This is a genomic window from Planctomycetia bacterium (assembly GCA_016795155.1).
Taxonomy (GTDB): domain Bacteria; phylum Planctomycetota; class Planctomycetia; order Gemmatales; family HRBIN36; genus JAEUIE01.
On record JAEUIE010000059.1, the window covers coordinates 1 to 57,671 of the forward strand.

A 57,671-nucleotide genomic window follows, 5' to 3' on the forward strand; every position below is an offset into this window, starting at 1 on the left:
TGGGAACCGGTAACAATGGTTCAATCAATGCCCAGAGTTGATCATCCAAAATCGGTTTGGCCATAGCAGTGCTCCTTGCTCGCCAAACTTATAGCCTGACTGGACGAGAAGCACTAGCTCATTTTGTTAGATGCTCTTAGATATTTATCGAAATATTCAAACGGAAACCTGGCTGTATCCACCATGAGCAACATATATGATGGGCTTTATGAGATTTTCTATTCTGCTGCTGATTTTCTCGAACCTAGCTGCAGGCTGCTCTTCATCCAACCAGGAGCCCGATCTTGTCTGGGGCAAGCGCGGCATTCGGCCTGGTGATTTCATCAAGCCTCGCGCCGTTACCATCGGTAAAGACTCTGCTGGCAATGAGGAACTCTACATCGTTGATTTTGCAGGCCGCATTCAGGCATTTGACCTGAATGGCAAACCTTTAAGAAACTGGAATACACCTTCTATCGAGAATGGCAGACCGGCAGGACTAGCCTGGTCGTCGAAGTTACAACAATTGCTGGTTGCTGATTCACATTATCAACGTATTCTCTGTTATTCGCCGACCGGACAACTGCTCAAAACCATTACTGGCGACAGTACAGCGCTGGGGCCTTTCCAGTATATTGGCGACATTGTCGAAGACAGGGAAGGCAACTGGTATATCAGCGAATTCGGTAATGAGGAGCAGGATCGTATCAGAAAGCTGACTCCTGAAGGTAAACTGATTTCATCCTGGGGAAGCCATGGGACTGAAACTGGTCAGTTCAGCAGACCACGTGGATTGGCTATTAGTGAGGCCAATGAGTTGTTCGTTGCAGATTCGTGCAACCACCGTATCCAGGTGTTTGATCTCCATGGAAAACCATTGCGAACCATTGGAAATCATGGCAGTGAACCAGGTCAATTACAGTATCCTTACGATGTAACCATCGGCACTCAGAACGAAATCTGCATTACCGAATGGGGGCAGAATCGTGTTCAGAGGTTTACCATGGATGGCAAGAGCCTTGGAATCTGGGGGAAGCCAGGCAGAAATCCGGGATGTTTATTTCAGCCTTGGGGATCGTGTGTCAGTCGATCGGGCCAGGTTTTTGTTCTCGACAGCGAGAATCATCGTGTACAGCGGTTCACATGGTAGCATGGGCAATGTGGGGCCTATTTGAATAACGTAGAGTTGTGAGCTATGGTTGTTTGCCCATAACTATGCTGCTCCAGATCCATCCGTGCACAACGCCATCCGTTACCTGATAACGCTGCTGCTTTTCATACCCGTTGCGGTAACCGGGCTGTTGTTCTTGCAAGGCAACGATGAACTGCAAAATACGCTCTTGATAACGTACACCACATCGTGCATCTCAATCGTTGTCTGGCTGATTTATTCATCGCGCATGGTGAAACTGGAGCGCCACGCCAAAACAATTATTAATGCAATTCAATCAGGCAAGGAAAACGACCAGGCTATCGTCGAACCGCTGCAGCAATCTGCCGTACCTTTTGATCCTATTTATCAGGCATTGCTGGTAGTCTCACAGAAGCTATCGGAACGTCGCCGGCAGATGCGTGATAACCTCGACAAAGTAGGCGCTATACTGGTAGCCATCACGCATGGCAGGCCCATTAATTCTGACATGTATGAATTCGATCTGCCTGATGCCGATGACAAAACGCTACTGCTGGGCAGCTTGTCACAAATGGTTTCCACGTACCATCATACCAAGCATCGAGGCGATGTCTTTGCCCATGTGCTGCGTGAATCTCCCATTGCCATGCTGATTACCGATGAACAATACCAGATAAAAACCATGAACCCTGCTGCAGAGAAATTGTTCGGCAGTTCATCGCAGAATTCTGCCATGCAGAATCTGAAAGACTACTTTGTTCCCCCACCCATCAAGAATCATCAACAACATCTGAAAAAAATTGTGCTCGACGGCGAGGAAGCATTACAGGCATTGCAGCAAGGCAAGCATGAAGTTTTTACGACGATCCGAACTCGTAACGGCCAACTTCACCTGATCGGGCTACGCGCTTCCTTTGGCCAAAAATGTTTGTTTGTGATACGGGAAAGAAGCAAGGATAAATCGCATTCCTTTCATGATTCGTCATTACTATCGGTCACTGTTGAAAGTTCGCAAGCAATATAACGGCAGCAATTACAGATTATTTAAGGCACTGCCTACCACTTCGTGCATTACCGCATACATCATAAAATAATACATCGCATTAAAGAACTTGAATGGCTGACCCCAAGAAAATACGAGTTGACCTGCGAAAGAATCGATCGAAGCCACCACGAGAAAAAGGCTGGACTCGCGATTTCAGGGAGGATTCCGATCAAAATTACCATTCCACTGAACGCATACGTGCCAAGGGTGATTTATCTCGCAAGAGAACGATTATCACAGATCAGAAGACAGATGGTGACTCGCAGCCTGACGATACCATCATGCCTTCGATTGATGTATCACAGTGTCAGCTTGGCAGAGTAGTCAGGGTCCATGGCCTGCAAAACGTTATCATGACTGAAGATGGCACGGAATATCGGTGTACCGTACGTCGTGTATTGAAAAACCTGTCCATTGATGAACGCAACGTGGTGACGACGGGTGATAAAGTCTGGATACAAACAGCCGCCAATCAAGAAGGCGTCATCGAGAAAATTGAACCGCGATATGGAATACTGACCAGAAAATCGTGGAAGCGTGAACATGTGCTGGTCGCCAATGTCGATCAGCTTGTTATTGTTGCAGCACTGGCTGAGCCATATTTGAAGCCTCATTTAATTGATCGGTATCTTGTCGCAGCATCTATGGGGCAACTTAAACCCGTCATCTGCCTCAACAAAGCTGACTTGGTTAACCAGGCTGATTTTCAATCAATCCTGGGGTTGTACAGGCAACTTGGCATACCCACCATCCTGACCAGCGCGACGACTCACACGGGAATTGAAGAACTAAAAGACCTGCTTAAAGACTGCCAGACCGTTTTTTCAGGACAAAGTGGTGTTGGAAAGACATCTTTGCTGAATGCCATTCAGCCCGGTCTGGAATTGCTGGTACGCGAGGTGAGCGAAACAAACCAGAAGGGCAAGCACACTACCACGACTGCTGAGTTGATTAAACTCCACTTTGGTGGATGGGTTGTTGATACGCCTGGGATCAGACAATTCGATTTGTGGAATGTCGTTCCACCTGAGCTTGATGGGCATTTTCCTGAATTTCGTCCATTTGTGACAGCGTGTGGTTTTCCAGGCTGCTCTCATCTTCAGGAAGAAAATTGTGCTGTGAAGCAGGCAGTGGAAGAAGGATGGATTGATCCACAACGATATTACAGTTATTGTGGCATCTATCAGGGAACGGAATCTCAGGAGTGGTCAGAATGATGTTGGTTCTACTTTCAATGTGTTGCCTGTTGCCCCAGGATTCCATTGCTCAGGAAGTGCAAAAACTGAATGGAACCTGGCATGTAGTCCGCTCGGAAACTGACGGCAAAGATTTTTCTTCACGGCTCAAAGGCTATCAGTATGTATTTGATGGCCAATTCATCAAGCTGCTGGATGCCAAAGGCAAAGCTGTACTGCGATCTGACAATAAGCCCGATGAACGACCATTCCTGATCAATGTACTGACTAATCCCAAAACCATGGACATGACGATACAGATCAAATCCAAGTCGTTCATGTCGCTGGGCATCTATCGACTTGAAGGCGATGAACTGCAGCTTTGCTTCGCTGAACCAGGAAGTCAGCGGCCAAATGCATTTCAAAGCAAAGATGGCACGACGCTGATAGCGCTGAAACGTGCCAAAAAATAGCGTTTAGTCTATCTTGATATTAGTCGATTCCAACGGCCCATAGGCAAGAACCGTTGGCTTATCAATGGGATAAGTATCAAGCAAGATGCGTATGGATTTGAGAGTAACAGCATCGATCGATGCCAGTTCATCGTCAGCAGTGCGATACTCATTGAGATAATTCCAGTTGAAGCTGACACTGCTCATGCGCCCCATGGGTCGTTCGTTGCCTCGAATGACCCGCGATGCCAGTTTGGCCCGAGCGAGGTTCATTTCTTTTTCCGTGATGCCGTTCTGTTGAACTTCGCGCAGCACATCGAGATAACGCTTGAGATTCGCAGCAGCCTGGTCAGGATCGCCGCCACAATACCCGAGGTTGGCGCCAGCGCCCTGGTACTCGTGATAGGAGAAATCAACAGAATCCGCATGCCCTGGATCGATCAATGACCAATAGAGCCTGCTGCCGGTATCATCTCCAATAGCACCAGCCAACACTTCTGCTGCATAGCGTAATTCAGAGGATGCAGGCGGCCCTCCCATCCAGAACATCAAATGTTCCTGCGTTACTTTTTCCTTGCGGATAACCTGTAATTCAGATGGCGAACCTATTGCAGGTATGTCGCGTGGAGTTGGACCATTCTCCCACTGGGCACAGCGTTCTTCGACCAACTGGTACAGCTTCTGAAAGTCAAACTGCCCTGCTGCCACGACTGAAATATTGGAGGCAACATACCTGGAGTTGAAATAATCTCTCATTTGCTGGCTGGTTAGTGCTGAAACTGTTTCATTCGTTCCCAGGACACGATTTCCCAGAGGATGTTTCTGAAAAAACAGGCTTTTGGAAGCATCGTACGCCGACCACATAGGCTGATCTTCGTACATGCTGATTTCTTCGAGGATCACCTTCTTTTCCATGTCAAAATCGTCGGTGCGCAGACTGGGGCGCAGGATATCTGCCAGAATGTCTACGGCCTGTGGCAGGTATTCAGGCAATAGGGCTGCATAGAAAACTGTATTCTCTTCGCTGGTGTAAGCATTGTGGTTGGCGCCGATGGCATCAAACTCACGATTGACATCGAGTGATGTGCGGCGTGGGGTTCCCTTGAAAACCATGTGTTCAAGGAAATGGGAGACGCCAGCCAGTTCGGGTGACTCATCCCGTGCTCCAGTTTTGACAAAGAAACCGAGAGCCACCGATTTTGCGCCGGAATTGGTTTCGCCAATAACCTGAAGACCATTTGCCAGCCGTTGATGATGAAATTGAATCATGTGCTCGCATACCAGGATCGAAAGTAATCATCTTATTATAACACGTACTGATTTCGCATACAGACCATCATAAATCAGGAGACCGTGCATCAAGAAATCGATGCAGTGGAGCATACTGCCATTGCACTTGCTCTTCTTCCGAAATCGATTTCAATTGTGCCAGGAAGTGCTCAGTGATGGGTTCTGCTTTTCCAGCATAATTGGGATCACAAAAATAAACGCGACAGCCCAGAGGCCGATATTCCCTTGCATTACAGAGCTTCTCGACCTGAAACGGACAGAATGATGCATCCGTGGGTGTCGAGAAAGACGGTGCATGCTGCAAAAGCACCTCTGCTTCGAGATTGGAAAGGAAAAGCGTGTGGCCATATTCGGCAAAGCGACAGCATTTACCACTTGCAAGGCAGACTGGCTTATGCGAATGAATCTCTTCATCTGCCGAGTCGTACAGTTTTAAGACCTGCTGCTGCAGTCTTGTCCGTTCCTTTAAAGTTAGATCGCTTATTTTTCTCATTTCGATTTCTTCATTTGCTGCAATCTGGAAGTAATCTGCTCCAGGGTAAATAACTCACCATGATCGCTGCCCGGACATCGCTTCTGTGTTGTCTTCCAATCTTCGGGAGATTGCAGGTTGCGGGGCCAGAATGGCCAGGTGCGGCATTGTATTGGCCTGACATTGTAGACGAGACAACCGGACTGCTGATCGAAGAAAATGCAATCTTCGTTGGCCTGGTCGCGTAGACTGCGGTTCTTGCCGATTTTTCGAGTGTACATTTTGCAGAACTGATCATAACTCAGTTCAAAATGATTGGCGAGTAACTCGACTTCCGCATCATCGACCCAGACATATCCCGGCCCTCGACAGCAATTGCCACAACGAGTGCACGAAAATCGCAAGCCGTCTTCGTACCAGGGTTTCTCAAACTTCGCTTGATGTTCCATCCGCTTTCCTCATAATCTATGGTACACGAAATGGAATCTACGGGAACCACCAACCCATGAATGCTGAACGTACACTGGCGAATCGTACTCTTCTGCAGCTTTGTGTTTTGACACTGATTGGTTCTGCATTCCGTCTGTTACCTTATTACTGGAGCGAGGAGTATAAAGGCTGGCTGTTTTGCCTCTGGGGAGCCAATGCCATTCTGCCATTATTCCTGGTGGGTGTAAGCAAGTCACGATACCTGTGGCTAGGCTATGCAATTCCATTGACGGGTCTTGTCATCAGTGATCTCATCATTCAAATCATTCTGCAATCGCGACAATTGCCCGCCTCGTCGCTTACAGGACGATTGGTAACTTACAGCTTCTTTCTGTTACTTGCACAGCTTGGATTGATTCTAAGATGGTTCAAGCTCAGCCGATTCAAGACGATCATGACTGGAATTGGATTATCACTTACCGGCTCTATCCTGTTCTTTTTGATCAGCAACTTCCTGGTTTGGACTCAATCAACACCTGCAGCGGGAACTTTCTACTATCCACCCACCTGGGCAGGGTTGATTCGTTGCTATGAAATGGGGCTCCCTTTCTTCAAGAATCAGTTTTTAAGTGATGGCATTTTCGCTTTGGTATTCTTCAGCATCTTCGCACTGCTGGAATCGCGAATCTTCAACCAGGCTTCCAATCCAAGTGTTGCAAAGGCCAATGCTGTTCGTTAAAGCTCTACCAGCGAGTCGTCGTTTAATTGCTCCTGGTGTCGATTGGATGCATGGATTGCATTTTTATCAATCGTAGAAGAATCAATCCTGATTTCCTTCAGAATGGGCACTCGGACTACGAAGATATGTGCTACCGAAATCTGCGGATCGAGTCGCACGTAGTTTTTTGGCCCCTTCCAGTTCCACGATTGATTGGTTATCAGATCATGCACCAGAAATGTCTGATCGCTCTTTAATCCCAAGTACTGCATATCGAGTTCAACGAATCCCTCGTGAGGGTGCAAGGGGTCAAGATTGACCACGACTATGATGCGATCACTAAAGTCGCTGGTTGATTTACTGAAACAGAATAAGTGCTTATTATCCACTTCATGCAGTTTCAGGTTGCGGAATTGCTGCAAGGCAGGATGTGTACGCCTGGCCTGGTTAATCAGTTTGATTAGGGGTTTCAAGCTGCCTGCCATGTTCACAGGTCGCTGTTTGATTTCGTACTTTTCCGAATCGTGATATTCTTCACTACCCTCTTGAACGGGTTTGTTCTCGTAAAATTCAAAACCGCTGTACATTCCATAAAGTGGTGACAACAGGCTTGCCAGAATGAAGCGAACTGCAAAAGATCCTTTGCCTCCCTTTTGCAGATAGGCATGCAGGATATCCGGTGTGTTAACGAAAAAGTTTGGCCTGAAATATTCAACCATTTCGGTCGTTGTCAATTCAGTCAGGTATTCTGCCAGCTCCGTCCTGGTATTTTTCCAAGTGAAATAGGTGTAACTCTGGCCAAAACCGATTTTAGCCAGTTCTTTCATCATGGCAGGCCTGGTGAAAGCCTCGGAAAGGAACACCACATCTGGATGTTTGCGTTTGACCTGATTGATCAACCATTCCCACATGCCAACCGGCTTGGTATGAGGATTATCAACACGAAACAATCGGACACCTTGATCGACCCAGAACTGAACGATGCGAAGTATTTCCTGCCAGAGTGCAGGCCAATCGGGGGTATCAAAATTCAGAGGGAAGACATCCTGATATTTCTTGGGCGGGTTTTCTGCGTAAGCAATGGTGCCATCAGGTCTGTGTTTGAACCACTGCGGGCATTCCTGAACATAGGGATGATCAGGAGAACAATTCAGTGCAAAATCAAGTGCGATTTCTATCTGATGTGCCTGGGCAACCCCCATGAGCATGCGAAAATCATCCAGCGTTCCTAAGGCCGGTTCGATTGCATCGTGACCGCCCTGCCAGTTTCCGATTGCCCAGGGAGAACCCACATCGTCGGGCTCAGCATCAGGTGAGTTATTCTTCCCTTTTCGATTGGTCAGCCCAATGGGATGAATAGGTGGCAGGTAAACTACATCAAACCCCATTTCACGCAGTTCAGGCAATCGACGCAAAACATCACGCAACGTGCCATGCTTGCCGGGAATCAGCGATTGTGATCGCGGAAATAATTCATACCAGGCCCCGAAGCCGGCATACACCGGATCAACTTCAATGAGAAAAACCTGGCGGGTTGATACCATTCTTGCATGATCAGGATATGCCTGGCTGATTTCGGTAAAGACTGGGTTTAGCGCTACCGCAATGGATTCTTCAAAGGAATGGTGCGGATCACCCAGGAGAAGTGCTGCCTGCATCAACGGAACACGCGGTGCGCCACGAGGCACCCTGTCAGCAAGATCACGCAACAAGGTTGCACCTTCCTGAAAATCCACACGTAGTTGATAATCGCCTGCCTTCCATTTTCGACGTACCAGATCCTGCCAGGTGGCAAATACATCTGTCCAGGCGACCAGCGAGAATTGATACGTTCCAAGCTGATCAACAATGAAATGACCTTGCCACAGATCATTACCAAGATTTTTCAACGTAGCATGTTTGTATTCACGAGTTGCCTCATGATGATACCGGATAGCTGCCCCAATGACATCCGTACCATCACGGAAGATTGTCGCTTTAATATCTACAGCATCACCGAGCAAACGCTTGACGGGATACTTTCCACCATCGACCGAAGGCTGCACATCTGCAAAACGAATGCGATCTTCATTCAGCCGCTGCATCGTCGGCGTTGCTGACAAATGAATCATTCTGACCTCAGAGTATTGCTCGCTATTGAATCTGATTTTATCTTGTGGGCACGACAGGGATAAGTGGAATATCATACATCTGACATATTTATCAAAACCACCGTCGTTACTTCTGCCCGACGCCATTATGAGAACAGTTGATACTCATCGAATGGCTCACTTTACCTGGTATGGATTGTGGGAAAATATCGGACAGCGCGCACTTCCAAATCGCTTATCAAGAATTTTGTGGCGATGGATGAATGCACAGCGATGGTTCCTGGAAAAGCACGTTGTTTCAGGCACTGTCCGCGTTCACAACGTTTTTCCAGTTGAAGTCGAAAATCAACTCGTCTGGTGGTATCTGTATGAATCACCCACAGCCGATGGGCGCTATTACCAACTGCCACTGGTGTTGTTGCCTGATGCAGCGATTTGCCAGAGCAAGCCTATTGCACAATGGAAAGGTGCTCAAGCTGGTTACCTATATGATGCCTGGTCTTGGCCTGCATTTTCGAGATGGTTTTTCGATCGACTTGCAAGTGATGCCACTCCATCTGATCCCGATCTGCAGACATGGCGGAATGTATCCTTGAATAAAGTGGATCGGGTTCAACTGCATCATTCCGAACAAAGCAACACCTCTATTCAGCTTGGCGATCAGTATTTCATGAAGGCGATTCGTATTGTTCAGTCTGGCGTACAACCCGAAGAAGAAATGGGCCAGGAACTGACGGCCAGGAAGTTCAAGCATTCCATCCCGTTACTGGCAGGCGCATCCATCGCAGTTCAAAATGGATTTGCAAACGTCTCGTTGGTTTCACCATTGGTACCGAATCAGGGAAATGGCTGGGAGTGGTTACTGGAAGAATTGCAGAAATATTCTAAACCCCATGACTGCATGGCTTCATTGAATCTTTTGGGAGAGCGAACCGCCGAATTACATCAATGCCTCAGTTTGCCAACAGACAATCCATCATTCTCAACTGAAAGCTACACTCAGGAGCAAGCGGCTTTTCGTATAGAACAACTCACCCTTAACCTGCAGAATACTGTTCGGATACTAAGTCATTTTCGTACTACTGATCAAAAGACCAAAGTATTGGTTGCTGATTTTAAGCAGCTTGCTGGGTGCGCATTATTACGGCCATTCAACATTCCAACTCATACGAACCTGACTATCCAGCGAATTCACGGCGATTATCATCTGGGTCAGGTACTACGAACCGATAACGACTGGCTCATCATTGATTTCGAAGGAGAACCACTTCGTTCTCTTGCTGAACGTCGAAGTAAAGATTTACAATGGCGCGATGTAGCGGGAATGCTTCGGTCAATCGATTACGCCATTAACTATTCGACGATGAAAAATGGTACAGCAGTTGATGCTGCAATAGCTCAACAACTCAGTAATGCATTTCTTGATGGTTACCAGAAAGCCATGGATCCAAAACAACAGGCAGCCATGATTGCATGGCTGCCTGTTCTGTTATTGGAGAAAGCACTCTATGAAATCGAATACGAACTGATTTCTCGTCCCGATTGGCTTAGTGTTCCACTGCAAGGCGCCAATCAACTGCTCCGTGCATTTTCATGAGTGATTCGATCGCCCGGCCAGAGTAATACCAGTTTCGGCCAGTTCGTAGTGTAGCCTCGCGTTGACAGCCAGTGGCAGCCACTGACAAGTAAGGCAATCAAAGACAGCAGCATGCCGAGTTTGAACCAGCCATGCCGTTGCAGCCATTGCATGGGGACCATATCAGCAGAAGTTACTTTCTCGATGCCTTCCGTTTTTAGTTTCAGTGCCATCAGCATGGTATCGTTGGCTTTGTCACTCCAGGCAGCCTGTTCCAGCGAGAAAGAGAAAAACAACCAGTATGCTATAAAAGCCAATGTAGTAATAATCAGGAGTATGCTGACAATGGTATCCTGATGACTTGCCAGCTTTTGAATGGTGGGTTTGTAGTTTTGTACCACGGGTGAGGTGACATAGCGGTCAACCAGTTGAACCATCAGCAAGAGGAACCCTGCCAGGCAGGCGAAGAATGCCAGAATCATCAGCGGTGCACTGGAGAGTGATTTCACCATCAAATCAGTTTCAGGCGTTTTGGATGCATATCCGAAAGCAACACCCATACCGCTTTGTTCCGCCAATGTGATATTCCCCATGTAGATACCTACCCAGGGGAAAAAGAAGAGAATGAAAAGCACAAAGAGAATTCCCAATCCGAATCCATTGAAAAACGCTTCAGGAAGTGGTTTTTGCAGAATGCGTTTCAGGAAACCAGTTGCTTTGCCAGCAACCGAAGCAGTATTCTGATTTGCTGCGGGTGGCACAGGCGGTACCGTGCTCGCTGATGGCGGTGTCCAGGCGGTGGTGTTTCCCAAGGGATCAGGCGTGACCGGTGCAGGTGGCGGTGGTGGCAACGGAGCAGGTGTTGCTGGCGACGGTGGCTCCACTGCTTTCGGTGGCGTAGTGCCAGCACTTGCGAAGGGCACGGTTAACGGTCCCTGGCACAGGGTACATTGCGTCGTCTGTCCAGCTAATGACTCGCTGATTTCTATTACTTTGGCACAATGGGGACACACCAGTTTCATCACGGTCTCCCTTTGAATTAATCCCGAGCGAGCGTTTCCCGCCTGACCCGGATTGGAAAATGAAGTTCATGCAGATCATTCTCTGTCTCATCGTAATAATAAGATACAGAGAACAATCCATTTCCAGACAATTACCTACAGGTTTACGTCATGCAGTCGCTTCAAGCCATTATCTCTGCACCCTTTCAAACTGCTGTTCGTAGTGTCACGCTGGAGTTGCCACAAAGCAATCAGATATTGGTAGAAACTGCCTATTCCGTCATCAGTGCAGGTACCGAATTGGCCGTTTATACGGGTAAACATCAGTGGCTGCTGGATCCTCGCATGACGGACTGGAAGTTCCCCTTTAAACCGGGTTACAGTGCTGCAGGAGTTATTCGAGCCGTTGGCTCAGATATTTCAGGTCTGAAGGCTGGAGATCGCATTGCCTACCCCGGTAATCATGCTTCTGCTGAACTTCTGACTCTTGGCCATGAGCGTGGCCGGTGGTGGAAACTGCCTGACAATCTGGATTTCCAGACCGCTGCCTGGTCGTGTGTGGCGCGTTATGGCATGGGGGGAAGTATTCGCGCAGGTTTAACTCTGGGTCGCTCTGCAGCAGTCATGGGGCTGGGTGTTATTGGTCAATGGACATTGCGATGTCTGAAAGCTGCTGGAGCATTTCCAGTCATTGGCATTGATGCAGTAAAAATGCGCCGTGATGCAGCCATGCAGGGTGGAGCTGATGCTGTTATTGATCCTTCACAAGGAAATGTGTTACCAACTTTGCAATCGATCACCGGCCTTCGAGGAGCAGAAATTGTTGCCGATGCCACTGGTGTGCCTGATGTCATTCCGCAAGCCATGAGCCTGGCTTGCGATGCCGGGCAGGTGATAATCGTGGGCAGTCCACGAGGCAAGGTCAACGACGTCAATTTCTACGACGATCTTCATCGCCGTTACATCGAAGTAACCGGGGCGCACGGCAACATGTTATTTGAACCATCCCACCACAGACTGGCAGGCGCGTGGAATATTGATAAGGCAGAAAACTGGTTATTGGCCAGCATGGCGCAAAAACGCATTACCACCAATGGGCTGATCACTCACGAAATTACACCGGAAGAACTGGGCAAGGCCTATGATGGATTGCTCAATAATAAGCAGGAATATCTTGGTGTGGGCGTTCGTTGGAATCTGAGCCTTTAACCCAACGGTAAATGGTCTTTCCCGGGTAACTGCACCGGGGCAGAACTGGCCGCACCGCCCTGCACTGTTGTCATAAAGTCTTTTGAACCAATTGGTGTTGGCAATGCATATTGCTCACCGTACATGAAACCACATCTGCCTCCCAGATAGGCATTGTGAGCTTTGAGGAAGTGCTCCAGTTTCTTCAATCGCGGCTCGTCAAACTGGGAACCGTAGCAGCGAATAGATGCCAGTTTCTTTTCATAGACATCACTGACATCAAGTATAAAGCTGCCATGCCATTGCCGTTGTTCAGCATCAAAGGGGATCACTGCATATACAAGGTGTGGAACACGGTACGGCGAAGTGCCAGCAAATCGATCATCCCATTTGGTCAATTGCGAATAAAAGCGTGAGGCTTCCACCAGCATGTGACCCTGGTGATGGTCAGGAGAAGCTGCTGGAGTTCTTCCTGCCATCACGATAACTACCGATGGTCGTAGTTTTCGAAACGCCGTACCAAGGGCAAAACGATTTTCCGGACTGTCCATCAACACACGGTTCGGCAAGTTGAGATTAAACCGATACGGAACACCTAAGGCTACTCTGGCTGCTTCAGCTTCCTGCTGCCGCAATTCAAACGTGCCCCGCGGCGTTGGTTCACCTGAGGTCAAGTCAAGCATGGCAACGGTTTTGCCCTGCTGAACCAGCTTGGCCAACGCTCCGCCACAGGTTATTTCAAGATCATCCGGATGCGGCGCCACTGCAAGAACATCAATTGACTGAGGAGCATGATCAGGAATCATATGTGGTGTGCCTTAATGGCTGGGATTGTTACAACTGGTAATTAACCGGGAGGCCACGCGAGATCGCGTCCACCCAGCAGGTGCATATGAAGATGAGGCACGGTTTGGCCTGCCTGCTCTTTGCAATTCAGCACCAGGCGATAACCTTCTGTTAGATTTAATTGCCTGGCCAGTTTTTGTGCTACCAGGTGGAGATGCCCCAAGGTTGCTTGATCTTCCACGCCGATGTCATCATGTGTTCTGATGACCTTTTTGGGAATGATCAATACATGGACAGGTGCCTGGGCGTTGATGTCATGAAACGCCAGGCTGATATCATCTTCATGAATAATCTTGGCAGGTATTTCTCGATTAATAATCTTCTGGAAGATATTTACTGGAAGCACATGCAAGCTCCTGTCATAAAACACCTGCTGACAATGTACAGCACCGCATCGATTCTTCCAGCACAAGGATGAGCATGACCTGGTACATGGGAATTGACGAAGCAGGCTATGGGCCCAATCTTGGTCCGTTTGTGATGTCATCTGCCATGTTCTCGGTGCCGGATGGCGTCACGAACGATTTATGGAAAGCCATGCAACCGGCTGTACGCAAAGCTAACCAGAAAGCGGATGGCAGGCTGGTAGTAGATGATTCCAAACAGGTCTATTCACCCAGTGTTGGAATTGGTGTGCTCGAAAAGAACATCTGGCCTTTTATTCAACTTAAAGATAATCAGACATTGGATTTCTCCCAACTATGGGAGTCGGTATGCATCAGCACGCTTCAATCAGTTCAACATGAACCTTATCTTCAATTATCGCAAACATTGCCCTTTGGAGCCGTAAGTGTATCCAGCCAGGCTTTACTGCAAGGCACTCTGGCACAACTTGGAATCAAACTTGAGCAGTTGCAAAGCTGCGTCGTCATGCCCAGGCAGTTTAATCAACTCACGAAAGAGTTTGATTCCAAGGCCGCTGTGCCTTTAACGTGCATCAGTGAATTACTTGCCAAATTGCCTGCAAATAAACCGGTGCAGATTACCATTGATCGCCTGGGGGGCAGGCAGCACTATTTGAACCAAATCAGGCTGTGGTTTCCGAACAGCAAACTGGCCATCATTTCTGAAACAACCCAATGCAGTCGCTATCAGGTTGATGATCGTATCACGATTCAGTTCATGGTGCAGGCAGATCAACAGAGCTTTTCTGTCGCTCTGGCCTCCATGCTCAGCAAATATTGGCGTGAGTTGATGATGATGCAATTCAATGCCTGGTTTGTTGCTCTGTTACCCAATCTCAAGCCGACAGCAGGCTATCCAGTCGACGCTACTCGATTCTGGAATGACATTGAACCTATACGCAAAAGTCATCAATTCATTGTCAACGACTGGTGGCGTGAACGCTAATCGCTTTTTCATTCAAAGACTTACTCTCATACTTCCCTTGTTCAACACTCTGATCGCGCATACGATTTCAGGAAGGGACGATTCTCCTCTCCCGCCTGAATTCCCACCCGCAAAGGTTGTGACATGCGCGTTTCTGTCATACTCAGCATCTTCTTCCTGACCAGTTTCTCATTCGCTGAAGATTGGACCCACTGGCGTGGTCCAACCATGAATGGCGTTGGAGCTGACAAGGATTTGCCCGATGATTGGAACCCCAAAGGGAAAAACGTCATCTGGACGCAACCGGTTGGAAGCCGTTCTGCACCGGTGGTCAGCCGAGGCAAGGTGTACCTCATTGGCAGCGTGAATCCTGATAAAGTCAATGAACAGGAGCGAGTAACCTGCATGGATGCAGAGACGGGTAAGATTTTGTGGGAGCACCGTTTCAACGTCTTCCTGACTGACATTGTAACCAACCGCGTTGGCTGGGCTGTGCCTTGTGCTGATGCTGAAACTGGAAATGTTTATACTCACGGGACTCAGGGACTGCTCACCTGCTTCAGTGAAGACGGAAAGATCGTCTGGCAACACTCGCTAACCGAAGAATATGGCCGCGTCAGCGGTTATGGTGGAAGAACTTCATCACCCACGGTGATTGATGACCTGGTGATTATCCACATGGTTCAATCAAGCTGGGGTGATAATGGTCGCGGTGGATTTCGTTTTGCTGCATTCGACAAGAAGACTGGAGTTCCTCGCTGGTGGTCAGAACCAGGTGGCCCACCTGCCGATACCACATACTCGGTACCCATTGCCGTAGTTGTCAACGGCACGAAACTCGTTGTTGCCGGAGGTGGCGATGGTGGCATACATGCATTGAAGGCAGCGACGGGTGAAAAAGTATGGACCATGCCTTTGACACCACGTGGAGTTAATGTTTCTCCCGTGGCAGACCATGCCAAGGGTTATGTTTATTTCTGCCAGAGCGAAGAGAATTTCGGTACCAATGTTCAAGGCACCGTCTTATGTGTTGATGCTTCCAAAACCGAAGCTGATGGCAAACCCAGGATCGTTTGGAAAAAGACTGGTATTCTTTCCGGTTTTGGCTCACCAGTCCTCCATGATGGCAGGCTCTATGTAGTCGATAACCTTGCCAAACTCATTTGCCTGGATGCTGCTACTGGGAATGAAATTTTCCAACACAAGTACGGCCGTAACACCAAGGGTTCGCCACTTCTGGTTGATGGCAAGTTTTATGTAGGTGAAGTAAGCTCTACCTGGCATTGTTTCCGTCTGGGTAAAGATAAATGCGAAAAGCTCAGTTCAACCCGCATTCCAGCTGGACCAGGTGGAACCCTGGTGGAAGTAAACAGTACTCCAGCGGTTTCCAATGGCCGGTTGTACTTTGCCGATACCGATAACATTTATTGTGTTGGCAAGTCGCGTGAGAAGCCCCCGGTAACGCCTGCCACTCCAGATCCTACAGCACAGACGCCTAAGCCCACTCCAGGACCAGCGACCTATGCACTGGTTACGCCGGGTGATATTACCGTTCATCCCGGACAAAAGTTCAATGTGAAAGTCAGACTATATGACTCACATGGCATATTTATTGGCGAGCAGAACGCTGATGAATGGACGTTGCCTACTGCTCCACCACCACCGAACAGCCCACCAAATGCTGCTCCGATTCCAGCACTCATGGCATCGGTTTCCAAAGATGGCGAAGTGATAGTTTCTCCATCGGTCAAGGCACAATCAGGCGTGGTTCAAGCCAGCATCAAAGTTGGCGACAAAGTGCTGACTGCCAAAGGCCGCGTGCGAGTTGCTCCTGTTTTGCCTTTCGAGGAAGATTTCGAGCAGGTTGATCTAGACCGTATTCCCACCGGCTGGATCAATCTGGCAGGTAAATTCAGAACACTGGCATTGCCTGATGGCACTCGCGTCATGAAGAAACTGGCGAATAATGCCAACCCATTGCTGGCCCGTGCCTATGGCTATATTGGACTGCCCGAAATGAGCGACTACACCATCTCGGCAGACATCATGGGAACAGCTAAAGAAGAAAACAAAGTAGTCAATATGCCTGATATGGGCCTTGCCAATTGCCGCTATTCCCTGACGATCGATGGCACCAAACAGAAACTGCAATTACGCTCGTGGGAAGCACGACGACGTGTTGAAACCATCATGGATTTCACCTGCAAGCCTGGGCAATGGTACAGCTTCAAGTTCAAGGTTTCCCAACAGGGCGATAAGGCAATCTGTGAAGGTAAGGTTTGGCCCAAGAACATGCCTGAACCAGCCGAATGGACGATCCGCCTGGAAGACCCCAGTCCGAATCGCAACGGTGCACCGGCGCTGTATGCCTATTCCACTGCTATTCCTACTAGTGGCCAGGGCGTCGGCACTGAAACTTTCTTCGACAATGTCAAAGTCGTTCCTAACTCGGTCAGTTCTACCAAACCATAAGTTAAACCATCTGCTCTCCTGCAGATGTTGATTCAGAGGATCTGTTTTATGCTGCGTAAGCTACTCATTAGTACATCATGTCTGGCTGTGTTGGGCATCAGTCTGGCTGAAGACAGTGCACCCAAAAAGCCGGGAAGCGATTTCAGCTTTGCTCCGAAAAGCTGGCCGATGTATGGCGGCACACCTGACCGAAACATGGTGAATCACATCGACAAGGGTATCCCTGCCGAATGGGATGTTGATAAGAACAAGAATGTACTCTGGTTTGCTGAACTGGGTTCGCAATCGTACGGCAATCCGGTAATTTCAGGGGGCAAGGTTTTCCTAGGCACCAACAATGGCAATCCTCGCGATCCGGCTATCAAAGGTGACCGTGGCAACCTCATGTGCTTCCGTACCAGCGATGGTCGTTTCCTCTGGCAGATTGTCCACGACAAACTGCCTGCTGGCCGCGTCAACGATTGGATGGAACAAGGTGTCTGCTCTTCACCGCTGGTGGAAGGCGACAAAGTCTATTATGTCAGCAATCGTGGCGAAGTAATATGTGCCACAACAGAGGGATTAAGTGCAGGCAACGTCGGCGTGAAGGACGAGCAATACAAAGGCGTCGAGCACGGCGATATTGTCTGGCGACTCGACATGATGAAGGAATTGGCAGTTTTTCAGCATAACATGGCATCGTGTTCACCACTGCTGGCGGGTGATATCCTCATGATCATTACCGGCAATGGTCATGATGAATCCCATGAGAACATTCCCTCGCCACAAGCCCCAAGCTTTCTGGGCATTGATAAAAAGACAGGCAAAGTCATCTGGTCGAGCAATCTGCCTGGCGACAAGATTCTGCATGGCCAATGGTCCAATCCCTGTTATGCCGTCATCGGCGGTGTGCCGCAGGTCATTTTCTGTGGTGGCGACAGTTGGATGTATGCATTTGATCCGACCAACGGCAAACTGCTATGGAAGTTCGATTGCAATCCCAAGAACACTGTGTACAAACTGGGTGGCAAAGGAACCAAGAATGAGATCATTGGAACACCGGTTGTCTACGAAGGCAAAGTTTATCTGGCTATCGGCCAGGACCCTGAACATGGCGACGGCGTAGGCCATATGTGGTGCATTGATCCCGCAGGTAAGACTGGCGATATTTCTCCTAAAAATGATAATTTCGACCCCAAAGCGCCAGAGAACAAAGGCAGCGGCCTGGTCTGGCATTATGGTGGCACGAAAGAAGATGGTGAACTCAAATGGCATCGCAGCATGTCAACTGCCGCAGTGCATAACGGGTTGATGTACATCTGCACGCTGCATGGCTTCGTCAGTTGTTTTGATGCCAACACCGGCCAGCACTACTGGACACACGATACCCTGAGCAACATCTGGGGATCGTGCTATGTGGTGGATGGCAAAGTGTATGTTGGCACCGAAGAAGGGGACATTCTCGTTTTCGCAGAGGGCAAGGAACTGAAACTCCTTTCCAAGAATGACATGAAAGGCTCAGTGCTGAGTACCCCTGTTGTTGCCGATGGCGTTCTCTATGTAATGACCAAAAACAGGCTGTACGCCATCAAGCAGAAGTAGACTTTAACAACAATTAAACGAGCCAGGACGATTCTGATTGTCTTGGCTCTTTTTTTACGTCATGATACTAGTCTTGCCTTGCCTCCCTTTAACCTCAGCGCTTTGAAAACCTATGCATCGATATCTCTGGCCTTGCATTGTTGTTGCCATCCCCTTATATCTCAATGCACAAGAGCCACCTCTGGTAGCCAATACTGAGGCCAAGTCGCCTGAAGAAGAAAAGAAACTCTTCAAGTTGCCGCCAGGCTTTGAAGCTCAACTGGTAGCCAGCGAACCCGATATTGCCAAGCCCATGAACTTGGCGTTTGATGCCAAGGGAAGACTCTGGGTTACTTCCTCACTGGAATACCCGTTCCCGGCACAAGGGCGAGTTGGGCGAGACATGGTTCATGTTCTCGAAGACATTGCACCCGATGGCAAAGCCCGGAAAATTCACACCTTTGCCAAAGATCTGAACATCCCCATGGGCGTTCTGCCACAGAAAGATGGAGCGCTGGTTTTCAGCATTAACAGCCTGGATTTTTTCCAGGGTCCAGTCACATCTCTTTATCAAAGCAGGAAGAAACTGTACGGTGGCTTCGGCTTTCGCGATACCCACGGCATGATCAACAGTTTCACCATGGGTTACGACGGCTGGGTTTATGCCTGCCATGGCTATGCTAATGATTCTGCAACCCAGGGCAGCGATGGCCAGGTACTCAAAATGAATTCAGGCAACGTCTTTCGTTTTAAAACGGATGGAAGCCATGCAGAGATTTATACCAAAGGCCAGGTGAATCCGTTTGGACTCTGCTTTGACGCGATGGGCAACCTCTACAGCGCTGATTGTCATACTAAACCTATGACACAACTGATTCGCGGCACCTGTTACGACAGTTTTGGCAAACCTCACGATGGGTTGGGCTATGGTCCCAACATGATGGGGCATCTGCACGATTCCACCGGCCTTTGCGGCATTATTTATTACGATGCTGATGCTTACCCCAAGGCTTACCGGGATACCATGTTCGTCTGCAATGTGGTGACCTGCCGTATCAATCACGACAAACTGGAATTCAAAGGCTCAACGCCTGTCGCAGTTATACAACCCGATTTCATTACCAGTGATGATCCCTGGTATCGACCGGTGTACATGACCATAGGTCCTGATGGCTGCATCTACATTGCAGATTTTTACAATCGCATCATCGGGCATTATGAAGTACCCCTGACACATCCTGGTCGTGACCGTACCCGTGGGCGAATCTGGCGCATCGTTTACAAGGGCGATGATGCAAAGGCAACGCCAGCGCCCGAAGGTGGCAACCTGCTGGAAAGAAGTGCTAACACTGTTTTGGAAGCCTTCTCCCATCCTAATATCGCTATTCGCATGCAGGCACTGAACGTGGCAGTTGAACGTGGAAAGGAAAACGCATCAGCGTTCAAGCGATTGGGCTTTAAGCCACGAAACCCAGATGAACATGCCATATACCTCTGGGCTCAGCATCGATTAAGGGCACTCGAAAAGGATGAACTGCACAAGGCATTGTCGGAAGGTGATGCGAAAGTGCAGACACATGCTTTGCGAATGATGGCCGAGAATGCTGATCTTAGCGAAAGTGAATTGAAATTGGTTGTTTCCAAACTGAAAGCCGATTCCCCATTTGTACAGCGGCAGGCAGCGGAAACACTTGGACTGCAATCACACTACCATGAAGAAATTCTGCAAGCCCTGTTGAATGCTCGCCAGGCGGCATCAAAAGAAGACACGCATCTGATCCATACCATCCGTATTGCTCTCCGCAACATGCTTGCCCGAATTCCGCAGGAGAGCATCGCTGGACTCTCGCCACCAGATACTCAGCAACTGCGGGACATCACATTAGGAATCGCCAGTGCAACGGGTGGCAAACTGGCGTTACAGTGTCTTCAGCAAGCCAGCGATTGGTCAAATCTTCTCCCACCTTTGGCAGCACACGCATCTCGCTACGCATCCGACCATAGTACCGACATTCATAAACTTGGTAAACGCTATGGATCACAACTGCCGCAGTACACTGCCTTTCTGCAAGCAGAGATTCAGGGGCTGCGTGAAGCAGGTAAACCCATACCGGGCGAAATCAGGTATGATGCCCAGAAATTTGTAACTAGTCTGTGTCAACATACTGAGCCGGGCATGGTGCAATTAGGCATTGATCTATGCACCAACGCCAGGCTGACTGATCAGTTTGACACACTGGCGAATGTCGTACAGCAAGCCAAGTTACCTGCAGCTCAGCGTTCTGCAGCAGTCAATGCCCTTTCCGCGCTGGATGCTAGCAAGGCTGAATCACTTCTGATTGCTTATATCACACAAACCGATTTACCTGCCGAAGTGCGTGAGAAGGCAGCCAGCCTGGCTGCCGGGCTGAACAAACCTGCGGTGCGTGAACAGTTGTTTGCAGCACTTCTCGTGGTACCCAGCAGGCTGGCCAATGTCATTGCCTACACACTGGCCAACACTCCACCAGGTGCTGACGCTCTTTTGCAGGTTGTTGAGAAAGGCAAAGTTCCGCCAGCTATCCTGCTGACTACTTCAGTGCAGTCCCGCATTATGAATCACAACCGTCAGGATTTTCGTGAACGCTACGCCAGGCTGACTCAGGGGCTGCCACCGGCAGATATCAAGCTGGCCGAACTTGTTGCCCAGCGTAGCAGCCAATTTACAACCAGCAAACCAAACGCTACGCGTGGCGCAGCATTATTCAAACAGCATTGCTTCAACTGTCATCAGCTTGCCAATGAAGGCGCCAAAGTAGGCCCGCAACTCGATGGCGTGGGTATTCGCGGTGTTGAGCGACTGCTGGAAGATATTCTTGACCCTAACCGCAATGTCGATCAGGCCTTCCGGGCAACCGTGGTTGTGCTGAAAGATGGCAGAACACTCAACGGTCTTAAAGTACGCGAAGAAGGCAACATTGTCGTCATGGTTGATGCACAAGGCAAGGAACAGAAATTTGACAAGAACGACGTGGAGGAAAGCAAGATCACTAATCTTTCACCCATGCCTGCCACTTTTGATACGCAACTGAAGCCGGAAGAACTCAATGATCTTCTGGCGTATCTGCTCTCACAACGCGTGGCTAAATAGCAATGGTTATTCAGTAACGGCAACTGGTACTGTCAGGCTTGCTGTACGTGCATTATGCTTGTCCACTGCCTTGAAGACAACTTGATACTTTCCAGCCTTATCCAGGGGTAAGTCAAAACGGAGTTGGAGCGGTTCATTGGTGCTGACATCCGTGAAGGCGCTGGTTTGCGGCTTACCCAGTGTTTTGCCCTGGCTATCCTGAACTTCGAGAGTTATTTCGAGCGAACCGTTGCCGTCCTTACCTTTGCTGAGACCAACTGCATTCAGCGACATGGACATCACTTCTCCCACACAGCCTGTGCAGGGCGTTTCACTTTGCCCGAGCGGCCCGCGGCCAGTCTGTAATCGAATCAGGCCAAACCCGGCTGGAAGAACTTTATAGGCCTGTTCAACAGTTACGTTAGTCTTGGCAATCATGTCGCCCAATACTAGCTTGGCTTTGTAATTGCCGGCTGGTTGATCAAGAGGAATTGCCAGGCGAAATGCAAATCGGCTCGAACCACCAGCCATCACTCCCAGCCTGGCTGGGCTCATGCCATAATCTTCCGAGCCAATCAGTTTTCCGGTACTATCTTCCACCATCAGCTTGGCCGAAAATCGATAGCGTCCTTCTTCATCAAGCTTGAAACCTGCAACATCGAATGTGACGTGCATGACATCGCCTGGCAGGTAGCTGGCATCGGATCGAATCGGCCCCAGGTCAACCAGTGTTGGCCTGACTTTGCTGACCACCAGCTTGCCATCCGTTTGAGGCATTGCACACAACAGCAGACATACTACAGACCACATGACCAGGCTCCTGACAACGGGTTAGATGGTTTGTTGTATGAAGCTGAAGCCCCAAGAGAAAACGAGACAACCACATGGGCTGTCTCGTTTCTGGATGAACAACTTATCGGCAGCGGCCGCCTCGGCAGGTGCCGGAGTAGATCACTGTGCCGGTGGTTACCGGGGTCGTGGTGGTGGTAGTATTGCCTTCCACCTTGGTGGCTGGCTTGCTTTCGACAACCTGGCCGCAGCTTCCAGTGCTGCAGTTGCTGGCGGTGCCACAGGTGTTGTTGGTCGTGCAGCTTCCATCGCTGCAGCCACGAACACGACGGCCTCGGCGGCCACCTGCATCGGCATCGACTGTCAGCATACCTGCCACTGCCAAAGCGAGTGCAAAAACTTTCCAAGATTTCATGACATACTCCAACCTGTTCAACAAGGTGTTAATCAAACGGGGCCAACAGGGACTGCTCCCGCAGAGTTGGGCAGGATATCTGATAAACTGCGAATGGCTAGTGAACGAGGAAAGATGCGAAGTTTTTAACGATTGTATCGAATGAACATTGGCACAATTACCGATTATTTAACACTGAAAAAGCAATTATGCAACGATTTCATCATTTCAATATTGTTGCAATCTGGTTCAATGACTTTCGATGAATGTCTGGAACCTGTGCATCTAAAACAGGATGCCCCACCACCAGGAGCAGAAACGGACGTTCGAAGGCAGGTCGATTCAAAATCGCATTCAGGAACTTCATGGGGCTGGGTGTATGCGTTAAAGTTGCCAACCCGGCCTGATGCAGACAGGTGATCAGCATACCCACCGCGATACCAGTAGATTCTACTGCATAATAATGCTTGAGTTGCGATCCATCTTCCTTGAAGCCATAGGGTTGCACCATGCATGCAATCAGCCAGGGTGCGTCTTCCAGAAATGGTTTATTGCTATCGGTACCGAGTGGCTCCAAAGCAGCCAGCCATTCTGGTGGCGCCCGGTGAGCATAGAATTCCCGTTCCTCTTCCTCAGCAGCCAGGCGAATGGTTCGCTTGATATCGCGATTACTGATGGCCACAAAATGCCAGGGCTGCAGATTGGCCCCGCTGGGTGAGGTTCCAGCTGATCGGATTGCCGCTTCAATAACTGCCTGATCTACTGGCCGATTGCTGAAGTGCCTGACCGTACGCCGTTGATTCATTTGTTGATAAAAGAGTTCAGCACGCTGTAGCATTTCCGCATCAGAAAAAGACGGATGGTATGCCAAAGGAATTGTCACAGGCGGTTTCATTTATCACCTCAATTCATACATTTCAGGAAATCGGCCACCTGCAGCACCTCGTGCGCGCGCCTGTTTTTAAGGGGTTTTCATCGATGGATCGCTCTGCTTGACATTTTCATAGCTTCAACCATCGTGCACAGGAACATGTCTGGATTGGAGTCCTGACCCACTATTGGCCTACTGCAGCACCCCGCGCGCGCACCAGCCTGTCACATGGCAACTAAATGTAACTGAAAAATCGGCTGTCATCAGAATCAGGATAGCGTGTCCATCAACTCTATTAAATTTATACATTTGTATAGTAAATACAAGTGTACAAGTTTGAAAGCATTTTCAATTTTCCGATGGTTCCAGACATTGATATCCCTGAACCTGACCGGCGATTCGTGACGAACAACCAGTAGTGTGGCTTTTGATATTCATTTTCGTGAGGAACTTGTCATGTATCGATTGTTCATTGCCGGATGTTGTGCAGTCGCATTGATCGGCTGCAGCGGATCGAGTGGTTCGGTTCAAAAAGGCGCCGTCTCCACTACGTTGGGTGAGGGAATAGAACTGGTAGTTCTGAACCTTCCAGGCATGACATGAGGTGGCTGTGCCGCTTCGGTTCGAAGCGACCTGACCAAGGTAGAAGGCGTTAGCGACATACAGACCGATACCTCTACCCGTTTGTGCTCATTCCAATTGAAGAACAAGAATCTGGATCTGAAAGCCACACTGGATAAATTTGCCGAGACCAACACACATCTTGCAGGATGGAGCAAAGTGGAGAAGAAGTAGCAACCCATGCGAAATGAAAACGCAATCACTCGCCACCAGCTTGCCTGACTGGTGGCTCATTTTTATGCACAGTTATCTCTCAACACCTGATCGTTTTGCGTTTCTTATTCAGCGTACCACGCTTGATGGCTTTCTCAATGTACTCTGGGGCAAAGGGAACTTTGCAGGAAGTGTCGCCCATATCGACATAGACTTCACCGATTTTTCTGGCAGTCTCCTTGGCGAAGTCCGACAATTCCTTGATGTAGCTGCCTACTGCGATGATGAATCCGTTCATGACGTAGCGAACGCGATCAGGTTGTTTATTAATGGTGCGTTCAACCCGCTGCACGAGTTTTTTGAATTCCTTCAGATCGAGTTCTTCATCAGGTTTCACAGCTGCCAGGCCGCTGAGAGTTGCCCAACCTGAGGTGGCGATATCTTCTTTCTTGGAGTCGATCCACTGGAGCGCCAGTTCCCAGCCGTGATTGCCTTCTGCAGCAACCCAGGGGACGGTGTATTCACCAATCATGGGGTTCTTGGAATGTGTCACCCAACGTTGCAGATCTTTCTTCGTCATCTTCTGTTCATCAGCAATGAGGCCTGCCAGGTACATGGCATCACCAATGCCTGTGTCGAACAGATCCAGGGCAAGCTGGTAATCTTTCTTGATCTTCTTCTGATACTTTTTCAGTTCTTCGATTTTCACTCCGAAGTAGGGCTCCTGCATGCCATGCCGCATCATGATCTTCTTGTAGGCATCACTTCCCAGTGGCCGGAGTTGCTCGACAATTTCTACAGCAGTCATGGCGGAATATCCATTTTGTCGTGGGGTTATATCTGGTTTAATATTATGGAGAAACGTGGGTCATGATTGTATCGTGACAGGCCTTTGCAATCGCTCAACGCATTATCCACCATGACACGTTGAAAACGTGTCCCACGGATTAGACCATACCCCACCAGCGGCGGAGGATCCATTCGAGGAAGATGCATATCGCGAAGAGCATGAAGAGGATACCCTGGCGGCTGGTGTCGGGTTCCTGCCAGTCGGGGAAGCGGATGCGTTTCTCGTCCATATTCGCAGGGTCGTTTGCCATGTGTTCGATGACATCGCGTAAGCCACCGTGCAGGCGGAAGGTGCCCTGGGTGGATGTCGATATCTGTTCCAGCAAGGTATGGTTGGCAGCTTGATTCAGAGTTTCACTGTCGTCGCGGGTGGACATGAAACGTGCCTGTGCGGTACCGACTTCCTTGCCGTTGGCCCGTGCCGTGGCGATGACGGTGTATTCGCCAGGCTCATCGGTCTTCCAGAAAATGCCGCGCGACTTGGCATCCGCATCGCCTAGCGGAGCTACCGTGATGGACTCTTCTTCCTTATTAGGCTTGATGACACGGACGAAATAATCAGCACCCTCGATAGGCTTGATGGCATCTTTGGAACTGCCAGGGGTTACTTCACGTGCCTGCAGTGTGAAAGACATCTCCTTGCCCGCGAGCACACGCCGGGAAGCGAGTTCCAGAGACAGCCCCTGCCCCGTGGTTTCCTGCCGGGCGAGCCACAGGATGAGCTGCCGCCAGAAACGGAGATGCGCTTCAGTCGATTCGGAGAGTGGCAATTCGCCTGCAGGTGGTTGAGCCTGTTGCAATCCGCCACGCGGTGGACCGGGGCGCACCCAGCGCCAGGTGGTATCAACTGCCAATGCTGCAGTGCGCCCTTTGCCTACTTCCTGCACAGCTAGCAGCACTTCTTTACGATCCGATTCTGCCAGCAGAACTGCTCCCGATTTGAGTGAACCAACCTTGGAACCACCATCGAGTGGCGGCAGCTTGTTCCACCATTCACGATTGCGAGTCGGGTCGCTATCGAGTCGAATGGGAAACTGGAACAGCGGGTTTTCAGCAACCCTGAACTTGATTTCACGCTGGTTACCTACCGCGCCTTCCAGTTGCCCGCGCTGATTCATCTGCACCGGCAACAGATTTGCCAGAGGAGTTTTGTCCCAGCCACCATCAGCATAGCTATCCATGCCGCCAATCATCAGGAGCCCGGCTCCGCGTTCGGTGACAGCCTTGGCCATCAGGTCGAGAATGCCTGCACCATCACTCGAAACTCCTTCAAAACGGGAAGCTGGAACATCACCCAGAATGAATACATCGTAATTCTGCGTTTTGACCGCATTGAGAACATCCCGTTTCCATTCCATCGTGCCTGTGCCTGCCACGGTGGGTATCAAGCTGATGCGATCATCCCCCTTGAGAGCGCGTTTCAAGAACTTGGGTTCCCATGCTCTGTCTTTATCGATGTAGAGCACCGAGAGACCGTCTTTGTTCAGCGTCACATAGGTGGAAAGTTCGTTGTTCGATTCGCTGGCTTCGCCAGCAATGGGTTTCACGAAGATAGAAAAGCGGTAATCGCCGGGGGTATCGGGCAGGCGGCAGGCAGGGAATTCAACCCGCATCACTTCGCTGGGCTTGCGTGGTTTCATCTGCACCATGACAGGCTGACCAATGCGGTCGCCTTCCGCCACAGTGGCAACTTTGCCATCGATGAGCAGATAGACTTCGAGGTCCTGATTGGCGGCGCGGTTGGCCTGGATTTCGCCACGGACGATGAAACGGTCTTTCACACGGGCGGTTTTGTTGGCAAAGATATTCAGTGCAGCAATGTCGAACAATGAATCGCTGGCGCCTGGTCGCCCCAACGCGATGCTGTGCAATGGACAGCGGGATGATTCCAGCCGGGCAATGAGTGAATCAACGGTCGGCCGACCCAGGTTATCGCGACCATCCGTCAAAACGACGATGCCAAGCAGTTGCTCTCCCTGCCCCAGATCGACAGCCTTGTTCTTTTCCAGTGCCTGCTCGATGGCAGCAAGCAGGCCAGTGTTGCCACCATCCGGCTTGGTTTCAGGCGTCAATTCCTTCACAATGGAATCAAACGTCAGGGGCAACACTCTGAGCTGATAATCTTTTTCCCAGGTCTCGAGCGTACCTTTGAGATCGGTCCATTCCTTGAGTGCATTGAGCCAGCGGGAGTTGCCCTCCGGCTCGCCATCCTTGACCTGCATGCTACGAGAGGAATCGAGCAGTACGATGACCTTGCCCGGACGACGCAATTGTTCCTTATAAATCCAGACTGGCCTGAGCATGATGAATGCAGCTACCAGCAGTGCCAGCAATCGCAGACCGATAAGTGAGTAGCGGAGCCTGCGGGTTTTGGCATTGCTGCCGTTGTAGGTCCAAACGGTAAGCAGAACGATGACCACTGCTACTGCGAGCACCAGGGTAAGTGGCAGCACGGGTTCCAGCGTCGGCAACCAATCGGGGAGCGTAGGCATCATGGTGACACCTGCTCGGGTTGGTAGAAACGATTCGCCAGGTAATTTTCCCCTGCCAGCAGCAAGAGCAGCAGCAACATGAGATAGGGAAGCAGTTCACTTTGCGGTGAAAGACCGAGTGCATCTTTGACTAGCGTACTCAAGTCTTTCTCTTCACCGAGGGCAGCGACGCCATCCTTGCCGAAGAAGCGTTCCAATTCTTCACTGGCAGGCCGGTTCTGTACCAGTTGTGTTTCTGCAGGCTGCATGTTGACACTGAAACTGCGCGACCAGAGGCCACCTGTCGGATCAGAAACGAGATAATTTCCAGGCCGGTTGGCTTCAGGCAGAGTCAGTGCTTGCATGCCAGGCTGGATTTTTCCCGAGCCGGAGACGGGGCCTTTGAGGACATATTCCTGCACCTTGCTGTTGCGAGGGAGAAGGAATCGAACTTCTTCACCCAGTTTAAAGTTGCAAAGCTGCTCCCGTGCACCGATTACGTGGCTGACGCAGGTATGTGCCAGCCCGACATAAAGCCACCCCGCCTGGAAATTATTCCAGTCTTTCCAGTTGGGATCGTTCAGGAGTGAGTACATGGCAGTACCGAGCCAGACCACGCGTCCTGCTACCTTGTTGCGGTCGAAGATACGTTCGGCCCAGAGAGTTGGCAGAGTAGCTTCCTGCAACGGAGCAATGACATTGGTAACGCCGGCCACTGTTTCCAGATCCCAGTAACGAGTTACTTTGAAGGGGGAGATATCGCGTTGCCAGCGTTTGAAATTGCTGAGTGCCGGATGATCGTAGTTGCCTACCTCCAGCGAAGCACCTGGCGGAGGAAGAGTTTTCAGTTCGCCTGGTTTGCCGGGCATGAGTTCCAATGCCAGCGGAGTGTTGTAGGCTTTCTGATTAAGCCCCGGGCCTGGAACAATGACCAGTCCGCCGCCCACTTGAACATAGCGCTGCAGTATTTCCCACAGTTGCTGTGATGGATTGGCAACGCTGAAGAGACAGACTGCCTGGTAATCATCCGGGCTGAGGCCTGCGGGACATTCAGTTGGTTTCTTGATATCGCTAGTCATGGGAAGGATACGCAGGCTTTCCAGCGCCAGCTTCCAGTCGTAAGCCTGGGAAGGATCATCTGCGAGGATGAGCACACGCCGGGTGGGAGCAATCAGAGTGAAGTAGCGGGTGTTATCGGCATCCAGTGCATCTGGACTGGAGAGCACCACCCTGCCCTGTACCAGATTGTCTTTCACTTCGATGGGGTCGAACGTGACTGCTTTGGTTTCCAGCTTATTCTCACCACCGGTAAACGTGATGTTCTTTTTGCTGACTGGTTCAGGCTTGTTATCCAGGTAGAGGGATACTTCATTGTTCACCGCCAGATTCGTGGTCTGAATGGTAGCAACGATATTGAGCAGTTCTCGGGCTGGTACACCGAACCGCAAGTCTTCCATATTGGTGGCTGTAGAAACTGATGAAGGGCGAACCGCCAGGCCGGTGATGCAGAGGTTACGCGGTTCTGTAGCACCCAGATCGTTGTAGACGACGTTGAGCGTGCGGTTCAGCTTCGCTTCGATGCCCTGTTTCAAAGGCAACAGTGTGGTACCCACCACGTTGGCATCCCATGATGCATTGGAACGATCCGAAAAAACGCACAACAGCAAAGGCAGATTCGGGGCACTACGCTCCAGCAATCGCAAGGCATCTTCCATGGCAGCGGTGACAGGACGATTGCGCACTGCGATCTTTCGGTTTTCAATCAGCTTGACAGCTTCCCCCGGTGTGACAAACCGGCCTGTGGTGCTGTCTGCTGTATCAAAGATGGCTACTTCACTTCCACCAGGCAGGCTCTGCACATAGCTGAGGGCCTGTTCGCGAGCTTGATCGAGACGTGATTTCCCTTCGATTTTGTAATCCATGCTGGCACTGGTATCGAAGACGATCACGACGCCAAGCGGGTTGCCGACGGCCAGCGCACCAGGAAGATTGGTGGCGAGCGGCCGAGCCAGAGCCAGTGCCGCCAACAGAACAAGGGCCATGCGAAGGGCCAGCAGAAGCCAGTGGCGTAGACGCAGTTTTCGCAGATTGGTTTTGCGTTTGTTCTGAAGGAGTTCAAGTGCAGGGAACTGGAGCAGTTTCGGCTTCTTGCGCATCACCAGATGGATGATGATCGGCACTGCAACCAGCAGAGTACCAAGCAAAACCCAGGGGGATAGGAAAGCGATGTGCATGAGTTATTCTGATTCCGCAAGACTCAGTGACTGACAGCTTTTTCTCTGATTGAAGTGAATGCTGAAAACCTGCCCCAACGGGGCATGACAATTCAGCCCAGGGCAACGCCCTGGGTTAAGTAGTTCATATTCCAATCCAGCCCCAACGGGGCGAGATATCAGCCTAATCCCAAACATATCGCTCATCCCAACTTATACCATGTTTACTGCAAATGGTTCGAAACTCGTCCTCGTAAGACATGGCTCGGTGGTGTTCTTCCTGGTTTTCGATGTACCGATAGACAGTATCCTTCATTGATGAACTGACAGAAAACGCACCATAGCCATTTTGCCAGTGAAAGTCGAAATAATCTGGCCTTTGCTGCTTAAGCCATTTAGATGGTTCCGTCTTCACTTCCTGAATCAATTGTGCAACCGACCATTTTCTCGAAAGCATGCATAGAATATGAATGTGGTTTTCGGTCCCATTGATAATCAGAGTTGGCGAATCATTGTCGTTGAGAATGGTTGCCATGTATGCATGCAATCGCTTTCGCAATTCCACATCTTGCAGCCTGGCAGCACGGTGCTTCGTGCTGAAGATAATGTGCAACAAGACTTGTGAAAGCGATTGAGGCATCTGTTGTCTCGCCCCGTTGGGGCTTCTGTTCCTTTTCTGTCTTCACCCAGGGCGTTGCCCTGGGCTAAGCTGTCACGCCCCGTTGGGGCATAAATACAAAACCGTCAACCCTGGTTCTTCATCCCCCTAACCCTCTCCCCAGAGGGGAGAGGGGGCTTCACTCAAAATCGTCTTTGTCGATTTATCAAATACTCCGTTAATGCCTTGTCGAAACCCATGCTGGTATCGACAGGCACGTAGTCGATGTTTGCTTTGAAGCAATCGCTTTTGTACTGATCACGAAAGCGATCCAGTTCTTTGAGGTATTCGCCCCGAATGCCGTCCGCATCGTAGGTTTCTTTCTCCATCGATTCCGGCTCTTCGAAGATGATCAGATCCTTAAAGGGAAATTTCACTTCCGCTTCGTCCATCACATGGAACAGAATCACTTCATTGCCCCGATGACGAAGGTGATGCAGGCTGTGCATCACTTTTACCGGATCGCTACGCAACAGATCGGTGAAGAGAATCACCAGGCTCTTGGTGCGAATCATGGAGGCGAGTTGATGCAGGCTTGCAGCTAAATCTGTGGTACCTGTTGGTTTCAGCCCTGCCAACACGCCTAAAATCGTGCCCAATTGTGAACGTCGGCTTTTGGGCGGAAGAAATGTACGAATCACGGTATCAAAGGTGACCAGACCGACAGGATCCTGCTGATGAATCATCAGGTAGCCCAGAGCTGCTGCCAGGCTGATGGAGTATTCAAACTTGGTCAGCTCCTGCCGAAAGGTGTAGTTCATCGAAGCAGACAAATCCATCACCAGGTAGCCACTCAGGTTGGTTTCCGCACGAAACTTCTTGATGTAATACTTGTCAGTCTTGGCGAAGACGTTCCAATCGATTTCCTTGGGATCGTCGCCGGGAACATATTTGCGGTGTTCAGAAAATTCGACACTGAAACCCTGGTAAGGACTGGCGTGCAAGCCGGTTAGAAAGCCTTCCACAATAAACTTGGCCCGCAAGTCCAGTCGGGCGACTTGCCTGATCACTTCGGGACGGAGATATTTTTCGGCAGTAGCCATCAGAGAGCTTTCAGCTATCGGCTGACAGCTAACAGCTGACAGCTTTACTTGAAATCAACTTACTTCTTCATCTTGGTGAACTTGGGCACCTCGGGTTCGGGAACAGATTTGAGCAGCATCTCGACCAGGTCATCAGGAGCTTTGCCCTCAGCCTGAGCCTGGAAGTTAATGCCGATGCGGTGCCGCAGCACAGGCACAGCAACCTTCTTGATGTCATCGATCGCCACACTGAAACGACCATCCATCGCAGCCATCGCCTGGGCGCCGCTGATGAGGTACTGCCCGGCACGCGGACCAGCGCCCCAGTCAACCATCTGCTTGATGAACCCCGGGGCTTCAGCCGACTTGGGGCGGGTGGCACGTACCAGTCGGGCGGCATAATCAATCACATATTCCCCCACGGGAACGCTCAGCACCAGCTTCTGCAGATTGTTGATAGCTTTGCCGCTGAGCACCTTGGAGAGTTCGGGCACCTCACGCTTGGTGGTGGTTGCCAGAATTTTCTTTTCTTCATCGATCGTTGGGTAATCGACTTTGATGTTGAACATGAAGCGATCTAATTGAGCTTCAGGCAGCGGATAGGTTCCTTCCTGCTCAATCGGATTTTGCGTTGCGATGACGAAGAAGGGTTCAGGCAGCGGATAAGTATTCTGGCCAACGGTGATCGTCCGTTCCTGCATGGCTTGCAGCAAAGCTGCTTGGGTTTTCGGTGGAGTACGGTTGATTTCATCTGCCAGGATGATGTTGGCGAACAGTGGCCCCTGCACAAAACGGAATTCTCGCCTACCCTGTTCGTTTTCATCGAGCACGTTGGTGCCGGTGATGTCGCTCGGCATCAGATCGGGAGTAAACTGAATGCGTTTAAAAGTGATATCAAGTATCTGGCTGATAGCACTGACCATCAGGGTTTTCGCTAGGCCGGGCACACCTACCAGCAGGCAATGACCGCGAGTAAAGATGGCTGCGAAAATCTGCTCGATGACATCCGTCTGACCGATAATCACCCGCCTGAGTTGATCCACCATCTGGGTGCGGCTTTGTGCAAATTGATCCAGCAACTTAGCCAGCGTTTCATCACGTGATAATGGTGGTGGTGAGGCAGGTGCCGTTGACACAAAGAACTCCTTTCAAGGAGTAAAAATCCAGACGATTGCCATATCCCGTCTACCGTTGCAGCGGGCATCTTCTCAGTATAGTAGCGCAAGACCAAGCGACAGGCATGTTTATCTCCTAATTTTTTAAGTATCAACCATTAGGGTTTCATTTTGAAAATGGCCTGTAGTGGATAGTGATCGCTCAAATCCCGTTCATCCTGAGGCACTTTCCAGAATCGGCGGTCCATGCCGCGAAGCCTGGAATCGGGCTGTTCACCGCGAATGACGATATCCTTGCGGTTGCGGATTGAATCATAAGCAAGTCCCGGTCCGGTTTTCAATTTCGGGCTGATCAGAATGTGATCGAGCGTCGAACCTCGCCCGGGAAAGGTGATGCGATCCAGTATCGGCAGTTGCGGCACCATATCTTCCAGATCATCGTCTTTATCATCTGTGTCTTTTCCGGTCAGCACATCTATCGCCCGTTCCTTCAGGTTATTGCTGCGCATCTCGGCGGTGTTCATATCACCCACCAGTATGACATAGTGGCCTCGCCTGTGCTCATCACGAATCCAACGTTTCATGAAACGGGCCTGGTCACAGCGATCCATTTCCTTGCCGACATCATCACCAGCCATCAGGTGAACGTTGATGATGGTTAAACGTCGAAGAGATGCGCCTTCACCCCAAGGTAATTCCAGCATGATCTGCTTGGTGATTGACTTTTCATCGCGACGTTGTTCCTGGATGCGAGGCTCCGGTGCACGACGATATTGTGGCCGTAAGCCACGCAATACCAAGATGCCCACATCCTGCTCGGTGAAGCTGTCCCGGCCTTGAGCAAAACAGACTTCGTAATTCAATTGATGTTGTGTCTTCAGTTCTGCACAAAGCGCATCGAGCACTTTGCGGTTTTCAATTTCCTGCAGACACAAAACGGTGGGCTTAACCTTGGCAATAGTAGCAGATGTCGCATGCAGCCGCCATTCCCATTCGGCCCGGCTGGGTGCTGAATTGATCTTGGCGGTTTCCGACTGGTTGTCGTTGATGTCCCAATCATAAAACCACCCGAGGTTCCAGGTCATGACTGAAAGATCGCCCTTGCGCTCAGCCGGCGGTGGCTCGGATTTCTTTTGTGGCGGCGACTGTGCCAGGAGTAGCCAGGACAACAGGAAGAGTGAGGATATTGCGAGAGAGGATTTGAGCATGATGATACTGTCTGAGTTGTGTGAATTTCGCAACCACACCCCAACGGAGTACCGCCGGAGTGTGGCACAGCTATAGCTACAACAGTATCTTACACCTTCTTCAGCAACTCCAGCCAGCGTTTCCAGGCTTCGGCACGGGCTTTCTTGTTGCCTTCCTGAGCTGCTTTGCGCTTGTCATCTTTGGCAGGTGTGGGGTCTTCACCTGCACGCATGAAGCCGTGACCACCTTCTTCGTAGGTGACATATTCAAAGGTGAGGTTCTTTGCTTTATAAAGTTCGCTGGCCTTATCGAGTGTAGAGTTCACACGGGCATCGTTGCCTGCGAAGAAGCCATAGATAGGCCCCTTGGCATTGGCCACACCGTCAACCGTGGTTGGTCCACCGCCATAGAACGGGAAGAAGGCATCAACCTTATGCCTGGTGTTGTTGGCAAAGCGGAATGTCTGAGAGCCGCCCCAACAGAAGCCGCAGACTACTACCTTACCATTGCAGGCATCGAGCTTGCGGGCATATTCGACGCAGGCATTCAGATCAGCAGTGATCTGATCGGGTTTCAGGGAGCCAATCACACCACGTGCTTTGTCGTTGCCCAGTTCCTTGGAGCCAATGCCGCCTGGCCCCATGCCGGTGAGCAGATCGGGAGCGATGGCAATGTAGCCTTGCTCTGCGAGTTCATCAGTCATGCTGCGGACCCAGTCGCTGAGGCCGAAGATTTCATGAATGACGATAACGACAGTGGTCTTGTTCTTGGATTCCGGAAATGCGACAAAGCAATCGACTGAGCGGTCGCCATGATTAACCTTAGCCCATTCGAGGTGCCTAGGAGAGTTTTCGAGCCTAGGTTTGGCCCAATCCTGAGCATGGAGGGCTATTGCCCAGCCACAAATCAAAAATCCAGCGATGAGAGAACGCATAGAAACCGTTCCTTTCCAAAGGTGAATAGCTTGTATCAACCTAAGGAAGAATGGAAACGACAGCAACAGGTAGATGGCACTTGGCCTTGTGTATATTCCCCACTCTGGTACATGTCTACAATGGAATGATAGTTTGTGGAGTTCGATATGCGTATTGCTATCATGTTCGGCCTGTTATTGGTTTGTAGTAGTTTGCAGGCCCAAACCCAGGGAACAACCGGTGCTCAGCCTGGACAACAGCAACCGGCACAGCAGCAACAGTCTGCTGCGCAACCAGTCATGACTCCAGAACAGAAAGCAGCTCTGGAAGGAATTCTTCAAAGTTGGGAATCGGATGCCAAGGGATTGCAGTCGCTCCTGGTTCAGTTCAAGGTTTCTGAAAAAGACCCAACCTTTAACAAAACTACGGTTTCATTTGGTGAAGCCAAAGTGCTCAAGATGCCCACGGGTCAATATGGCTTGAAGCTGGAAATCTTCGAACTCGACAAGAATGGCAATCCCGATCCGAAAAAAATCAAACGCAAATATGTCTGTTCCGGCGTCTGGTTTTACAATTTCGACATTGCTGCCAAGACGATTTGGGTTCAGCAATTGCAGAACCAGAATGTTCGACCTGATGATGGCCCATTTGCATTTCTTTTTGGTATGAAAGCTGTTGATGCACGTAAGCGGTTTGACATGAATATCGTGCAATCGGATCAGAATTACAACTGGATTCGTGTAGTGCCTCTTACTGATCAGGACAGGCGTGATTTCACCATCGCCCAACTTGGCGTGGTCAAGTTTGCCAATCAGATATCACCAAAGGATTTCCCGCTGACCATTCAATGGCGTGAGCCGGGGAAAGCAGAAATCACCTGGGAATTCAAAGCGGTTGTTCGCAACGATGGCAAACTGGTCAACCTGACTGAATTCAATGTGGAGGCAGAGAAAAAGGCAGGCTGGCAGATTCGTCAAGCTCCCACACAGGCATCATTGCCAGCCACTCCACCAGGCAATGGTGTTCAACCAGCGGGAGCTAACGTTCCACGAAAGTAATGCAGCATGAACCTCGACGGCAAAATCTGTTACTGCTTTCACATCAGCCGTCGCAAGCTCGTCAACTTCTGCAAGCGGGAACATCCCCGCGTGGTCAGTCAACTTTCCGAATGTGGCGGAGCGGGCACCGGCTGTGGCTGGTGCATCCCGTTCCTCAAACAGATTTTCAAACAGTATAAATCTGCAGATACAACCAGCGAACTGGATCAGTTGACGCCGGAAGAATATGCCCGGCAACGTGCGGAATACATCAAGGCGGGGAAAGGGATACCGGCGGCAGGAGCGGAGCCGTTGCCGGAATAGCTATCAGCTTTCAGTCGTCAGCTATCAGAGAATTAAAAAAACAATTCAGTGATTTGGCACGGTTATCGTGAGTACATGCAAACCGTGGCACCCATTTTGCATGACTACTTGTGTATCAACATTGAGATTGCGTTCTATTCCACGAACTGTACATTCACGGCAGAGGGAATGATCTTGGCCTTGGCGGCTTCTTCGAGGAGTTTTCGCACGGCGGTTCGGCCTCGTTCGCCGTAGTCGAGCGTCCATTCGTTGACGTACATGCCTACGAACTGGTCTGCCAGCTTGCGATCAAGGTCGCGGCCATACTGCAGGGCGTAATCGAGTGCAACGTCACGATGATCGAGTGAGTATTGGATGCTCTGCTTGAGCAGCTTGCTGATGAGCCGGATAGTTTCATCACCCAGATCGCGGCGGACAACATTGCCACCTAAAGGCAACGGCAAACCGGTTTTCTCATACCACCAGACGCCGAGGTCTACGATGAGTTTCAAACCCTGGTTCTGGAATGTCAGTTGCCCTTCGTGAATGATCAGGCCTGCTTCATATTTACCCTGCTCCACGGCATTGAGTATCTGATCGAAAGGAACCACTTCGTACTGGAAGTCAGTTCCCAGGCAAAGCCGTAAGGCAAGGTACGCTGTAGTCATGGTGCCTGGCACGGCAATCTTTTTGGTTTTCAACTGTTCGAGAGTGAAAGGCTGCTTGGCCACCACCATAGGCCCATACTTGTCGCCCATGCTGCAACCGCTGGGCAGCAATGCATACTTCTCGAGCAGGTGGGCATAGGCGTGGATGCTGACAGCACTGACTTCGAGTTCGCCCTTCATCGCCCGGCGGTTGAGCGTTTCGATATCCTGCAACTGATGCTTGAAGGTCAGCGGCCCGGTATCGAGCTTGTCGTGTGCCAGGGCATAGAACATGAACGCATCATCTGGATCGGGGCTGTGGCCAACGTGGATAACTCGAGGTGCAATCACGGGGATACCTTTTCGATTCGGTGAAAGTTCTACTGTTATTGATAGAGGAGACAGCAATAAAAAACAGGAGATATGGCTGCGTCGCCATGATCTCCTGTTCAACTGACTTTTGACACTTTACAAAAGTGTACCACGGGTTGATTACTGTGCAGGCGGGTTGCACTCCTTGATCATGGCGCCAAGTTCATCACTGATGACCAGGATGGAGAACCGGGAGATGGGCGATTTCTCCGGCGTGCTGACTGAAGCGTAATCGAACTTGCCACGGTAATCGGTGTAGCCATCTTTGTGAAACTTCACCTGGCCGTCAGCCAGGCGAACATATACCTTCACGTACACCTTAGGAAGCGCCTTGCTTGTGGAGGCATTGACCACTTTCAGTTGGCCATAGTTTTCCTGCAGGGTGACATCCAAAGCGTTGGCATAGTATGGTGCTGAACTGGTTTTACCATTGGCGGTGATTTCCACCAGCACGTTACGGTTGACCAGATCAGCAGGCAATTCGAATGCCTGCTTACCCTGAGCCGCGTTCAACTTCAATTCCTGCACCTGGTTCGGCTTGATAGCACTGAACTGGCTGCCATACTGCTGGACGAATGGATTTCTGCTGAAGAGCAGTTCGACATCCATCAGGTAGTAATTGATTTTGACTGCACCGAGATTCTGCCAGGTCAGGTTGATCTTCTTGTTATCGACAGTGAAGTTGAAACTCGGTTCAGAAGCAGCCAACTGTCCCTGGCGCTGGGCACGATCATCAGCATCAGCCGTTTTAACGCCCTTGCCTTCCATTTCATCGAGCTGATTGATGACTGTCGTGAACGTATTGCGCCAGCGATCCACCGGATGACTCAGATAAGGCGTAGCAATGGCCCGTGCCTTGCCCGGCTCTTCACTCAGGAATGCCAGGTAAGCGGCACAGTAATCGTACTGCATCCTGGAAGTCAGCTTGCCAGCTTGGATGCGGCTGAATGTTTCTGCAGCTTCGTCATAGCGATCCTGCAGCAGCAGATAGTAGGTGATTGCCATTCGATCAGCATCATCGAATGTTTTCTTGTAGGAAAGCATGGTCATGAAATGGTGATACTGCTGATGCAGCCGGTCGTTGACAATCTGCCTGTTCTTGCCGAGCGAGTGAGCACGGGCATTAACCAGCGGCTTGTATTCCAGATGCTGGAATGCATGTCGATCCACCGGATTAATCGTCAACGGTGTAGTCTGGACGGGTGCGTTGCCACACATGGCAATCAGTTGATCGTGCTGCCGCAGATATTCCTGCAGTTCAGGCAGGGTGTTATGCAGCACGGAATACGACCAGAGCGTTGCCTGGTAGACATGTCGTTCCCGCAACAGTTTGGTAACTGCCTGGAAGAAGGCTTTGTCTTTCATGCGGAAGGCGATCTTATCCAGGTTGAGCTTCAGGATATTTTCACGCTGCATATGAGCAAGCACTTGTTCGCCAGTACCTTCCTGCGAGACATAGTCCCACGATTCGGTATCGATTTTCGTAGGCTTCTCCACGACATTGAATTTGAACGGCGTTCCACTGGCGACGTATTGCTCGTTCTTGGCAATATGCACCGGGAAGTGAGCAAATTGGCCTGCACCGGGGAAGTAGAACAGAAAATCTATCGTCTGGGTGCGATACGGTTCCAGATCGAGCAGAACCGATTTGGTCTGCTGTCCCTTGGCCAGTGGCATGGCGCCTACTGGTATCTGGTAAAGTACCGTCAGTTTTTGGCGAGACGAGGTCGGGTTGGTAACCACGATCTGGCAACCATAGGTGGTATGCACCAGAAATTCTTCGGTGATGAAGTGATCGATACGTTCTCCATTTTCTTCGCGGTAGCGGTCACTGGGGCGATAGAAATTCTGGCTGACGAGAATGGGCAGCTTGTTCTGAGCTGCAGCGGCTGGTTTGACTTCTTCATGGAAGGCAATCAGCGGGCTGGCAGCATTTAACGTCATCTTGCCATCTTCAAACTTCATGTCGTGCTTGCCTGCTGTGAAGGGTACATCGAGTACCGACAGGGCAAACATCATTTCCGTGAAGTTACTGGAAGCAAACGGGAAATAGCGAGAGAAAAATGGGCCATTGCCCGGATGCTTGACGTAGTCGAGCCAGAAACGGTTAACGTTCACCAGGGCAGCAAGCTGCTGTTCGATAGGCAGATGGTAATAATTGTTTTCTGCCCATTCCTTGGTCGGATCAACCTTGCGGTAAAGCTGCTTGTATTCCGCCCGTTTTCGCGCCTCGGCAGAGTAATAGAATCCTTCATCCTTTTGATTCCATTGCAAGTGATGCATTTTTTTTGATTCCTCACGTGTTTCACCATCCTTGAAATCACGCCCGACCCTAGCACCTACATTTATACTTCCAGCTTTGTCTTCGTTCTTACTGGGTGCAACACGCAAAACTTCTTTACCAGTAGCATTGATTGTGATCCCAGACCTTGCACTGGGCTGGGCGCGAATGGTGGCATCTTGCCCCCCGCCGCCCAGTCCACCCATGCCGCCTCCTGCACCTCTTCCGCCGCCTGGTGCGGCAGCAGGTGGAGGTTGTCCTTGAGAAAACATGCCTGCAGCTTTCTGTTCATCAAATTTCGATTCCAATTCAACCGCCGGCTTTTTAGCCTTCTCGCCAAGGAAGACGCCGCCTGCACTCATCTCATTGCCTTTGACTGCAGTATCAAACAATACCAGCATGCGTTCCAGATCGGGAGGCAGCATGCGATACAGGTCGTTCAGATGACGGCCTGCAATCGCTCCTTCTGCCTGGATGCGCTGGGCCAGCAAGATGCGTTCCACAATATTCAGCCGACCATAAGCCCAGGGTTCGAGATAGATGGCCAATTCATGGCCGAGCAACCAGTTGTCCATGAAGGTCTTGTCTTTTTTGTTAGCAAGATATGGCAATACCACAGCTTTGAAGAACTCAGGGTCTTTCTTGTAAAGGAAGTAGTTCAGCTCGTGGCAGGCATACTTCGAATAGTTAGTCCGTTTCTCTTCGACCTTCATGCCAGGCCAATTCAACAGGAAAGCGAATTCCGTCAGCTTGGCATCGCTCGTCAATGTGCGGAATAAGCCGTAAACCTTCGACCACTGGTCATACATTTCAAACCGGCTGTTGTTGATGTCAGCAAGAGTGAGCGGCTGGCCGGGCTGAACAATGGTAATCTGCTTCTGCTGGGTGTAATGTGCCTTTGGATCAAGCCCCTGACGTAGACGCAGATCGATGAACTTGGCTGCGATCTCATCAGTATTGATGGACAGCATGCTGGTATGCACAGTATCTACCGCAAGGATGTGTATCCAGGCATGAGGACCGACCTCTTTTCTGCTCAGTTTGATGACGCCATTCTGATCAGGCATCTGATTCAGGATCACAGCGGCTGGGTCAGCGAGGAAATCGAGGTTGGAAGTCAATTCGCCTTCAGCGCCTTGTGACACTTTTCGCTGAGCGCGTTCTGCAGCATCCATGAGTGCCGCTGTTTTGGGGCTCGGCGCTGCACCAAATGCTCCGCCTTCGCCTGCAATCTGCTCGCCAGTTTCGGTGGTTCGCAAAGCCCAGGGGTTCAGCAACAATTGAGGACGTTCGAGCATGTTGCCGGGGAACTTTTTCTGCAGCTTGCGATCCAGCACGTAACGATACTCATCGCCAATATCGCGGCCCGTGATGTAGGCTGCATCATTGCGGCCAGGCACCAGACCAGACAGACCAGCATCACCCACCTGACTGAGGGAGTGGTAAGCGTTGAAGGCAGGCAGATATCGGGTTGCCATCACATGCACGCGGGCCAGCTTGTTCCAGTTTTTCAGATGGATGAGCAGGTTGCCTTCAGCATCGAAACTGGTGCGGGCAATGCTGACAGGTTCCAACCCGGGAAGCTGTGTGAATCGCACCGGGTTGGTGATGTAGCCTGCAACTGTGGCCCCAGCGGATACACGGATGCGGATCCTCTCGTTGCTGTACTTCAGCCAGAGGTCGTAATCTCCAGCCGTGAGTCCAGCAATTTGAATCACACCATCCTGGATTTGGATTTTGGAGAAGTGATCCGTCTGGAATATGTTGCTTCGCAGTTCAAAGAGGGACATTTCACTGCGTGATGGTTCAGCAGAAGTACCAGTGTACGGAAGGGAAAGAGTATCCCCCTGCTTAACGTGCATCATCGAACGATAGCTGAAACGATTGAGTGGCAGTTGCCAGGTATGGGCAGTGCTTTCAGGCCCGGTGGCGGTGATGGAAGAAATATCTTTCAACTCGCCGAGCATAATGCGGCCCTGCTCGTCCGACTTGAGCGACATGCCTGTCGGCTGCCTGAATTCACGATGCTTGAGTGACAACTGAACCGCACGGTTAGGTTTGCGCTCGCCAGTCTTGCCGAGTACTTCGATGACATAATTCTTGCCAAACTTCGCGAGGTGCAAGTCTTCTGTTTTGTCAGTTAGTTCAATGCTGTTCAGGGCAAAAGATTGAGCTGCTGACAGATTGACTCTGGCGCTGGTGGAAAGATTCTTGACTTCCGCGCTAAGCTGAACCTGCAACGATTGTAAACGGGGTGGCACGCGGAATTCGTAGTTGGATTCCCGGTCTTCAAACAGTTTGAATTCAGGCACTTCCGTGGTGGAGGCAATGCCATCCTGGTCGGTCGAGATCAGCTTGAGCCTGACATTTTCGAGGAGCTTCAGTGATTGCGGTATGCCATTCAGCAAGAGCGAAGGACGGACAATAACATGTGCTAATTGTTGAGTAAGCAGGCTCTCACGTTCCACATAGATGCCAGCTACCATGGAATAAGCTTCGCTATCGTGTTGTAGATAATCGATACAGGCAAAATCACCCACGGAAACGATGATCGGTTTGTTGCCAGGTTGTGTGCTGTAAGGGATGAGAATGGTGCCATCAGGATCAGCGTTGTACTGCTGACCCGACAAGGTGATAGCGGCATTCTTTACCAGTTCGTACTTTTCATCGAGCACCGTGATTACGTGGCCAGCAGTGCCTTTCCGAGAAAGCGTGTGCAGCTTGCCTTTGCGAATGAGTGCCCGACTGCTCATGCCACCGCCGATGAAATCGACGATGTAGACGCCTTGCTTGTTGAGCTTGGGGAAATCGAATGTCTTACTGACTCGCCGCAAGGGGGAGTCGTTGAAATTAAAAGTCATTTCCTCGTTGGGCACCAGGCCATCCAGGCTGATATCGGTATTCACCTCGTGCTGATTCTGCTGGTAATAGGAGAGCGTGTTGATTTCAAAAACCTTGACGAGCAGCGTGGGGACGTTCTTGACAAACAGTTCCAGCTTGACGGGCTGATCGACACGGTACTGTGGCAGATTGGTGTGCGCGAAATCAATATCGACCCGATCTTTCAACTGTTTGAATAGTTCGGGTGGCAACTGGGAAGCCCATTGTTCAGGATCACCCAGACCCAATTCGATCTTGGTTTCTGCAAACAGATGTTTCAGGTAAACATCGTTAATGTACGGCTCAAATTCAGCAGGCGACTGTGCTTCAGCGAGAAATTGTTTCAGGTAGCTGCGGACAAGTGGTTCATCAATACCAACGTTAGGTAGCAGAGTGACGCCTTGCAGTGAAGCATTCAGGTCAGCAGGGAAACGTCTTAGCGATTCGTTTTCCAGCATCTGTTTCGACATGTAATGCTGAAAGCGGGGCAACTTCAAATACTCAATAAAGCGGGCACGATCATACCTGCCTTGGGCCCGATCAAACACCAGCCAATGGTACAGGACATGTGTTTTTAGTGAGTTGTGGGCAGGCTGCAGCTTGCTGACATATTCCCAAAGCCTGGTGAAATAAGCATTGGTGAGTGCCGGGTCGTGCTTCCAGTCTTCATCAGCGCCTGGTTGAAGGCGAACGAGCCGGGTGTAGACAAAGTTCTGCTGATTAGCGAGTTCAGGCCGCACGCGGACGAGTTCATCCAGTCGATTTAGAGTCAACAACCGATGAATGTTGAGTGAGCCAAATCCACCTGAATCCTGAGACCGCAAATCCTCAGCAACAAGAGCCACCAGGTTGGTGATATCCGGACGCGTCAAACGCTGAAGCAACATACGGCGTTTGCGCCAATCGAGATTGACTGCTGCCAGGAATTCCAGCCCATTATCTTCGTAGTTGTCGAGATTATCCCAGTTGGTCAGTGATAACTGCTGGAGTCGCTCTCGTGAAATCAGATTCTGATCCAGCGAAGTAGGCAGATTGGGAACGGCTCCCTGCACTTCTTTTTCATGCAGAAACTGGATGCCGAGCCGATCTCGCAGATATTTCAAGGTTGCTTCAGGTTGGCGATCATATTCGTGCAGGGCAAGCCTGGTCTGGATATCGAGATAACGGCCAGTTTCGCCGTGCCGTTCTACCCAGGGCTTGCTGAATTCGCGTACTTTCTGGAACTGCTCGGTCTGCAGAAAATGGAGGCAATGGTAGTAGTAATACTCCTCGGTGCCTGGGATGAGTTGCTTGAGACTCTGGCTCCGGTCTTTGGAGAGAGCAAACGATTCAATGAATCCGATGTCACCAGCAGCCAGGGCCATGGTGAACAATCCCAAGCAAACCACCAGCCCAGTCATGAACCGTTTCATGATCCACCCCATTGTGGGAATATCTGATTTATCATGCGTTGTTAATTTACAGACGATGGTGACATGACGAGAGATTGATTTACTGAAAGAGTATTTCCAAACCGAAAGTGACGACGCATTGTCATAGGTCCAGCATCATGCTGATTCAACTTTTTCCAGCCGATACTGAGACATGCTGGTAGTATTCCGCATCTCATGTATTATTGGTGTTCGATTATCAGGTATGGTTCTGACGACACGCCAGAGAAATAACAAGCCAACCAATGCCAGTAACGGAATGCAGCAGGCAAGATACCAGGGTTTGCCTAACGAGATCAATGTCACCACACTGATGCTGACCATGATAACAACCATGGCAGTTGCATACAGCTTCGTGCGAAAACGGATGCCTTTTTCTTGTTGATAATCACGCAGAAACGAGCCAAAGAGGCGATTGTTGAGCAGCCAGCGTTCCAGCCGTGGGGAAGAGCGGGCAAAACAATAGCTGGCAAGCAGAACGAACGGGGTCCACGGTAAGCCAGGCAAAATCCAGCCCAGATACGCCAGGCCCAGAGATGCAATCCCCAAAATGAGGTAGAGCACCTCCCAGAAACCATTGCGGGTTATCCTGGCATCACCAGTTGACGTTGATGGATCCGTCAAATCGGGCATAGAGACTGGCTCTAAACGAAATTCGTCACTGCAAAATCATCCTATGGAATACTAACCGGGAGATAAACTGCAGCGACTTAAGCCCAATTTATTAGAATGGAATAAATAGGAATTATCTGACCCATACAATCGTACCTGAAACGAGAATTGTGGCCAAATGCGAAATAAAACAGTCTGGCCAATTTAGGAATACTGCGATATATGTGTAAAGTGTAACGAAGGCGATGAGTGCTTTTATCAGGAAGTGTTCCTGTAGCTCATACGACAAAGTCTTCGCAGTATCACCAGTTTTGCATCTTTGAGGAGTATAAGATGAAGCGTCTGTTTGTCGCTGTCGTCGCCCTCGTTGCCTTGGGCCTGTCAAGCACCTCGGCATGGGCCATGTGTTGTAAGAAACGCTGTAATAATGATTGCAATCCCTGTACGACAGCCAGCCAGCCCTGCGGCACGGTAACTGCTCAGGCTGCACCCAAGGTTGAGTACAAGGAAATCGAAGTAGTCCGTCGCACCCCCAAGTGGGTCGAAAAGGAAATCGAAGTAGATGTCTGCAAGCCAGAGTACAAGGACGAAGTCCGCAAGTACAAGGTCTGCGTACCTACCTGGGTAACCGAAACCCGCGAACGCACCGTCTGCAAGGCTGAATGGAAAGATGAAGTTCAAGATCGCACGGTCTGCGTTCCCGTCACCAAGAACGAAGAACGCATGCAGACTTTCTGCACTCCCGAAACCAAGATGGAAACCCGCACTTACACCGTGTGCGTTCCCAAGACGGTCACTGAGACCTGCTACCGCGAAAAGGTCACCTGCCGTCGCGTTCAGACCGGTTGCGACTGCTGCGGTCGCCCCTGCTACGAACGCGTTCGCGAAGTATGCCAGGTTCCTTACACCAAGTGCCGTCGCGTTTACGAAAACGAAACCCGCACTTGCCAGGTTCCTGTAACCACCTACAAGACCGAAACAAAGAAGGTCACTGTTCCTGTCACCACCTGGGTGAACAAGACTGAAAAAGTCAACGTGAAGACCTGCAAGATGGTTCCAACCGTTGAAAAGTACAACGTCCAGGTCTGCAAGATGGTCGAACAGGAAAAGACCGAAACTGTCAAGGTCTGCACCTACAAGACCGTGAAGGAAAAACGCAAAGTCCAGGAATGCACCTGGGTTGAAGAAAAAGTCAAGGAAAAGGTCGCGGTCAATGCTCCCTGTGCTGCAACTACCTGTTGGAAGAGCGACTGCGGTCGTGAACGCCGAGGCTGCGGTCTGTTCCGTCGCGCCAACCGCGATTGTGGTGGTTGCGGTGGCTGCAACTAACTTGATCTGATTAAATCACGAAACCGAGACTGATTTCAGTCTCGGTTTTTTATGCGCGGTGGGCATTTGCTTAACTACGGCACGGTGTGCTTATCGCATCGTCTCAAAGCGAGGACGATAGAAGATACCTCCCGGCCCTTGAATTTCGGTTCGTGTTCGCGAACATCGAGCAAACACACTGTTGACCGGGCTTTTATCACTCCTCTTTGGATTGGGCATATTCCCATCGATGGATGGGACATCCTTGCCTGCGGGTGTATCCTCGTTAACGATAAAGTAATGATTGTTTGTGTTAGGGAGATACCCGATATCACCTTTGCGGACTGCGTCGTTATGCTGAAGAACTTCGAACTGCTTCCCAGCCCACTCTTTGGCCGTACTCCATTTCAGATTCAGGCCAGCAAGCCGATAACATGCCACGGCAAAGATGCCACACCACGAACCCAGGTCATGGTTCAGCTTGGCACGGATTTCAGGTGTGATCGTTGCTGATTGATAGAGAGGCTCATATTCTGCAATGATCGTATGGCACTTCTCAGAAGGCGCTCCAGCCAGTTGAAAGATGTAAGCCAGCGCAGTTCCACCATAACGCATACGTGCCATTTTTCCTGTCAACGTACTCAAGAATTTCGGACCATACCCACGAGCGGCTGCAATGCGGTAAGGTTCAGCGCCAGTAAAGTCACCGGGCATTAATGGGCTTTTATGCCAACTGAACCCGGTCATGAACTGCTCAGCAGCGTGAACGATGCGATCGCGATACATCTGCTCATCTTGTCCTGGCACAACCGGGATCTTCGCAGCAACCTGGTTGACAAAATCAATGAAGGGCTGAAGTTCCGCATAGGTCTGGGGGCCGACAATGCCATCCGAAACGAGCTTATGATCTTTCTGAAACTCCCTGGTGCGGTTCAAGGTCAAAGGCCCAAACGCTGCATCTTCAGCAAGCTTGGCCAGTTTCGAAGGCGCCAGGTTGAATGCCTTCTGCACGAGTCGAACAGCTTCACCATACGACCCAAGAGTCAACATGGGTTTTGGAAACGCAGACATGGCGGAGTCTCCTTCAGGTCACTGCATCCAGCCCATAATTCGGGCCACAATCATAGAAGCGATGAAACTGCAGTTAAACCCCGTGAAGATCTGAGGGAATTTTGAGACCGAAACGAGTCGTTTCGAAACCACACCCCGGCGGAGTACCGCCGGAGTATGGTACAGTCTTCAATTGATTACTCATCATTTCACGACGAAATCATGGCACCTGCGTAAGTTAATCTCTACCAACCCGTTGAGAATCCGTTGATGCTATCCTTGAATTTTGTTCTCACTGTTCTGGAAGAAATCGCCCCGTTGAAGTTGGCTGAGTCGTGGGATAACGTAGGCTTGCTATTGGGCAGTAAAGACAAACCTGTCAAACACATCATGACCTGTCTCACTATCACCAGAGATGTGGTTGAAGAAGCAATACGCGAGAAAGCAGACCTGATCGTTTCCCATCATCCGATGATGTTCAAGCCGGTGCAGCGAATAACAAGTAGCAGTGAAGAAGGAAACCTGTTGTTGCAGTTGGCACAGCATCAGGTTGCGGTTTACTCACCTCATACTGCTTATGACAATGCGACTGGTGGTATCAATGAACAGTTAGCGCAGGCTCTGGAACTGGTCAATCTCAAGCCCCTGGTTCCTCTTAAGCCTGAAACATCCTACAAGATCGTCGTCTTTGTGCCTGAGAAGGATTTGGAAGCAGTCAGCCAGTCTGCGTTCAATGCTGGTGCGGGGCATATTGGCAATTACAGCCATTGCAGCTTTCGTTCATCGGGCACCGGCACGTTTTGGGGTAATGAAGAATCGAATCCAACCTTGGGCCACGCGGGTAGGCTGGAATCGGCAGCGGAATATCGACTGGAGATTATTTGCCCTGCCTTGAAGCTATCGGCAGTGCTCTCTGCCATCACCCAAGCCCATTCGTATGAAATGCCAGCCATCGATGTTTATCCCTTGCATTCCACCGGTACCAGCAAACTGGGTGCGGGTCGAATCGGGGAATTACGCCAACCCATCAGTGCCCAGACTCTGGCGGATTGTGTGGCAGCCAAACTCGGCATAGCAGTTGCTCTCACGGGGCATCGAAATCATGCCAAAATTCAGAAGATAGCTATCGTTTGTGGAGCCGGGGGTAGCCTGCTGGACGCAGCGATCAGTGGCAAGGCTGATGCTTTCCTCACCGGTGAAATGCGTTTTCATGATGAGCTTAAAGCCCAGGCTGCCGGGATTACTGTGGTGGTTGCAGGACATTATGCCACCGAACGTCCCGGGGTTGAGGCATTGGCAAAAATGCTGCAAATCCGCCTGCCTGACTGTCACATCTGGTGCAGTCGTGCGGAACATAACCCTGCCAAATTCGTTCCTGCAGCAACGAAACTGAGTTAAGACTAGCATCAGCGATAATTTTATTTTAATCTAGAGTGTCTTATTATCCCTTTTCTGCAAGTATGCTCATGGCTGAACTGACTCGTAAACAAATGGCCCAGTTGATCATCAAACTGCGCCTGGCTACTTCTTCACACATACAGGATTGCCTGGATGAAATGACCGATCCGGGCAATGATCCAGAACCGCTATTGGCTATGCTGAGTCGACACGGTTTGCTCACCTCGCTGCAGGTGGACAAGTTGCTCAAGGGCGACATGCATGGCTACTTCATGGGTAGCTTTCGGCTGCTGTACAAGATTCACTCCGGGACCTTTGGTCGCGTTTACCGTGCTGATGATCCGAGTTCAGGCCGGGTGGTGGCAGTGAAAGTGCTCAGGCAGCGATGGACCGACAAGCCTGAAGTGATTCATATGTTTGAACGTGAAGGCAGGCTCGGCATGAGCCTGAGGCATCCGAATATTGTGGAGGTGTTATCGGTTGGCAAGGAAGAAAAAACGGGACAATATTACATTGTAATGGAGTTTGTTGAAGGGGCCAATCTGCGTGATCTTCTTGCCATTCGCAAGTTCTTTGACACTACTGAAACGCTGAAGCGCCTGGAAGATGTTGCCAATGCACTCGCCTATGCGAGCAGCAAGGGGGTAACGCATCGTGACATGAAGCCGACGAATATTCTCGTTTCCAGCAGCGGCATGGCCAAGGTGACCGATTATGGCCTGGCCCAGATTTCGTCCAAGATCATTCCTGTCGATGAAAAAGATCAGCAGCAGCGAACGGTCGACTATGCTGGCCTGGAACGAGCCACGGATGCTCCCTATGGCGATGTCCGCAGTGATATTTATTTTACCGGCTGTGTGGCATTTGAAATGCTGACAGGGCATTCACCCCTGGCACATTCACGTAATAAATACCAGCGAATGGCCCGGGAACGGTTTCTGAATGTGCAAAAACTACGTCTGGAACTGATACAAGGCCCAGGCGCTGCCACGGTACATCGGCTGGTCAACACGATGATGGAACTGAATCCGGAACGGCGTTTTCAAACACCTGCCCAGTTACTGGATGCCATTCGTCAGGCTCGTGCGGAAATCAGTGGGGAACGAGTCGGGTCGCATACCTCCCATCAAACCGTCTTCATTGTTGAAAATGATGACAAACTGCAGGATGTACTCCGAGAGAAGCTCAAGAAAATGGGGTATCGAGTGCTGATCGCCAGCGACCCGGCACGAGCCAAAGATCGTTATGAACAGACACCTTACAATGTACTGCTGCTGGATGTTGGTACTGTTGGCGTCGAGGGAGTTGGCTCGCTGAACTTTGTTCTCAGAAAATCCAGATTCCTTAATATGCCCTGTCACGGCTTGATCATCGTTTCCGAGGATCAGGATGGCATTGAAAACATGGTTGATGAAGACCTGCTTTCTGATATCTCCATCCTGCGACGCCCTTTGAAAATGCACGAATTGACCTCGCGGCTCCAGGAAGTTGCCCCGATCAGCACCGCAGTGCCTGCCTGATTCAAGATCAACTTTCAGACAATGAGCAAGTGATTTCCGAAGAGATTCTTCGCTGTTAACAGAAACCCCTTGACAAGCAACACAAAACCTGAGAGTGGTGGATATATAGGGAATTGAGGGGAATAGCAGCCCGCGCTGTTTTATCCGACAGCACATCCCCTCTGTGAGGATTCTACCATGGTGTTAATCTCGTGCGATCTGTGTGGCAGAGAAATCCTTCCAGAAATCAGCCAGTATTTTGTCGTTCGCATGGAAGTGCTCGCCAAGGGACAGACCGAGTTGACCGACAATGATCTGACCATGGATAATCTCGAAGCAGTCAGCCAGATACTACAGGCATTAGAAGATGACGGCGTCACTTACCAGGAAGCTCCGGCCCGTCAGGTAATGAAGTTCGACCTCTGTGCAGCCTGCCGATGCAAATTTGTCAAAGATCCCTTGAGCCGGGAAGCGTTCACGCTCGATTTCAGCGCAAATTAAAAGCCAGTGAAACAGACCTATCTACAGCATGGTACTACTGTTGTTACCACAGGAGTAGGATCAATGCTTCGTATTTATTTTTCCAGCATTGTGTTGGTAGTCTTATCTGGATTCATTACTCATTGCGGCGCTCAGGACTCTCGCCCGCTCATGGAACAGTACCTGCATTCAGGCCAACTGCGACAAGGCGAAATGGCTCTCGAATCACAACTTCAGAAGAACCCCAAGGATGATCAGGCTCGTTTTGGCCTGGGCCTGATTCGCATAGTGCGTGCTGTCGAAACGATGGGCCAGTCGTTTTACCAGGTCGGGCTGAAGCCCACAAGCAACTGGGTGCCGTTTGTCAGGCTTCCTATTCCGCACAATCCGGAACCCAACCCGGTTTCCTATCTGTCGTTCCGTCGTATTCTTGATCAATTCACCACTGACATGGCCCAGGCAGAAGCAACACTGGCTGCGATTACTGATGATGAAGTGAAACTTCCTTTGCGGCTGGCACACATTAAAATCGATCTGGATGGAGATGGACAGGCAACGGACCAGTTCCTGGAAATGCTCAATAAGCTGATGGGTGCTCCCCCTGAGTTATTGAAGGCAAACCCGGAGTTTCTTGTTCACTTCGATCGTGGTGATGTTGCCTGGCTGCGGGCCTACTGTCATCTGCTTGGTGCCATGCTGGAGATCTATTTGTCGGTAGATACCGAAGCAGACTTTTATTTCTTTGCCAAGGAGCATTTTCCGCGTGTAAAGCCATTCCTTACTGCAGATGAGGAGAACCGGCTTCGCGGCAAACAGATGATGCAGACTTTCTCGATCCAATTCAAGGAACCAAAAAGGTTAAGCCGATTTCGCCATCATCTGCTTGATGTCGCCAAGCTGAATCGGGAAACCTGGCGATACATCCGTGCTGAGACTGATGACCAGTACGAATGGCTGCCTAACGCCAAGCAGAAAGGTGTGTTCAACCTGCCCGTTCGCGATGAGATGATTACTACCTGGCTCACCATGATGGGCGAACTGGAATCGATGCTGGAAGGCAAGTCATTGATCCCCATGGATTTTTTTGGCAATACCCGTGGCAAAGGGCTAAATGTCAAAACGTTGCTGGAAGACCCACCGCAAAGCATCGATTTCAATTCAGTCATGCAACAGGGGCCCGCCGCCAAGTATCTGGAAACGGGGACCAACATGAACTTCGAGGGCATCTCAGCAGTGATGAGGGCATTTGATAATCCGATGCGCATGGGGTACTTTGCGTGGTTCAATTAAGTTGTTATCCCGAACGGCAGAGCACCTCTCATCGAATTGGAGTATCAGAATAATAGCGGCGAAAATAACCATTCACAATCTCCTCATTTATTGATTGACATCTGATAATCAAAAATTACAATCGATATGCCGTTAACACTCATTTCTGGAGTACATCTTATGATGCTTCAAAAATGGTTGTGTGTTTGTGCTGTATTGGCACTCCCCAGCCTTGCCATGGCGCAGGCAGGCAATGTGATAATGGGAGTGGGTACCGATCCTTATGGTGCGAGGTTGAATACGGGCGTTGGACCCTATGCGTCGCTGTCATCTTCAGGTTGGATCATTCATGGACCTGGGTTTAATGTTATATCCCATGGTCCCGTATCGTTATCTGATCAATACGTAAATACGGATCAATTTATTCTGCAGTACAGCACTGCGATTTCGATGGGGAATTCCGATTCGAGAAATCAGAATCATCCTTTCGGCAATCTGGCCTTCGTACTGCTGCCTTCCTCAGCCAACCTGGTGATGGGAAATGATAGTACCGATGTTGCGGTAATGACCAGTGTGGGTTCAATCGCGGGCAGTTTAGGAGAAGTCCGGTGTCGTAGAAATCAAAGTGGGACCTCTGATTGGGAGTATGTCGACGATGCTACCGGGTTCTGTTTTGTCTATGCGATCGGCGTAGCGTCTGGCAACGGAACTTCAGGAACAGGCGCATTAACGCTATGGAACAACATAGAAGTACTCAATTTTTATACGCTCTACAGCGACATCGCCATTTTTCCCCCGGGGATATCATTTACCGGTTATGACATATCCCATCCTATAGCAAAGTACATGACAGCCACACCAGCCGGCGATGTAGTAACCATTTTGACGGCGCCTCTCGGTTCTCTTACTGCGTCATTCGGCTCGCCTGCATTCAATGGCTCGCCGGCGACATGGGTAAAAACAGGTGATGTCATTTCTGCTGAGGTTAGTTCTTTTGCATATGGCATAGCCCCCGTTGGCATTGCCATACCTGGACAACCGGATCTTGTTCTGCATTCTTATACGGGCAACTCCTCTGTCATGACCTCTACATCCATTACGGATTGGCATCAAATATGTATGGAACCCCCGCAACCACCAGTTGGGGGGAGTCCACCCAATCCATGTGCCTGTAATCCCTACCTCTTTGCTGGCGGGTACAATATTACTCCTCCGGGTGGTGGCCCTGGCGGCGGTGGGACCGGTGGCGGTGGAACCGGTGGCGGTGGAACCGGCGGTGTTGGCACAGGCGGTGGTGGGCAATAATCAGCGACTAACTATCCACATTGAAAAGCATGCTTTCTCTGCATGCTTTTCCTCTTGTCAACAATTCATTTCATCTTCGTCTTTTCCCTACTCGTTCATCCTTATTTCAGGATACCCTGACGATGCATCTCGCTGCGCTTCTACTATTGTGCATTCAACTTCCAAACTACACCGATAACCAGCGAAAAGTTTCACTGGATGGCATGGTAAAACTCGATCCATTTGGAGTCAGCATACTTGACAGAGCTGATGTCCAGACTTTTATCGCACTTGAAGCCTGGCAAAAGGAACAACTCAAACTGGCCAAAGAGTACTATGACAAGCACCATGCGGACATGATCAAACAGGCGTCTGCAGCTTCTCAAGATCGCTACCAGCTCACGGTTCTGCAGCAACGCATGAATCACTCGCGAGACTCATTCCAAAAAGATGCGGCACTCATTCTGACGCCAGAGCAGATTGCCGGGTTGTTCAAGGTCAAAATGCAGGCTGTGCAATACCCGCTTATTTTCAAGTCTGAGTTGGCTAAAGTACTTTCTGCAAAACCAGATCAAATCCAGAAGCATAACGAATTACAGAAGAACTATGATCAATCGCTTGAACAAGCCGTAATTTCGTTGGGTAAAGCTGCAACACGAGAGCAGAAACTGGCAGCAATCACGAAGGCACATCAAGCGAATTTCCCCATGTATCAAAACGGTGTCGCAGGAATTCTAACACCATGGCAGAAGGAGCAGTTCGATCAACTTTGTTGCAAGCAGGTAAAAATTGAATCCGCCACATTTCATGCTGAGAGCCTCCTTCCCTTGATCGAAAACAAACTCACTCCACGCAGTATCCCTCGCATCGTCGAACCGTTTCCGCTCGCAGAAATCGCCATGAATTTCAAAGTCCGACAATACCTCGGGAATATCCAGAACGTCGAACAACTTGACAAGCTGGCAAGCGCCTGGATTAAGGAAGAAACTGACTTCTATGATTCGCTGCAGCAGACCAAACAAGATGATCGTGAGGACAAACTCAAAGCCTGGTATGGCAAACGGCTGAGAAACCACGCAGCTTTCGTCTTCGACCTGCGAAAAGCTATTGGAAATGAATATGTCGAGAAGTTGCTGAACTTTCAGCTTCAGTTGCGTGGAATGACTGTACTGGGCGACAAGAATATGCGTACACAACTAGGCATGACTGATGACCAATACAATGAACTCACGCGCATCAATTCACGGAAGATCTATGAAGAAGCCTCCAGACCAAAAACCAAAAACAAGCAGCTTTACATGCGCATGCCCGACAAGATAGAAGCTCTATGGTTTTCCCATTTTTCTCAAGAACAACAGATTCTCTGGGAGAACCTTATCGGCAAAAAAATCCCCAGTCAGCTTCTCAACGAAGTTGGGGACGAGATTGTCAGAGTTCAATCGGCCCGTGTGCCAGCGAATGATTATTTGAAGGTTGATATCAGATAACAAGATGAATGCTTGTCTCCGGCGAATAACCGGAGACAAGCATTGTTATTCTCGTATTGCAGGATTCGACACAGGGCTGGCTTGTTGCATGGAACAGACTTCCTGCAACTATCAATCATTCAGTCAATGATATCATTACTGACAATCCGGCCATCGCGGAAACCTGAGAGCAGTTGCAAAGCGGTCCAGGCATCAGGGTTGCTGCCACCGTAGGGTATGGCTATTTTGCGGATGGCACGGATGCTGCCGTCACCCATGACAAAGTTACATCCGCCGGGGTGTACCGCACTGAACGTATCGTAGCTGGCTGCTGCAGGATCACTGACGTATGGATCGAGGCGGGGGTCACCAATACCGGCAGCAGTGGATTTGCTGCCTGCTCCAACCCAGCAATGAGCAGTATCCAGGCTGCCCCGGTACATGCTGCCTCCAAGCGTTTCGCCAAACATTAACGTGTTGGATGTGCCATCAGCAGCGGTTACCTGACCCAGCGTGGTTTTGGTGCGGTTTTCCATCATGCCGACCGTCTGCACATCAATGGCATAGGTCTGCCAGTTGCGAAACGTAATGGAATTGCCTACAGGAACATAGTTGGTGCGTCCCAGGCTGTTCTCGATATCGGGATTGGCAGGCAGCAAAGTGCGATAACCAAAGTAACCGGTCGTTCCATCTGACCAGACCAGGCTGTGTGCAGACAGATGGACTCGCTGAAATACCGTTTCGGTTGCATCGATGGAAGGGCAGTTGAATATCTTAACCCTTGAAAAGGCAGTACCCTGCTGGAGATTGCTGGGGTTGTACCACCACTCGCGATAGATGGTCTGCAGATCGGTTCGCAACGGCAATATGGAACTTGTGGAATCAGTATGCCGGAAGGCTTTCTGAATGTTATCTGCTTCGAGATACGGCAACAAAATATAAAGAGCACCGACAAAGGAGCCGCCGTTGGCATAGGCAACATTTACGGAACTACTGTACGCCCCGCTGGTCAGGCTGGGGGATATGCCCAGGTAACCCGGTGGCAGGCGATGATGATCGGTGTGGTAATTGTGGGCAGCTACCGCAATCTGACGCAGGTTGCTCTGACAGAGCATTCGGTTGGCAGCTTCCCGCACTTTCTGCACTGCTGGCAAGAGCATTGCCATGAGCAAGGCAATAATGTCAATCACCACCAGCAGTTCAATCAATGTAAAACCAGTTCGGCTTCGATAGGCTGACATGTTTCCTCTCTTGTTCAGGATTAAGGTGACATGTCAGGTATCCAGCGGGGGACAGAACCTTTCAGGAAAAGCAATGCTTGGCGGAGCAGATTTATCCAGTCGAAAGCATCAACGTAAAAATACCCACGACCAAGCAGTCGTGGGTATTCCTTAATTTATTGGGGCTATTTTTTCAGGTTTTTGACTTCGCGGACAGCACCTAAAGGAAATCCTTGAACTTCAATTACTTCTCCGCTTTTGGCAGCAGCATTCTTCGCAGCAATGACATGATTGCCATCATCACTTACCGCTACCCACAACCCGTCGAGATCGTCATCTAACTTGACTTCATCAACAGCGAAGCCGTGCATTTCAACACCGTTATCATCGACAGCCACAAAGAAACCTTCGACCTGAACGGCATCGAGTTTGGCCTGGTTGGGACGGGCTGGAGCGTTGGCATAGATCAACACACCAACTCCACCAAGCAGACAGATTGACATGGCGGCAACAGTCAGCAGTTTGAGCTTGGATAACAACATGGTTTTGATCACTCCTTCGGCAAGCACCTGGGGAGCAGCATTCGCTGCCCCATTGAGTGCTGCAATCTGTACGGCATCGCAGGCCGCCTTCAGTGTGCCCTGAGCCAGGTTCGGCGGAACGACCACCGGGGCGCGGGCACGAAGCAACAGAGCGATCAGCATGGCAATCGTGAAAATGCCAAAGTAGGGAGCCAGCCTGCGACGGAGAAGTTTTCGCCCGCGAGCCAGTCGGCTCGAAAGCGTTCCCTCGGAAATCTGCAGGTTACTTGCCGCATCACGGCGACTCATTCCCTGCAGCTCGCAAAGCACCAGGGGAGCACGGTATTTCTCCGGCAACTCCGCCATGGCCTGATCCAGCAACGCCAGATCATCCCGCACTTCAACTGAAACCACGGTGGTAGCAGGTTGTTCAGGCATGGTTTTCACCTGTTGATCCCGCAACCGCTGCCTCTGAGCTGCCAGCCGCAACTTGCCCGACGTCAGACAAGCCACACGGTACAGCCAGGGGCCAACGTGATTTCTTTTTTTGATGGAAGCAGCCTTGCGTGCCAGGACGAGAAAGGTAGCCTGGAACGCATCGTCAGCATCCGAGGAATTCCCCAGTTGCCTGCGGCACGTTGCCAGCACCATTGCCCCGTGCCGACCCACTAAATCGGCAAAGGCTCTCTCATCATGTACTTCGAGAAATTGCCTCAGCAAATCAGCATCACTCGAAATGCAAGGGTCTTCTGCAATCATCGGCACCTGTTCACGTTTGCCTGAGGGCGAATAAGGCATACCCAGTTCTCCCTCACTGTGCAGATCGTTCAACATAGAGTGCCCACCGAAGGGGTTGCGCGTCCCGAAATATTGTTATCATTATGTTTTTATTCGTTCCGCATGATTCATTTGCATGTTCCGTGTGAAACAGCCAGTTTCATGCAGTCGTAGCTGATGTTACAGGATACAATGTATGTGAGATATGTTTTTACACAATCATTCTCTTCTTCATGATACAGGAAGCGCCCATGTCACAAGAACTTGTCACTGTCATGACATTCATGAGCGAAGAAGATGCTGAACTCAAACGCATGCTGCTGGAACGATCGGGCATCCAGGGCTTTATCACTGATGCAGAAGTTGTCTCAATGACCTGGCTGTTGGGGAATGCCGTCGGCGCGATCAAGCTGCAGGTGGCTGAAGCGGATGCTGAACGGGCAGTAGATGTATTGAAACATGCCGCACACACCCATCGCAAAGAAAACCATTGCCTGGCCTGTAATGCCAAAATGGCCCCGAATCAGGATGTGTGTCCGCAATGTGGGTGGACTTATGAGCAATGAGTGACACGCATTATTTTAATCAAGTTCCGCAATCATTTGCTCTTGGATTTTTTCTCAAATAGCGTGGCAATGACCGCGCGAAGTCCAAGACCAAGAGCGGATAAAAATCCAAGCCCAACAACAAGCATGTAAAGTGACTGTCCCGTTATT

Annotated in this window: 46 protein-coding genes; 22 read left to right on the forward strand and 24 right to left on the reverse strand. The window is 50.3% G+C overall.

All coding sequences use genetic code 11. The annotated features are described in order from the left end of the window. The first annotated feature begins 208 nt into the window (after nucleotides 1-208). From JNJ77_20560 to JNJ77_20575, 4 genes are all read left to right on the forward strand, one after another. Nucleotides 209-1,129, forward strand: coding sequence for an SMP-30/gluconolactonase/LRE family protein (locus JNJ77_20560; GenBank protein MBL8824992.1), 921 nt, complete (start codon nucleotides 209-211; stop codon nucleotides 1,127-1,129). Nucleotides 1,130-1,214: 85 nt separating this feature from the next. Next, on the forward strand, nucleotides 1,215-2,135 hold the full coding sequence (locus tag JNJ77_20565; protein MBL8824993.1) for a PAS domain S-box protein: 921 nt from the start codon (nucleotides 1,215-1,217) through the stop codon (nucleotides 2,133-2,135). 92 nt (nucleotides 2,136-2,227) lie between these two features. Then, a complete protein-coding gene (gene rsgA, locus JNJ77_20570; protein ID MBL8824994.1) occupies nucleotides 2,228-3,373 on the forward strand; it encodes a ribosome small subunit-dependent GTPase A in 1,146 nt (381 codons plus the stop codon). Next, nucleotides 3,370-3,804, forward strand: coding sequence for a TIGR03067 domain-containing protein (locus JNJ77_20575; GenBank protein MBL8824995.1), 435 nt, complete (start codon nucleotides 3,370-3,372; stop codon nucleotides 3,802-3,804). Before rsgA ends, JNJ77_20575 begins: the two co-directional genes overlap by 4 nt. A gap of 3 nt (nucleotides 3,805-3,807) precedes the next feature. Here JNJ77_20575 and JNJ77_20580 read toward each other — a convergent pair whose 3' ends face one another. From JNJ77_20580 to JNJ77_20590, 3 genes are all read right to left on the reverse strand, one after another. After that, nucleotides 3,808-5,049, reverse strand: a complete 1,242-nt coding sequence (locus JNJ77_20580) for an insulinase family protein (protein ID MBL8824996.1) — start codon at nucleotides 5,047-5,049, stop codon at nucleotides 3,808-3,810. A 70-nt stretch (nucleotides 5,050-5,119) separates the two neighbouring features. After that, on the reverse strand, nucleotides 5,120-5,566 hold the full coding sequence (locus tag JNJ77_20585; protein ID MBL8824997.1) for a hypothetical protein: 447 nt from the start codon (nucleotides 5,564-5,566) through the stop codon (nucleotides 5,120-5,122). Next, the gene (locus tag JNJ77_20590) at nucleotides 5,563-5,994 is read right to left on the reverse strand and encodes a YkgJ family cysteine cluster protein (protein MBL8824998.1); all 432 of its coding nucleotides are present in this window, start codon (nucleotides 5,992-5,994) and stop codon (nucleotides 5,563-5,565) included. Before JNJ77_20590 ends, JNJ77_20585 begins: the two co-directional genes overlap by 4 nt. A 56-nt stretch (nucleotides 5,995-6,050) precedes the next feature. On the opposite strand from JNJ77_20590, the gene JNJ77_20595 reads away from it, so the two are divergent. After that, nucleotides 6,051-6,713 carry a hypothetical protein gene (locus JNJ77_20595; protein ID MBL8824999.1) on the forward strand — a complete coding sequence of 221 codons (663 nt, stop codon included), beginning with the start codon at nucleotides 6,051-6,053 and terminating at the stop codon, nucleotides 6,711-6,713. Here the strand turns inward: JNJ77_20595 and JNJ77_20600 are convergent. After that, nucleotides 6,710-8,776 (reverse strand): alpha-1,4-glucan--maltose-1-phosphate maltosyltransferase, encoded by a 2,067-nt coding sequence (locus JNJ77_20600; GenBank protein MBL8825000.1) that lies wholly within the window; start codon nucleotides 8,774-8,776, stop codon nucleotides 6,710-6,712. The two genes, JNJ77_20595 and JNJ77_20600, sit on opposite strands and share 4 nt — an antisense overlap. Before the next feature lie 178 nt (nucleotides 8,777-8,954). Between JNJ77_20600 and JNJ77_20605 the strand changes: the two genes are divergently transcribed. Next, nucleotides 8,955-10,379 carry a phosphotransferase gene (locus JNJ77_20605; protein ID MBL8825001.1) on the forward strand — a complete coding sequence of 475 codons (1,425 nt, stop codon included), beginning with the start codon at nucleotides 8,955-8,957 and terminating at the stop codon, nucleotides 10,377-10,379. On the opposite strand, the gene JNJ77_20610 is transcribed toward JNJ77_20605, so the two are convergent. Beyond that, nucleotides 10,355-11,380: a hypothetical protein gene (locus JNJ77_20610; GenBank protein ID MBL8825002.1), complete on the reverse strand. Its 1,026-nt coding sequence runs from the start codon at nucleotides 11,378-11,380 to the stop codon at nucleotides 10,355-10,357. The two genes, JNJ77_20605 and JNJ77_20610, sit on opposite strands and share 25 nt — an antisense overlap. Nucleotides 11,381-11,530: 150 nt before the next feature. Here JNJ77_20610 and JNJ77_20615 point away from each other — a divergent pair, with 150 nt between their 5' ends. After that, nucleotides 11,531-12,568 carry a zinc-binding alcohol dehydrogenase gene (locus JNJ77_20615; protein ID MBL8825003.1) on the forward strand — a complete coding sequence of 346 codons (1,038 nt, stop codon included), beginning with the start codon at nucleotides 11,531-11,533 and terminating at the stop codon, nucleotides 12,566-12,568. On the opposite strand, the gene JNJ77_20620 is transcribed toward JNJ77_20615, so the two are convergent. Together JNJ77_20620 and JNJ77_20625 are read right to left on the reverse strand one after the other, a co-directional pair. Continuing rightward, a complete protein-coding gene (locus JNJ77_20620; protein MBL8825004.1) occupies nucleotides 12,565-13,353 on the reverse strand; it encodes a PIG-L family deacetylase in 789 nt (262 codons plus the stop codon). The two genes, JNJ77_20615 and JNJ77_20620, sit on opposite strands and share 4 nt — an antisense overlap. A gap of 41 nt (nucleotides 13,354-13,394) precedes the next feature. Next, entirely contained in the window at nucleotides 13,395-13,880 is a 486-nt protein-coding gene (locus tag JNJ77_20625; protein ID MBL8825005.1) for a histidine triad nucleotide-binding protein, read from the reverse strand. Here JNJ77_20625 and JNJ77_20630 point away from each other — a divergent pair. The 4 genes from JNJ77_20630 to JNJ77_20645 all read left to right on the forward strand — a co-directional run bounded on the left by JNJ77_20630 (nucleotide 13,814) and on the right by JNJ77_20645 (nucleotide 21,884). After that, nucleotides 13,814-14,743: a hypothetical protein gene (locus JNJ77_20630; GenBank protein MBL8825006.1), complete on the forward strand. Its 930-nt coding sequence runs from the start codon at nucleotides 13,814-13,816 to the stop codon at nucleotides 14,741-14,743. The genes JNJ77_20625 and JNJ77_20630 overlap by 67 nt on opposite strands. Nucleotides 14,744-14,866: 123 nt before the next feature. Next, nucleotides 14,867-17,194, forward strand: coding sequence for a PQQ-like beta-propeller repeat protein (locus JNJ77_20635; GenBank protein ID MBL8825007.1), 2,328 nt, complete (start codon nucleotides 14,867-14,869; stop codon nucleotides 17,192-17,194). Nucleotides 17,195-17,242: 48 nt separating this feature from the next. Then, nucleotides 17,243-18,775: a PQQ-binding-like beta-propeller repeat protein gene (locus JNJ77_20640; GenBank protein MBL8825008.1), complete on the forward strand. Its 1,533-nt coding sequence runs from the start codon at nucleotides 17,243-17,245 to the stop codon at nucleotides 18,773-18,775. Between the two features lie 112 nt (nucleotides 18,776-18,887). Next, on the forward strand, nucleotides 18,888-21,884 hold the full coding sequence (locus JNJ77_20645; GenBank protein ID MBL8825009.1) for a c-type cytochrome: 2,997 nt from the start codon (nucleotides 18,888-18,890) through the stop codon (nucleotides 21,882-21,884). A gap of 6 nt (nucleotides 21,885-21,890) precedes the next feature. Here JNJ77_20645 and JNJ77_20650 read toward each other — a convergent pair whose 3' ends face one another. The 3 genes from JNJ77_20650 to JNJ77_20660 all read right to left on the reverse strand — a co-directional run bounded on the left by JNJ77_20650 (nucleotide 21,891) and on the right by JNJ77_20660 (nucleotide 23,941). After that, the gene (locus JNJ77_20650) at nucleotides 21,891-22,673 is read right to left on the reverse strand and encodes a hypothetical protein (protein MBL8825010.1); all 783 of its coding nucleotides are present in this window, start codon (nucleotides 22,671-22,673) and stop codon (nucleotides 21,891-21,893) included. A 103-nt stretch (nucleotides 22,674-22,776) separates the two neighbouring features. Then, a complete protein-coding gene (locus JNJ77_20655) occupies nucleotides 22,777-23,067 on the reverse strand; it encodes a hypothetical protein (GenBank protein ID MBL8825011.1) in 291 nt (96 codons plus the stop codon). 202 nt (nucleotides 23,068-23,269) lie between these two features. Further along, a complete protein-coding gene (locus tag JNJ77_20660; protein ID MBL8825012.1) occupies nucleotides 23,270-23,941 on the reverse strand; it encodes a nitroreductase family protein in 672 nt (223 codons plus the stop codon). A 432-nt stretch (nucleotides 23,942-24,373) separates the two neighbouring features. Between JNJ77_20660 and JNJ77_20665 the strand changes: the two genes are divergently transcribed. Beyond that, nucleotides 24,374-24,520, forward strand: a complete 147-nt coding sequence (locus JNJ77_20665) for a hypothetical protein (protein MBL8825013.1) — start codon at nucleotides 24,374-24,376, stop codon at nucleotides 24,518-24,520. A 271-nt stretch (nucleotides 24,521-24,791) separates the two neighbouring features. Here JNJ77_20665 and JNJ77_20670 read toward each other — a convergent pair whose 3' ends face one another. The 8 genes from JNJ77_20670 to JNJ77_20705 all read right to left on the reverse strand — a co-directional run bounded on the left by JNJ77_20670 (nucleotide 24,792) and on the right by JNJ77_20705 (nucleotide 35,141). Then, nucleotides 24,792-25,499 (reverse strand): DNA alkylation repair protein, encoded by a 708-nt coding sequence (locus JNJ77_20670; protein ID MBL8825014.1) that lies wholly within the window; start codon nucleotides 25,497-25,499, stop codon nucleotides 24,792-24,794. 139 nt (nucleotides 25,500-25,638) lie between these two features. Continuing rightward, entirely contained in the window at nucleotides 25,639-28,035 is a 2,397-nt protein-coding gene (locus JNJ77_20675; protein MBL8825015.1) for a hypothetical protein, read from the reverse strand. Then, a complete protein-coding gene (locus tag JNJ77_20680) occupies nucleotides 28,032-30,245 on the reverse strand; it encodes a BatA and WFA domain-containing protein (protein ID MBL8825016.1) in 2,214 nt (737 codons plus the stop codon). The genes JNJ77_20675 and JNJ77_20680 overlap by 4 nt, the downstream gene beginning before the upstream one ends. Before the next feature lie 163 nt (nucleotides 30,246-30,408). After that, nucleotides 30,409-30,864, reverse strand: coding sequence for an IS200/IS605 family transposase (tnpA, locus tag JNJ77_20685; GenBank protein MBL8825017.1), 456 nt, complete (start codon nucleotides 30,862-30,864; stop codon nucleotides 30,409-30,411). Nucleotides 30,865-31,025: 161 nt separating this feature from the next. Then, nucleotides 31,026-31,925 (reverse strand): DUF58 domain-containing protein, encoded by a 900-nt coding sequence (locus tag JNJ77_20690; GenBank protein MBL8825018.1) that lies wholly within the window; start codon nucleotides 31,923-31,925, stop codon nucleotides 31,026-31,028. Nucleotides 31,926-31,984: 59 nt separating this feature from the next. After that, on the reverse strand, nucleotides 31,985-32,950 hold the full coding sequence (locus JNJ77_20695) for a MoxR family ATPase (protein MBL8825019.1): 966 nt from the start codon (nucleotides 32,948-32,950) through the stop codon (nucleotides 31,985-31,987). A 227-nt stretch (nucleotides 32,951-33,177) separates the two neighbouring features. Further along, a complete protein-coding gene (locus JNJ77_20700; GenBank protein ID MBL8825020.1) occupies nucleotides 33,178-34,227 on the reverse strand; it encodes an endonuclease/exonuclease/phosphatase family protein in 1,050 nt (349 codons plus the stop codon). Between the two features lie 89 nt (nucleotides 34,228-34,316). After that, nucleotides 34,317-35,141, reverse strand: a complete 825-nt coding sequence (locus tag JNJ77_20705) for a dienelactone hydrolase family protein (protein MBL8825021.1) — start codon at nucleotides 35,139-35,141, stop codon at nucleotides 34,317-34,319. 147 nt (nucleotides 35,142-35,288) lie between these two features. Between JNJ77_20705 and JNJ77_20710 the strand changes: the two genes are divergently transcribed. Together JNJ77_20710 and JNJ77_20715 are read left to right on the forward strand one after the other, a co-directional pair. Further along, a complete protein-coding gene (locus JNJ77_20710) occupies nucleotides 35,289-36,179 on the forward strand; it encodes a hypothetical protein (protein ID MBL8825022.1) in 891 nt (296 codons plus the stop codon). 6 nt (nucleotides 36,180-36,185) lie between these two features. Then, complete coding sequence (locus JNJ77_20715) at nucleotides 36,186-36,482, forward strand: (2Fe-2S)-binding protein (protein ID MBL8825023.1); 297 nt, start codon at nucleotides 36,186-36,188, stop codon at nucleotides 36,480-36,482. 134 nt (nucleotides 36,483-36,616) lie between these two features. On the opposite strand, the gene JNJ77_20720 is transcribed toward JNJ77_20715, so the two are convergent. From JNJ77_20720 to JNJ77_20730, 3 genes are all read right to left on the reverse strand, one after another. Beyond that, nucleotides 36,617-37,465 carry an ABC transporter substrate-binding protein gene (locus tag JNJ77_20720; GenBank protein ID MBL8825024.1) on the reverse strand — a complete coding sequence of 283 codons (849 nt, stop codon included), beginning with the start codon at nucleotides 37,463-37,465 and terminating at the stop codon, nucleotides 36,617-36,619. Between the two features lie 135 nt (nucleotides 37,466-37,600). Continuing rightward, nucleotides 37,601-44,053, reverse strand: coding sequence for a hypothetical protein (locus tag JNJ77_20725; GenBank protein ID MBL8825025.1), 6,453 nt, complete (start codon nucleotides 44,051-44,053; stop codon nucleotides 37,601-37,603). 135 nt (nucleotides 44,054-44,188) lie between these two features. Then, nucleotides 44,189-44,704: a YbaN family protein gene (locus JNJ77_20730; protein ID MBL8825026.1), complete on the reverse strand. Its 516-nt coding sequence runs from the start codon at nucleotides 44,702-44,704 to the stop codon at nucleotides 44,189-44,191. Between the two features lie 312 nt (nucleotides 44,705-45,016). On the opposite strand from JNJ77_20730, the gene JNJ77_20735 reads away from it, so the two are divergent. Beyond that, entirely contained in the window at nucleotides 45,017-46,012 is a 996-nt protein-coding gene (locus JNJ77_20735) for a hypothetical protein (GenBank protein MBL8825027.1), read from the forward strand. A gap of 90 nt (nucleotides 46,013-46,102) precedes the next feature. Here the strand turns inward: JNJ77_20735 and JNJ77_20740 are convergent, their stop codons facing one another. Continuing rightward, nucleotides 46,103-47,062 (reverse strand): peptidoglycan-binding protein, encoded by a 960-nt coding sequence (locus tag JNJ77_20740; protein ID MBL8825028.1) that lies wholly within the window; start codon nucleotides 47,060-47,062, stop codon nucleotides 46,103-46,105. 249 nt (nucleotides 47,063-47,311) lie between these two features. Between JNJ77_20740 and JNJ77_20745 the strand changes: the two genes are divergently transcribed. The 6 genes from JNJ77_20745 to JNJ77_20770 all read left to right on the forward strand — a co-directional run bounded on the left by JNJ77_20745 (nucleotide 47,312) and on the right by JNJ77_20770 (nucleotide 54,458). After that, entirely contained in the window at nucleotides 47,312-48,439 is a 1,128-nt protein-coding gene (locus JNJ77_20745; protein MBL8825029.1) for a Nif3-like dinuclear metal center hexameric protein, read from the forward strand. 68 nt (nucleotides 48,440-48,507) lie between these two features. Continuing rightward, nucleotides 48,508-49,959, forward strand: a complete 1,452-nt coding sequence (locus tag JNJ77_20750) for a protein kinase (protein ID MBL8825030.1) — start codon at nucleotides 48,508-48,510, stop codon at nucleotides 49,957-49,959. 177 nt (nucleotides 49,960-50,136) lie between these two features. Next, nucleotides 50,137-50,439 (forward strand): hypothetical protein, encoded by a 303-nt coding sequence (locus tag JNJ77_20755; GenBank protein ID MBL8825031.1) that lies wholly within the window; start codon nucleotides 50,137-50,139, stop codon nucleotides 50,437-50,439. Nucleotides 50,440-50,502: 63 nt separating this feature from the next. Next, nucleotides 50,503-51,708 carry a hypothetical protein gene (locus JNJ77_20760; GenBank protein ID MBL8825032.1) on the forward strand — a complete coding sequence of 402 codons (1,206 nt, stop codon included), beginning with the start codon at nucleotides 50,503-50,505 and terminating at the stop codon, nucleotides 51,706-51,708. Nucleotides 51,709-51,867: 159 nt separating this feature from the next. Further along, nucleotides 51,868-52,992: a hypothetical protein gene (locus tag JNJ77_20765; GenBank protein ID MBL8825033.1), complete on the forward strand. Its 1,125-nt coding sequence runs from the start codon at nucleotides 51,868-51,870 to the stop codon at nucleotides 52,990-52,992. Nucleotides 52,993-53,114: 122 nt separating this feature from the next. Beyond that, a complete protein-coding gene (locus tag JNJ77_20770; GenBank protein ID MBL8825034.1) occupies nucleotides 53,115-54,458 on the forward strand; it encodes a hypothetical protein in 1,344 nt (447 codons plus the stop codon). A gap of 119 nt (nucleotides 54,459-54,577) precedes the next feature. Here JNJ77_20770 and JNJ77_20775 read toward each other — a convergent pair whose 3' ends face one another. Next, nucleotides 54,578-55,678, reverse strand: coding sequence for a DUF1559 domain-containing protein (locus JNJ77_20775; protein ID MBL8825035.1), 1,101 nt, complete (start codon nucleotides 55,676-55,678; stop codon nucleotides 54,578-54,580). 164 nt (nucleotides 55,679-55,842) lie between these two features. Continuing rightward, nucleotides 55,843-56,976 (reverse strand): sigma-70 family RNA polymerase sigma factor, encoded by a 1,134-nt coding sequence (locus JNJ77_20780; protein ID MBL8825036.1) that lies wholly within the window; start codon nucleotides 56,974-56,976, stop codon nucleotides 55,843-55,845. Between the two features lie 230 nt (nucleotides 56,977-57,206). Between JNJ77_20780 and JNJ77_20785 the strand changes: the two genes are divergently transcribed. Then, on the forward strand, nucleotides 57,207-57,521 hold the full coding sequence (locus JNJ77_20785) for a hypothetical protein (protein ID MBL8825037.1): 315 nt from the start codon (nucleotides 57,207-57,209) through the stop codon (nucleotides 57,519-57,521). Nucleotides 57,522-57,671 lie beyond the last annotated feature (150 nt).

What these genes read in the sequence shown, in the direction of transcription:
- JNJ77_20750 (MBL8825030.1), top strand. Translation starts at nt 48,508, where the DNA reads ATGGCTGAACTGACTCGTAAACAAATGGCCCAGTTGATCATCAAACTG.
- JNJ77_20770 (MBL8825034.1), top strand. Translation starts at nt 53,115, where the DNA reads ATGCATCTCGCTGCGCTTCTACTATTGTGCATTCAACTTCCAAACTAC.
- JNJ77_20735 (MBL8825027.1), top strand. Translation starts at nt 45,017, where the DNA reads ATGAAGCGTCTGTTTGTCGCTGTCGTCGCCCTCGTTGCCTTGGGCCTG.
- JNJ77_20655 (MBL8825011.1), bottom strand. Translation starts at nt 23,067, where the DNA reads ATGAAATCTTGGAAAGTTTTTGCACTCGCTTTGGCAGTGGCAGGTATG.
- JNJ77_20680 (MBL8825016.1), bottom strand. Translation starts at nt 30,245, where the DNA reads ATGCACATCGCTTTCCTATCCCCCTGGGTTTTGCTTGGTACTCTGCTG.
- JNJ77_20560 (MBL8824992.1), top strand. Translation starts at nt 209, where the DNA reads ATGAGATTTTCTATTCTGCTGCTGATTTTCTCGAACCTAGCTGCAGGC.
- JNJ77_20690 (MBL8825018.1), bottom strand. Translation starts at nt 31,925, where the DNA reads ATGGCTACTGCCGAAAAATATCTCCGTCCCGAAGTGATCAGGCAAGTC.
- rsgA (MBL8824994.1), top strand. Translation starts at nt 2,228, where the DNA reads ATGGCTGACCCCAAGAAAATACGAGTTGACCTGCGAAAGAATCGATCG.
- JNJ77_20615 (MBL8825003.1), top strand. Translation starts at nt 11,531, where the DNA reads ATGCAGTCGCTTCAAGCCATTATCTCTGCACCCTTTCAAACTGCTGTT.
- JNJ77_20675 (MBL8825015.1), bottom strand. Translation starts at nt 28,035, where the DNA reads ATGATGCCTACGCTCCCCGATTGGTTGCCGACGCTGGAACCCGTGCTG.
- JNJ77_20725 (MBL8825025.1), bottom strand. Translation starts at nt 44,053, where the DNA reads ATGAAACGGTTCATGACTGGGCTGGTGGTTTGCTTGGGATTGTTCACC.
- JNJ77_20635 (MBL8825007.1), top strand. Translation starts at nt 14,867, where the DNA reads ATGCGCGTTTCTGTCATACTCAGCATCTTCTTCCTGACCAGTTTCTCA.
- JNJ77_20610 (MBL8825002.1), bottom strand. Translation starts at nt 11,380, where the DNA reads ATGAAACTGGTGTGTCCCCATTGTGCCAAAGTAATAGAAATCAGCGAG.
- JNJ77_20595 (MBL8824999.1), top strand. Translation starts at nt 6,051, where the DNA reads ATGAATGCTGAACGTACACTGGCGAATCGTACTCTTCTGCAGCTTTGT.
- JNJ77_20630 (MBL8825006.1), top strand. Translation starts at nt 13,814, where the DNA reads ATGACCTGGTACATGGGAATTGACGAAGCAGGCTATGGGCCCAATCTT.
- JNJ77_20695 (MBL8825019.1), bottom strand. Translation starts at nt 32,950, where the DNA reads ATGGTGGATCAACTCAGGCGGGTGATTATCGGTCAGACGGATGTCATC.
- JNJ77_20670 (MBL8825014.1), bottom strand. Translation starts at nt 25,499, where the DNA reads ATGACTGCTGTAGAAATTGTCGAGCAACTCCGGCCACTGGGAAGTGAT.
- JNJ77_20775 (MBL8825035.1), bottom strand. Translation starts at nt 55,678, where the DNA reads ATGTCAGCCTATCGAAGCCGAACTGGTTTTACATTGATTGAACTGCTG.
- JNJ77_20625 (MBL8825005.1), bottom strand. Translation starts at nt 13,880, where the DNA reads ATGACATCACAAACGGACCAAGATTGGGCCCATAGCCTGCTTCGTCAA.
- JNJ77_20745 (MBL8825029.1), top strand. Translation starts at nt 47,312, where the DNA reads ATGCTATCCTTGAATTTTGTTCTCACTGTTCTGGAAGAAATCGCCCCG.
- JNJ77_20700 (MBL8825020.1), bottom strand. Translation starts at nt 34,227, where the DNA reads ATGCTCAAATCCTCTCTCGCAATATCCTCACTCTTCCTGTTGTCCTGG.
- JNJ77_20755 (MBL8825031.1), top strand. Translation starts at nt 50,137, where the DNA reads ATGGTGTTAATCTCGTGCGATCTGTGTGGCAGAGAAATCCTTCCAGAA.
- JNJ77_20710 (MBL8825022.1), top strand. Translation starts at nt 35,289, where the DNA reads ATGCGTATTGCTATCATGTTCGGCCTGTTATTGGTTTGTAGTAGTTTG.
- JNJ77_20740 (MBL8825028.1), bottom strand. Translation starts at nt 47,062, where the DNA reads ATGTCTGCGTTTCCAAAACCCATGTTGACTCTTGGGTCGTATGGTGAA.
- JNJ77_20730 (MBL8825026.1), bottom strand. Translation starts at nt 44,704, where the DNA reads ATGCCCGATTTGACGGATCCATCAACGTCAACTGGTGATGCCAGGATA.
- JNJ77_20620 (MBL8825004.1), bottom strand. Translation starts at nt 13,353, where the DNA reads ATGATTCCTGATCATGCTCCTCAGTCAATTGATGTTCTTGCAGTGGCG.
- JNJ77_20705 (MBL8825021.1), bottom strand. Translation starts at nt 35,141, where the DNA reads ATGCGTTCTCTCATCGCTGGATTTTTGATTTGTGGCTGGGCAATAGCC.
- JNJ77_20780 (MBL8825036.1), bottom strand. Translation starts at nt 56,976, where the DNA reads ATGCCTTATTCGCCCTCAGGCAAACGTGAACAGGTGCCGATGATTGCA.
- JNJ77_20605 (MBL8825001.1), top strand. Translation starts at nt 8,955, where the DNA reads ATGGCTCACTTTACCTGGTATGGATTGTGGGAAAATATCGGACAGCGC.
- JNJ77_20600 (MBL8825000.1), bottom strand. Translation starts at nt 8,776, where the DNA reads ATGCAGCGGCTGAATGAAGATCGCATTCGTTTTGCAGATGTGCAGCCT.
- JNJ77_20645 (MBL8825009.1), top strand. Translation starts at nt 18,888, where the DNA reads ATGCATCGATATCTCTGGCCTTGCATTGTTGTTGCCATCCCCTTATAT.
- tnpA (MBL8825017.1), bottom strand. Translation starts at nt 30,864, where the DNA reads ATGCCTCAATCGCTTTCACAAGTCTTGTTGCACATTATCTTCAGCACG.
- JNJ77_20585 (MBL8824997.1), bottom strand. Translation starts at nt 5,566, where the DNA reads ATGAGAAAAATAAGCGATCTAACTTTAAAGGAACGGACAAGACTGCAG.
- JNJ77_20590 (MBL8824998.1), bottom strand. Translation starts at nt 5,994, where the DNA reads ATGGAACATCAAGCGAAGTTTGAGAAACCCTGGTACGAAGACGGCTTG.
- JNJ77_20765 (MBL8825033.1), top strand. Translation starts at nt 51,868, where the DNA reads ATGATGCTTCAAAAATGGTTGTGTGTTTGTGCTGTATTGGCACTCCCC.
- JNJ77_20650 (MBL8825010.1), bottom strand. Translation starts at nt 22,673, where the DNA reads ATGTGGTCTGTAGTATGTCTGCTGTTGTGTGCAATGCCTCAAACGGAT.
- JNJ77_20640 (MBL8825008.1), top strand. Translation starts at nt 17,243, where the DNA reads ATGCTGCGTAAGCTACTCATTAGTACATCATGTCTGGCTGTGTTGGGC.
- JNJ77_20575 (MBL8824995.1), top strand. Translation starts at nt 3,370, where the DNA reads ATGATGTTGGTTCTACTTTCAATGTGTTGCCTGTTGCCCCAGGATTCC.
- JNJ77_20760 (MBL8825032.1), top strand. Translation starts at nt 50,503, where the DNA reads ATGCTTCGTATTTATTTTTCCAGCATTGTGTTGGTAGTCTTATCTGGA.
- JNJ77_20785 (MBL8825037.1), top strand. Translation starts at nt 57,207, where the DNA reads ATGTCACAAGAACTTGTCACTGTCATGACATTCATGAGCGAAGAAGAT.
- JNJ77_20715 (MBL8825023.1), top strand. Translation starts at nt 36,186, where the DNA reads ATGAACCTCGACGGCAAAATCTGTTACTGCTTTCACATCAGCCGTCGC.
- JNJ77_20660 (MBL8825012.1), bottom strand. Translation starts at nt 23,941, where the DNA reads ATGAAACCGCCTGTGACAATTCCTTTGGCATACCATCCGTCTTTTTCT.
- JNJ77_20665 (MBL8825013.1), top strand. Translation starts at nt 24,374, where the DNA reads ATGTATCGATTGTTCATTGCCGGATGTTGTGCAGTCGCATTGATCGGC.